49 protein-coding genes, 4 tRNA genes and 3 pseudogenes (2 of these 56 cut by a window edge) are annotated in these 56,760 nt (G+C 58.1%); 35 read left to right on the plus strand and 21 right to left on the minus strand.

Annotation, left to right across the window (positions count from 1 at the left end; all coding sequences use genetic code 11):
• The 7 genes from ftsA to mutT form a co-directional block, all read left to right on the plus strand.
• Positions 1–573, plus strand: the 3' portion of a protein-coding gene (gene ftsA, locus ONZ54_RS02025; protein ID WP_005314183.1) for a cell division protein FtsA. 687 nt of this gene lie to the left of the window's left edge; 573 of the gene's 1,260 nt are visible here — the last part of the coding sequence; its start codon lies off the left edge, out of view; it ends in the stop codon at positions 571–573.
• A gap of 40 nt (positions 574–613) precedes the next feature.
• Entirely contained in the window at positions 614–1,765 is a 1,152-nt protein-coding gene (gene ftsZ, locus ONZ54_RS02030; RefSeq protein WP_005305686.1) for a cell division protein FtsZ, read from the plus strand.
• A gap of 101 nt (positions 1,766–1,866) precedes the next feature.
• Positions 1,867–2,790, plus strand: coding sequence for a UDP-3-O-acyl-N-acetylglucosamine deacetylase (gene lpxC, locus ONZ54_RS02035; protein ID WP_017412296.1), 924 nt, complete (start codon positions 1,867–1,869; stop codon positions 2,788–2,790).
• Between the two features lie 143 nt (positions 2,791–2,933).
• The gene (locus tag ONZ54_RS02040; protein WP_021140334.1) at positions 2,934–3,839 is read left to right on the plus strand and encodes a M23 family metallopeptidase; all 906 of its coding nucleotides are present in this window, start codon (positions 2,934–2,936) and stop codon (positions 3,837–3,839) included.
• Positions 3,840–3,900: 61 nt separating this feature from the next.
• The gene (secA, locus tag ONZ54_RS02045) at positions 3,901–6,621 is read left to right on the plus strand and encodes a preprotein translocase subunit SecA (protein WP_271787344.1); all 2,721 of its coding nucleotides are present in this window, start codon (positions 3,901–3,903) and stop codon (positions 6,619–6,621) included.
• A 74-nt stretch (positions 6,622–6,695) separates the two neighbouring features.
• Entirely contained in the window at positions 6,696–7,880 is a 1,185-nt protein-coding gene (locus ONZ54_RS02050) for a tetratricopeptide repeat protein (RefSeq protein WP_271787345.1), read from the plus strand.
• Positions 7,881–7,888: 8 nt separating this feature from the next.
• Positions 7,889–8,296 carry an 8-oxo-dGTP diphosphatase MutT gene (mutT, locus tag ONZ54_RS02055; RefSeq protein WP_099994491.1) on the plus strand — a complete coding sequence of 136 codons (408 nt, stop codon included), beginning with the start codon at positions 7,889–7,891 and terminating at the stop codon, positions 8,294–8,296.
• Between the two features lie 77 nt (positions 8,297–8,373).
• On the opposite strand, the gene yacG is transcribed toward mutT, so the two are convergent.
• From yacG to ONZ54_RS02100, 9 genes and pseudogenes are all read right to left on the minus strand, one after another.
• Positions 8,374–8,568, minus strand: a complete 195-nt coding sequence (yacG, locus tag ONZ54_RS02060; RefSeq protein WP_005314167.1) for a DNA gyrase inhibitor YacG — start codon at positions 8,566–8,568, stop codon at positions 8,374–8,376.
• 9 nt (positions 8,569–8,577) lie between these two features.
• Positions 8,578–9,300: a cell division protein ZapD gene (gene zapD / locus ONZ54_RS02065; protein ID WP_005314166.1), complete on the minus strand. Its 723-nt coding sequence runs from the start codon at positions 9,298–9,300 to the stop codon at positions 8,578–8,580.
• A 37-nt stretch (positions 9,301–9,337) separates the two neighbouring features.
• On the minus strand, positions 9,338–9,952 hold the full coding sequence (gene coaE / locus ONZ54_RS02070) for a dephospho-CoA kinase (protein WP_271787346.1): 615 nt from the start codon (positions 9,950–9,952) through the stop codon (positions 9,338–9,340).
• Between the two features lie 18 nt (positions 9,953–9,970).
• On the minus strand, positions 9,971–10,846 hold the full coding sequence (locus ONZ54_RS02075; protein ID WP_125729778.1) for a prepilin peptidase: 876 nt from the start codon (positions 10,844–10,846) through the stop codon (positions 9,971–9,973).
• 63 nt (positions 10,847–10,909) lie between these two features.
• Positions 10,910–12,151, minus strand: a complete 1,242-nt coding sequence (locus tag ONZ54_RS02080) for a type II secretion system F family protein (RefSeq protein ID WP_059113460.1) — start codon at positions 12,149–12,151, stop codon at positions 10,910–10,912.
• 128 nt (positions 12,152–12,279) lie between these two features.
• Positions 12,280–13,986 carry a PilB family type IVa pilus assembly ATPase TapB gene (gene tapB, locus ONZ54_RS02085; RefSeq protein WP_058394588.1) on the minus strand — a complete coding sequence of 569 codons (1,707 nt, stop codon included), beginning with the start codon at positions 13,984–13,986 and terminating at the stop codon, positions 12,280–12,282.
• Positions 13,987–13,988: 2 nt separating this feature from the next.
• Positions 13,989–14,426 (minus strand): pilin, encoded by a 438-nt coding sequence (locus ONZ54_RS02090; protein WP_271787347.1) that lies wholly within the window; start codon positions 14,424–14,426, stop codon positions 13,989–13,991.
• A 333-nt stretch (positions 14,427–14,759) separates the two neighbouring features.
• Positions 14,760–15,617 carry a carboxylating nicotinate-nucleotide diphosphorylase gene (gene nadC, locus ONZ54_RS02095; protein ID WP_219614709.1) on the minus strand — a complete coding sequence of 286 codons (858 nt, stop codon included), beginning with the start codon at positions 15,615–15,617 and terminating at the stop codon, positions 14,760–14,762.
• 4 nt (positions 15,618–15,621) lie between these two features.
• Positions 15,622–16,091, minus strand: a pseudogene (locus ONZ54_RS02100) (retropepsin-like aspartic protease family protein).
• A gap of 149 nt (positions 16,092–16,240) precedes the next feature.
• Here ONZ54_RS02100 and ampD point away from each other — a divergent pair.
• From ampD to ONZ54_RS02130, 6 genes are all read left to right on the plus strand, one after another.
• Entirely contained in the window at positions 16,241–16,813 is a 573-nt protein-coding gene (gene ampD / locus ONZ54_RS02105) for a 1,6-anhydro-N-acetylmuramyl-L-alanine amidase AmpD (protein WP_271788237.1), read from the plus strand.
• A 276-nt stretch (positions 16,814–17,089) separates the two neighbouring features.
• A complete protein-coding gene (gene pdhR, locus ONZ54_RS02110) occupies positions 17,090–17,854 on the plus strand; it encodes a pyruvate dehydrogenase complex transcriptional repressor PdhR (RefSeq protein WP_005314150.1) in 765 nt (254 codons plus the stop codon).
• A 79-nt stretch (positions 17,855–17,933) separates the two neighbouring features.
• The gene (gene aceE / locus ONZ54_RS02115; RefSeq protein ID WP_271787348.1) at positions 17,934–20,594 is read left to right on the plus strand and encodes a pyruvate dehydrogenase (acetyl-transferring), homodimeric type; all 2,661 of its coding nucleotides are present in this window, start codon (positions 17,934–17,936) and stop codon (positions 20,592–20,594) included.
• Positions 20,595–20,679: 85 nt separating this feature from the next.
• Positions 20,680–22,572, plus strand: a complete 1,893-nt coding sequence (gene aceF, locus ONZ54_RS02120) for a pyruvate dehydrogenase complex dihydrolipoyllysine-residue acetyltransferase (RefSeq protein ID WP_125608512.1) — start codon at positions 20,680–20,682, stop codon at positions 22,570–22,572.
• Positions 22,573–22,732: 160 nt separating this feature from the next.
• Entirely contained in the window at positions 22,733–24,160 is a 1,428-nt protein-coding gene (lpdA, locus tag ONZ54_RS02125) for a dihydrolipoyl dehydrogenase (protein WP_271788238.1), read from the plus strand.
• 129 nt (positions 24,161–24,289) lie between these two features.
• Positions 24,290–25,246, plus strand: coding sequence for a GGDEF domain-containing protein (locus ONZ54_RS02130; protein ID WP_271787349.1), 957 nt, complete (start codon positions 24,290–24,292; stop codon positions 25,244–25,246).
• Here ONZ54_RS02130 and ONZ54_RS02135 read toward each other — a convergent pair.
• From ONZ54_RS02135 to ONZ54_RS02145, 3 genes are all read right to left on the minus strand, one after another.
• Complete coding sequence (locus ONZ54_RS02135; RefSeq protein ID WP_043137314.1) at positions 25,243–25,425, minus strand: hypothetical protein; 183 nt, start codon at positions 25,423–25,425, stop codon at positions 25,243–25,245. The genes ONZ54_RS02130 and ONZ54_RS02135 overlap by 4 nt on opposite strands.
• Positions 25,426–25,560: 135 nt before the next feature.
• Positions 25,561–27,207: a methyl-accepting chemotaxis protein gene (locus tag ONZ54_RS02140; protein ID WP_131731549.1), complete on the minus strand. Its 1,647-nt coding sequence runs from the start codon at positions 27,205–27,207 to the stop codon at positions 25,561–25,563.
• 163 nt (positions 27,208–27,370) lie between these two features.
• On the minus strand, positions 27,371–29,281 hold the full coding sequence (locus ONZ54_RS02145; protein ID WP_017411941.1) for a methyl-accepting chemotaxis protein: 1,911 nt from the start codon (positions 29,279–29,281) through the stop codon (positions 27,371–27,373).
• A gap of 258 nt (positions 29,282–29,539) precedes the next feature.
• Between ONZ54_RS02145 and ONZ54_RS02150 the strand changes: the two genes are divergently transcribed.
• The 3 genes from ONZ54_RS02150 (at position 29,540) to ONZ54_RS02160 (ending at position 36,540) form a co-directional block, all read left to right on the plus strand.
• Positions 29,540–31,798 carry a patatin-like phospholipase family protein gene (locus ONZ54_RS02150; protein WP_096119744.1) on the plus strand — a complete coding sequence of 753 codons (2,259 nt, stop codon included), beginning with the start codon at positions 29,540–29,542 and terminating at the stop codon, positions 31,796–31,798.
• 228 nt (positions 31,799–32,026) lie between these two features.
• The gene (gene acnB / locus ONZ54_RS02155; RefSeq protein WP_058394578.1) at positions 32,027–34,624 is read left to right on the plus strand and encodes a bifunctional aconitate hydratase 2/2-methylisocitrate dehydratase; all 2,598 of its coding nucleotides are present in this window, start codon (positions 32,027–32,029) and stop codon (positions 34,622–34,624) included.
• Between the two features lie 332 nt (positions 34,625–34,956).
• Complete coding sequence (locus tag ONZ54_RS02160) at positions 34,957–36,540, plus strand: EAL domain-containing protein (protein ID WP_271787350.1); 1,584 nt, start codon at positions 34,957–34,959, stop codon at positions 36,538–36,540.
• 255 nt (positions 36,541–36,795) lie between these two features.
• Here the strand turns inward: ONZ54_RS02160 and ONZ54_RS02165 are convergent, their stop codons facing one another.
• Positions 36,796–37,545: a 3-oxoacyl-ACP reductase family protein gene (locus tag ONZ54_RS02165; protein WP_021139022.1), complete on the minus strand. Its 750-nt coding sequence runs from the start codon at positions 37,543–37,545 to the stop codon at positions 36,796–36,798.
• A gap of 176 nt (positions 37,546–37,721) precedes the next feature.
• On the opposite strand from ONZ54_RS02165, the gene ONZ54_RS02170 reads away from it, so the two are divergent.
• Positions 37,722–38,645 (plus strand): LysR family transcriptional regulator, encoded by a 924-nt coding sequence (locus ONZ54_RS02170; RefSeq protein WP_271787351.1) that lies wholly within the window; start codon positions 37,722–37,724, stop codon positions 38,643–38,645.
• A 71-nt stretch (positions 38,646–38,716) separates the two neighbouring features.
• On the opposite strand, the gene ONZ54_RS02175 is transcribed toward ONZ54_RS02170, so the two are convergent.
• The gene (locus ONZ54_RS02175) at positions 38,717–39,628 is read right to left on the minus strand and encodes a LysR substrate-binding domain-containing protein (protein ID WP_271787352.1); all 912 of its coding nucleotides are present in this window, start codon (positions 39,626–39,628) and stop codon (positions 38,717–38,719) included.
• A gap of 77 nt (positions 39,629–39,705) precedes the next feature.
• On the opposite strand from ONZ54_RS02175, the gene ONZ54_RS02180 reads away from it, so the two are divergent.
• The 4 genes from ONZ54_RS02180 (at position 39,706) to mdtD (ending at position 44,484) form a co-directional block, all read left to right on the plus strand.
• Positions 39,706–40,323 (plus strand): LysE family translocator, encoded by a 618-nt coding sequence (locus ONZ54_RS02180; RefSeq protein WP_271787353.1) that lies wholly within the window; start codon positions 39,706–39,708, stop codon positions 40,321–40,323.
• 117 nt (positions 40,324–40,440) lie between these two features.
• Positions 40,441–41,835, plus strand: coding sequence for a D-arabinono-1,4-lactone oxidase (locus tag ONZ54_RS02185; protein WP_271787354.1), 1,395 nt, complete (start codon positions 40,441–40,443; stop codon positions 41,833–41,835).
• Positions 41,836–41,906: 71 nt separating this feature from the next.
• Complete coding sequence (locus ONZ54_RS02190) at positions 41,907–43,034, plus strand: CobW family GTP-binding protein (protein WP_271787355.1); 1,128 nt, start codon at positions 41,907–41,909, stop codon at positions 43,032–43,034.
• 61 nt (positions 43,035–43,095) lie between these two features.
• Positions 43,096–44,484 (plus strand): multidrug transporter subunit MdtD, encoded by a 1,389-nt coding sequence (mdtD, locus tag ONZ54_RS02195; RefSeq protein WP_021139016.1) that lies wholly within the window; start codon positions 43,096–43,098, stop codon positions 44,482–44,484.
• A gap of 21 nt (positions 44,485–44,505) precedes the next feature.
• Here the strand turns inward: mdtD and ONZ54_RS02200 are convergent, their stop codons facing one another.
• The 3 genes from ONZ54_RS02200 to folB form a co-directional block, all read right to left on the minus strand.
• Positions 44,506–44,994: a YbaK/EbsC family protein gene (locus ONZ54_RS02200; protein ID WP_059113474.1), complete on the minus strand. Its 489-nt coding sequence runs from the start codon at positions 44,992–44,994 to the stop codon at positions 44,506–44,508.
• Between the two features lie 124 nt (positions 44,995–45,118).
• Positions 45,119–45,628, minus strand: coding sequence for a 2-amino-4-hydroxy-6-hydroxymethyldihydropteridine diphosphokinase (folK, locus tag ONZ54_RS02205; protein WP_271787356.1), 510 nt, complete (start codon positions 45,626–45,628; stop codon positions 45,119–45,121).
• A gap of 52 nt (positions 45,629–45,680) precedes the next feature.
• A complete protein-coding gene (folB, locus tag ONZ54_RS02210; protein ID WP_059113476.1) occupies positions 45,681–46,052 on the minus strand; it encodes a dihydroneopterin aldolase in 372 nt (123 codons plus the stop codon).
• Positions 46,053–46,221: 169 nt separating this feature from the next.
• Between folB and plsY the strand changes: the two genes are divergently transcribed.
• The 6 genes and pseudogenes from plsY to ONZ54_RS02240 all read left to right on the plus strand — a co-directional run.
• The gene (plsY, locus tag ONZ54_RS02215) at positions 46,222–46,884 is read left to right on the plus strand and encodes a glycerol-3-phosphate 1-O-acyltransferase PlsY (protein ID WP_265466634.1); all 663 of its coding nucleotides are present in this window, start codon (positions 46,222–46,224) and stop codon (positions 46,882–46,884) included.
• A 47-nt stretch (positions 46,885–46,931) separates the two neighbouring features.
• Positions 46,932–47,007, plus strand: a tRNA-Phe gene (locus tag ONZ54_RS02220).
• Between the two features lie 51 nt (positions 47,008–47,058).
• Positions 47,059–47,134 (plus strand) — tRNA-Thr (locus ONZ54_RS02225).
• Positions 47,135–47,144: 10 nt separating this feature from the next.
• Positions 47,145–47,220, plus strand: a tRNA-Phe gene (locus ONZ54_RS02230).
• Positions 47,221–47,228: 8 nt separating this feature from the next.
• Positions 47,229–47,304 (plus strand) — tRNA-Asn (locus ONZ54_RS02235).
• Positions 47,305–47,594: 290 nt separating this feature from the next.
• A pseudogene (locus tag ONZ54_RS02240) lies at positions 47,595–47,735 on the plus strand (potassium channel family protein); the annotation flags it as partial.
• A 333-nt stretch (positions 47,736–48,068) separates the two neighbouring features.
• Here the strand turns inward: ONZ54_RS02240 and ONZ54_RS02245 are convergent.
• Entirely contained in the window at positions 48,069–48,464 is a 396-nt protein-coding gene (locus tag ONZ54_RS02245) for a hypothetical protein (RefSeq protein ID WP_271787357.1), read from the minus strand.
• Positions 48,465–48,612: 148 nt separating this feature from the next.
• Here ONZ54_RS02245 and ONZ54_RS02250 point away from each other — a divergent pair, with 148 nt between their 5' ends.
• From ONZ54_RS02250 to ONZ54_RS02270, 5 genes are all read left to right on the plus strand, one after another.
• Positions 48,613–48,831 carry a hypothetical protein gene (locus tag ONZ54_RS02250; protein WP_271787358.1) on the plus strand — a complete coding sequence of 73 codons (219 nt, stop codon included), beginning with the start codon at positions 48,613–48,615 and terminating at the stop codon, positions 48,829–48,831.
• Between the two features lie 12 nt (positions 48,832–48,843).
• Positions 48,844–49,368 carry a hypothetical protein gene (locus tag ONZ54_RS02255; protein ID WP_271787359.1) on the plus strand — a complete coding sequence of 175 codons (525 nt, stop codon included), beginning with the start codon at positions 48,844–48,846 and terminating at the stop codon, positions 49,366–49,368.
• A gap of 19 nt (positions 49,369–49,387) precedes the next feature.
• Positions 49,388–49,882, plus strand: a complete 495-nt coding sequence (locus ONZ54_RS02260) for a hypothetical protein (protein WP_271787360.1) — start codon at positions 49,388–49,390, stop codon at positions 49,880–49,882.
• Positions 49,883–49,948: 66 nt separating this feature from the next.
• Positions 49,949–50,395 (plus strand): DUF2787 domain-containing protein, encoded by a 447-nt coding sequence (locus ONZ54_RS02265; RefSeq protein WP_271787361.1) that lies wholly within the window; start codon positions 49,949–49,951, stop codon positions 50,393–50,395.
• A gap of 183 nt (positions 50,396–50,578) precedes the next feature.
• Positions 50,579–51,805 carry a tyrosine-type recombinase/integrase gene (locus tag ONZ54_RS02270; protein ID WP_271787362.1) on the plus strand — a complete coding sequence of 409 codons (1,227 nt, stop codon included), beginning with the start codon at positions 50,579–50,581 and terminating at the stop codon, positions 51,803–51,805.
• Between the two features lie 377 nt (positions 51,806–52,182).
• Here ONZ54_RS02270 and ONZ54_RS02275 read toward each other — a convergent pair whose 3' ends face one another.
• The 3 genes and pseudogenes from ONZ54_RS02275 to ONZ54_RS23200 all read right to left on the minus strand — a co-directional run.
• Positions 52,183–52,677, minus strand: coding sequence for a DUF6392 family protein (locus ONZ54_RS02275; RefSeq protein WP_271787363.1), 495 nt, complete (start codon positions 52,675–52,677; stop codon positions 52,183–52,185).
• Positions 52,677–53,663 carry an S-type pyocin domain-containing protein gene (locus ONZ54_RS02280; protein WP_271787364.1) on the minus strand — a complete coding sequence of 329 codons (987 nt, stop codon included), beginning with the start codon at positions 53,661–53,663 and terminating at the stop codon, positions 52,677–52,679. Before ONZ54_RS02280 ends, ONZ54_RS02275 begins: the two co-directional genes overlap by 1 nt.
• 206 nt (positions 53,664–53,869) lie before the next feature.
• Positions 53,870–54,142 (minus strand): annotated as a pseudogene (locus ONZ54_RS23200) (type VI secretion system PAAR protein); the annotation flags it as partial.
• Positions 54,143–54,929: 787 nt separating this feature from the next.
• Here ONZ54_RS23200 and ONZ54_RS02290 point away from each other — a divergent pair.
• The 3 genes from ONZ54_RS02290 to ONZ54_RS02300 all read left to right on the plus strand — a co-directional run.
• Entirely contained in the window at positions 54,930–55,811 is an 882-nt protein-coding gene (locus ONZ54_RS02290) for a helix-turn-helix transcriptional regulator (RefSeq protein WP_271787365.1), read from the plus strand.
• 92 nt (positions 55,812–55,903) lie between these two features.
• Positions 55,904–56,548 (plus strand): TM2 domain-containing protein, encoded by a 645-nt coding sequence (locus ONZ54_RS02295; protein ID WP_271787366.1) that lies wholly within the window; start codon positions 55,904–55,906, stop codon positions 56,546–56,548.
• A protein-coding gene (locus ONZ54_RS02300) for a hypothetical protein (RefSeq protein ID WP_271787367.1) crosses the window boundary here: on the plus strand, positions 56,548–56,760 show its 5' portion. Its footprint extends 105 nt past the window's final position; 213 of the gene's 318 nt are visible here — the first part of the coding sequence; its start codon is at positions 56,548–56,550; its stop codon lies beyond the right edge, outside the window. Before ONZ54_RS02295 ends, ONZ54_RS02300 begins: the two co-directional genes overlap by 1 nt.

A 56,760-nucleotide genomic window follows, 5' to 3' on the forward strand; every position in this document is an offset into this window, starting at 1 on the left:
AAGGTGATCCCGTACGCCGGCAGCACAGTGACCAGCGATATCGCCTACGCCTTCGGCACACCGCCGCTTGACGCAGAAGCGATCAAGGTGCGCTATGGCTGTGCCCTCGGCCGTCTGGTCAGCAAGGAAGACAATATTGAAGTACCCAGTGTCGGCGGTCGTCCGGCGCGTAGCCTGCAACGGCAGACACTGGCTGAAGTGATTGAACCCCGTTACACCGAGTTGCTCTCCATGGTGAATGATGAGCTGGTGCGGGTACAAAGCGAGTTGAAAGCGCAGGGGGTCAAGCATCAGCTGGCAGCCGGTGTGGTCTTGACCGGCGGCGCTGCCCAGATCGAAGGCATTGTGGAGTGTGCAGAGCAGATCTTCCAAAGCCAGGTCCGGGTGGGAGAGCCCATGAATATACGGGGATTGAGTGATTATGTGCAGGCACCTGTGTACTCGACCGCGGTCGGGTTGCTGCAGTACGGCCGCACCCATCAATCTTCAGGCAGTAGCAAGGAATATGCCGCCAAGGCAAGCGTAGGTGGGCTGGTCAAACGGGTCAGCAACTGGTTGCGTGGCGAGTTCTAAAAGATTTTGCTGAGTCAGGCAAATAAAGCGGAGAGACAACATGTTTGAATTTATGGATAGCCACACTGACGAAGCCGTCATTAAAGTGATTGGTGTGGGTGGCGGCGGCGGTAACGCAGTCGAGCACATGGTTCGTCAAAACATCGAAGGTGTCGAATTCATTACCGTCAACACCGACGCCCAGGCTCTGCGTAACTCCAGCGCCAACACAACTCTGCAGATCGGTGGTGGCATCACCAAGGGTCTGGGTGCCGGAGCCAATCCGGAAGTGGGTCGTGATGCGGCCATGGAAGACAGGGAAGCGCTGCGTGAGCTGCTGACCGGTTCCGACATGGTGTTCATCGCCGCCGGCATGGGTGGTGGTACCGGTACCGGTGCTGCACCGATCGTGGCCGAAGTGGCCCGCGAGATGGGTATACTGACAGTTGCTGTCGTAACCAAGCCGTTCTCCTTCGAAGGGAAGAAGCGGATGGGCTTCGCCGCCCACGGCATCGAAGAGCTATCCAAGAACGTCGACTCCCTGATCACCATCCCCAACGACAAGTTGCTGAAGGTGCTGGGTCGTGGCATCTCCCTGCTGGACGCCTTCAAGGCAGCCAACGATGTGCTGCTGGGTGCGGTACAGGGGATCGCCGAGCTGATCACCCGTCCTGGCCTGATCAACGTCGACTTCGCGGACGTGCGTACCGTGATGCGTGAAATGGGTACCGCCATGATGGGTACCGGTTCCGCCTCCGGTGATGATCGTGCCGAAGAAGCGGCCGAGAAAGCCATCTCCAGCCCGCTGCTGGAAGACGTGGATCTGGCCGGTGCCCGTGGCATCCTGGTCAACATCACCGCCGGCATGGACATGACCATTGAAGAGTTCGAAACCGTGGGTAACGCGGTCAAGGCCTTCGCTTCCGAGAACGCCACTGTGGTGGTGGGTACCGTAATCGACCCGGAAATGCACGACGAACTGCGTGTGACCGTGGTGGCTACCGGTATCGGTGCCGAGCGCAAGCCCGACATCACGCTCGTAAAAAATAATATGGTACAAGAGCGTCCGGCCCGTCAGCCCCTGATCAGCGAAGCCCTGCAGTCTCGCGTGATGGAAGAGGCCCCGGCCAAGGTGGTCAACGCCGAGCCGCAAGCTCGTCGTGAACCGGATTATCTCGATATTCCTGCATTCCTGCGCAAGCAAGCTGACTAAGCCTCTAATGGCACTAGTTTGTTTGTTGCTTAAGGAATGTGCTAAGATGGCCTGCCAACGACCATCTGGTCCGGAATATGAGCTGTTAAGCGGATACGCCCATGATTAGACAAAGAACCTTGAAAACGAGTGTCCAGGCCACTGGTGTTGGCCTGCATTCGGGCCGGAAAGTCACAATGACGTTCCGTCCGGCGCCTGTTAACACAGGGATCGTTTACTTGCGTACCGATCTTGATCCTGTGGTAGCGCTGCCAGCCAATGCCGATCAGGTGCGCGATACCGTGCTTTGTACCGCTTTGGTCAACGAAGCCGGTGTCCGTGTCTCTACCATTGAGCACCTCTCTGCCGCGCTGGCCGGGATGGGGATCGACAACCTCTATGTGGAGGTTGACGCCCCCGAGATCCCGGTGATGGACGGCAGTGCGCACCCCTTTATCTACCTGCTGCAAGAAGTCGGTATCCGTGAGCAAAATGCTGCCAAGCAGTTTGTGAGGATCAAGCAGAGCATCCGGGTTGAAGACGGCGACAAGTGGGCGGAATTCCACCCCTATCGCAACGGCTTCAAAATGGATCTCGAGATCGATTTCCAGCATCCGGTATTTGAAGGACGCAATCAGCGTTGCGTGCTGGACTTCTCCGGTGCTTCTTTCGTGAAAGAGATCAGTCGTGCCCGTACTTTTGGCTTCATGCGTGACATCGAGTACCTGCGTTCCCAGAACCTGGCATTGGGCGGAAGCCTGGAAAATGCCGTTGTGCTGGATGACTACCGGGTACTGAACGAAGATGGCTTGCGTTATGAAGATGAATTCGTCAAACACAAAATGTTGGATGCTATCGGTGACCTTTATATGTGCAACCGCAGCATCATCGGCGAATTCCGTGCCTACAAGACCGGCCATGCTCTGAACAACAAGCTGCTGCGTGCCTTGCTGGCCAAGCAGGAGGCCTGGGAACTGGTGACCTTCGAGGGTGAGGGGGCCAAAGCGCCTATCGCTTACTACGATAACGGTCTGGTTCTGGCCTGATAGCTGTGCAACAGGACGTCGGTCATCTCTCCGCACCGACGTCCTGTCATTCATTTTTCCATCCTGATACCGATACCGATTATCTCCCGGTTTTATTTCCCGTGCAGGCTCCTGGCCTCACCTGACCGAGCAGACAGATTTCTATGAGCATTACCCTGATCCTCAACGGCAAGCAGCGACGCAAGTTGCATTTGCCCAAACAACGTCTGGCCTGGGTCGGCGGAATCCTCTTCTCTGTATTGGCCCTGGGTGGCGGCTGGCTCTGGCAGAGCTGGCACCAGAAAATGGATGCGCTCGAAGTGGCGCTGGCCATGGCCGAACAACAGACATCCACTCAAGGGGCAGATGAAGCCCGCGAACAGCTTGCCATGCTGGCCGCCCAAGTGGGCACCATGCAGGGGCAGTTGGGTCGTATCAATGCGCTCGGTGAACGCTTGACCGAGCAGGCAGACCTCGATCCCGAGGAGTTCAATTTCAAGGAACTGCCCCCTATGGGCGGTCCTTCCTATGATGTGGATCTGGAAGTCAACCTGAATGAATTGCAGGATTCCATGAAGCATCTCAGCCAGCAGCTCAGCAGTCGTGAAGAGCAGCTGTCGGTACTTGAATCTTTCATCATGAATCACCATATAGCCGATGCCGGTTTTATTTCAGGCTCGCCTGTCAAACAGGAGCGGGTCTGGATCTCGTCAGGCTTTGGTGGTCGGGTCGACCCGTTCAACGGTCGCGCCAAGATGCATAAAGGGGTCGATTTCCGTGGCAAGCCCGGTACCCCTATTTTGGCGACGGGCCCGGGCATCATCAGCTGGGCAGGCCGCCATCCGGAATTTGGCAACATGGTGGAAGTGAACCATGGCAATGGTTTGGTGACCCGCTATGCCCACAACTCCAAGTTGCTGGTTGAAGTGGGCACGCTAGTCGATCAGGGTCAGAAGATTGCCTTGATGGGACGCACCGGTCGCGCGACCGGGGTCCATTTGCATTACGAAGTATTGAAAGACGGTCGTCAGGTCAACCCCGCACGCTTTCTCAACGCCAGACGGGGTTAGGTTTTTTTCTCCAGGTTCCAGTGACGGAACACTTAACTATAACCAGAAATAGTTGGTACCCATGATTAGCACACTGCTTACCAAGATTATCGGCAGCCGGAACGACAGAACGCTCAAGGCTTTGCGCAAAATTGTAAAACAGATCAATGCGATGGAGCCTCAGTTCGAGGCTTTGTCCGATAGCGAGTTGCAGGCCAAGACAGCTGAATATCGTCAGCGTCTGGAGCAGGGTGAGACGCTGGATCAGTTGCTGCCGGAAGCGTTCGCGACCGTGCGTGAGGCCTCCAAGCGGGTGTTTGGCATGCGTCACTTCGACGTCCAGCTGATCGGCGGCATGGTGCTTGACTCCAACCGCATCGCTGAAATGAAAACCGGTGAGGGCAAGACGCTGACTGCTACCTTGCCGGCCTATCTGAATGCCCTGAGCGGTCGTGGTGTACACGTGGTGACGGTGAACGACTATCTGGCCAAGCGTGATGCCGAGGCTAACCGCCCCCTGTTCACCTTCCTCGGCATGACGGTCGATTGCAACGTGCCTGGCATGGATGCGTCCCAGAAGCGTGACGCTTATGCTGCAGATATTACCTACGGTACCAACAACGAATTCGGTTTTGATTACCTGCGTGACAACATGGCGTTCTCGCCAGAGCAGCGTGTCCAGCGTCCGCTCAACTACGCGCTGGTGGATGAAGTCGACTCCGTGCTCATCGATGAAGCCCGTACCCCGCTGATTATCTCAGGCCCGGCCGAAGACAGCTCCGCCCTCTACATCCAGGTCAACAAGCTGATCCCACAACTGATCAAGCAGGACAAGGAAGATACCGAAGAGTACACAGGCGAAGGTCACTACACGGTAGACGAGAAGAACCGTCAGGCCCTGCTGACCGAAAATGGTCAGATTTTCGTGGAAGAGCTGCTCAAGCGAGAAGGGCTGCTGGCCGAAGAGGACTCTCTGTTCTCCGCGACCAACATCAGCCTGCTGCACCACGTCAACGCCGGTCTGCGTGCCCACACTCTGTTTGAGCGCAACGTCGACTACATAGTGCAAAAAGACGAGATCGTCATCGTTGACGAACACACCGGCCGTACCATGCCGGGTCGCCGCTGGTCTGATGGCCTGCACCAGGCCGTCGAGGCGAAGGAAGGGGTCAAGATCCAGAACGAGAACCAGACTCTGGCCTCTATCACCTTCCAGAACTACTTCCGTCTCTATGACAAGCTGGCGGGCATGACGGGCACGGCGGATACCGAAGCCTTTGAATTCCAGCAGATTTACGGCCTGGATACAGTGGTTATCCCGACCAACAAGCCGATGGTGCGTAAAGACATGGGCGATCTGGTCTATCTGACCGCCCAGGAGAAATACGCCGCCATCGTCGAAGACATTCGCGGTTGCGTCTCCCGTGGTCAGCCGGTGCTGGTGGGTACTGTCTCCATCGAAAACTCAGAGCTGCTCTCCGGCATCCTGACCAAGGAGAATATTCCGCACAAGGTACTGAACGCCAAGTTCCACGCCATGGAAGCGGAAATCGTGGCTCAGGCAGGTCAGCTTGGCGCCGTTACTATCGCCACCAACATGGCCGGTCGTGGTACCGACATAGTGCTGGGTGGCAACTGGCAGGCCGAGATTGCCCAGCTGGATAACCCGACCGACGAGCAAATCGCCGAGCTGAAAGCGGCCTGGCAGGTGCGTCACGATGAAGTGCTGGCCGCAGGTGGTCTGCACATTATCGGTACCGAGCGCCACGAATCCCGTCGTATCGACAACCAGCTGCGCGGCCGTTCCGGTCGTCAGGGTGACCCGGGCTCCTCCCGTTTCTATCTCTCCATGGAAGATACCCTGATGCGGATCTTCGCCTCCGATCGCGTGACTGGCATGATGAAGAAGCTGGGCATGGAAGAGGGCGAGGCCATCGAGCACCCTTGGGTAACCAAGGCCATCGAAAATGCCCAGCGCAAGGTGGAAGGTCGCAACTTCGATATCCGCAAGAGCTTGCTCGAATTCGATGACGTGGCAAACGACCAGCGCAAGGTGGTCTATGAGCAGCGCAACGAGCTGCTGGATACCAACGACATCTCCGAGACCATCCACGTCATCCGTGACGACGTCTATGGCGCCGTGATCGACGAATACATTCCGCCCCAGTCTCTGGAAGAGATGTGGGATGTGCCGGGTCTGGAAGCGCGTCTGAAAGCCGATTTCGGGCTGGATCTGCCGTTGCAGCAGTGGCTGGCGGAAGATGACAAGCTGTATGAAGAGAAGCTGCGCGAGCGCATTCTGGACGAAGCCACCAAACTCTATGCCCACAAGCAGGAACTGGTCGGTGTCGAGGTGCTGCGCAACTTCGAGAAGGCGGTGATGCTGCAAACTCTGGATGGCCTGTGGAAGGAGCATCTGGCGGCCATGGATCACCTGCGTCAGGGCATCCATCTGCGCGGCTACGCCCAGAAGAACCCCAAGCAGGAGTACAAGCGCGAGTCTTTCGATCTGTTCACCCAGATGCTGGAAACTCTCAAGCGCGACGTGGTCAGCATACTGAGCCGTGTTCAGGTGCAGGAGCGTGACGTGGAAGCCCTGGAAGAGCAGCAGCGCCAGCAGTCCGAAGCCGCTCCCCGCACTTACACCCATGCCACCGCAGAGAGCCAGTTGGCCGATGAAGAGGGCGCAGGCGAAGAGGGTCACACCACCTTCGTGCGGGATGAGCAGAAGATCGGTCGCAACGATCCCTGCCCCTGTGGCTCCGGCAAAAAATACAAGCATTGCCACGGTCAGTTGACCTGATCGCACAGTGACGCTTCATGCACCGCCTCTGGGCGGTGCATTTGTTTCAGGGCGGCAAAAGGGGAGGGAAGACCATGAGCAAAATGCCGACAGGATGGGATGCCAGTGCCCATGAGCACTGGCTTGGAGGACAGAGACAGACTGCAATCCAGCAACTGCTGACAAAGCTGAATAGTACTGCGGCAAAGCCAGTGGCATTGCAGCTGCAATTTGCCTATTACCTCTTCTTGTGTGATGACCCTGCCTCTGCCGCGCAGGTGCTGGAGATGGCGCATCAGGCGGCTCCTGATAACGACGAGGTGCTGCGCAATCTCTGCGTCTGTCTGTCACGTTCGGGTCAGCATGAACATGCGGTGGAGAGGCTGCAAACCCTGCTGGTACGCACACCTGAGGATTTCCATGCCCTGGATGGGTTGTGCACCTCGCAAGCCAAACGTGGACGCTATGTCGAGGCGGCTGCCGCCGGAACCAGGGCGCTGATCCTGAAGGATAGGGCGGTCCGCCAGCAGCCACAGGGCTGGTCATTACCCGATGGAGAGCCTGATACCTGGCTGGCAGGACGCGCCGGCAAGCAGAATGTCATCGCCTTCTCTCTGTGGGGCAGCGCGCCCCGCTATTTGCGCGGAGCTGTCGACAATGTGCTGGCTGCGTCCTACCTCTATCCGGGGTGGAGCACTCGTTTCTACGTGGATGAGAGCGTGCCGTCGACGCTGCTTGCCACTCTTGGGGAATTGGGTGCCGAGGTGTGCATACAAGCGTCCGGTCAATCCCTGCGCCAGCGCCTGTGCTGGCGCTTTCAGGTGGCCAACGACCCGCAAGTAGGCCGCTTTCTGGTGCGGGATGTGGATTCAGTGCCGGGCGTGCGAGAGAGGGTTGCCGTTGATGGCTGGCTTGCATCGGGCCGCTGGTTTCATATCATGCGGGACTGGTGGAGCCATACCGACCTGATCTTGGCGGGTATGTGGGGTGGGGTGGCCGGCGTGTTGCCGCCGCTGGCGCCCTTGCTGGATACCTATCAACCGGAGGCGATGGAAACGCCGAACATAGACCAATGGTTTCTGCGTGACACTCTCTGGAGCTATCTGGCCCAGAGCTGTCTGGTTCATGACCGTTGCTTCACCCCGCCAGGGGCCATCCCCTGGCCCCTTCCCGCACCTGACGGGACTGAACATGTGGGGCAGGATATCTTTACGGCGCAAGGGGCGCTGCAAGCTCGTCGGCTGGCCCCCTGGATAGCCACATTGCCGTGTTTACGTTGAGGACAATGATGGAACAGAAAAAACGGATCTGGGTGGCGGTTGGCGTCATCGAGAATGAGCAGGGCGATATCTTCATCGCCAAGCGCTCTTCAGACCGCCATCAGGGCGATCGCTGGGAGTTCCCGGGTGGCAAGGTAGAGGCGGGGGAAGACCTGCTCACCGCGCTGGACAGGGAGTTGTGGGAAGAGATCGGTATCCGGGTGCTGGATTGCGCTCCCTTCATGGAGCTGCATCATGACTACCCCGAGAAGCAGGTGTTGCTGGATATCTGGAAGGTGACCCGTTTTAGCGGTGAGCCGTTTGGCAAGGAGGGGCAGGAGTGCCTGTGGGTGCCGCTGGCATCACTGCATGAATACCAGTTCCCGGATGCCAACGGTCCTATCGTGGGGCGGCTGCAAGCCTCTCTGGCGATCTGATTGACCCTGGCTAAGTCATCGCTACGGATTTGACTGCAATTAAAAAAGGGCCTTGTCGGCCCTTTTTTGTGTGCGGCTCACTGCCACTGCTCACCTTCATCCGGGTAAGGCAGCAGGTCCGGGTTGATGGGGCCCGGGATTCGTTTTTCTTCATCCGCCCATTCGCCAAGATCGATCAGCTGGCAGCGCTTGCTGCAGAAGGGGCGGAACGGGCTCTGCGGCCCCCATTCCAATTCGGTTTTACACGTCGGGCACTTTACTTTGGTGACCATGGTTACTCCTTAGCAGCAGGCGAGCTGGAAGGGAACGTCGCCAATCTGTTGCTCTGTAGTGGGCAGGAAGCGCAGCGCGAAACGGTTCTTGTGGCCGCTCAGCGTCGGATAGCACTGCTGGGCATCGGGCAGGCGGATGCGGATCAGTTCCGCATTCTCGGCAGTATCCTGGAAGAAACCATTGGTAGCGATCTCGTCGCTGAAGTTGCCGGATTCACGCCATAGCCGCAGCAATAGGGTAATGGCATTCATCAGCAGATTGATGTCGCTGAGCCAAAGTTGCATCTGCTGGTTGCGAACCATCGTCGGCGTACCCAACCAGTGGTGCAGTTGCGGTACATCGAAGGCGCACAGACCGCCGGGAATGGAGAAGCGCTGACGGATGGAGCCGAGCAGTCTATCCTCTTTCAGCCGAGCGCCGGGGCGTGAGGCACTGAGCAGGTTGCGAGAGAGCTGGGTGCTCTCCTGCTGCATCTGTTTGATCTGTTCCAGATCGACATCCGGCAGACTGGCCCAGTGGCTCAGACGCTGGCCGAGACGCTCCAGATCCTTGATGAGATCGGCTCGCAGGTCTCCGCGCTCCAGCAATTCTTGCAGATCGAACAACCCCTTGAAGAAGGCGATGTGTGCCCAGGACTGGTCACTGTCCAGATTGTCGCGGATCTGGGAAAAGAGAGACTCCAGACGAAGATAGGTCCGGCTTTTTTCATTGAGGGGAAAATCGTAAATCATGCCTAATCCTGGCCAGCCATAAACCGGCCTAGTGTACTCACACTTGACTGGCTTGTTGAGAGGCAAATGCCATATATGTCTCGTGCAGCGCTAAAATCCGGCGCTTTATGGTCTCGGCTGCGTCATTTTGGTTGTCCAGCACGTCATCGGCTACCGCGAGCCGCTCGGCACGGCTTGCCTGTGCAGCGAGAATGGCCTCTGCTTGCGCCCGGCTAACGCCATCCCGGCGGCAGGTCCGCTCAATCTGGGTTGCCTCATCCACGTCGATCACCAGCACCCGGTTGGCCAGCTGGGTAAGTCTGTTCTCGATCAGCAGCGGCACCACCAGCAGGCAATAGGGCAAGCGTGCGTTGGCGCACTGGCGCAGCATCTCCTGGCGGATCAGCGGATGGAGCAGGCCGTTGAGCCATGCCTTGGCGTCAGGATCGCTGAATACCCGCTCCCGCAGGCGGCGCCGATCGAGCTGCCCCTGCGGATCCAGCATCTCGGGGCCAAACTGGGCTGCGATGGCGGCCAGGGCCGGTGTGCCGGGCTCCACGACTTCGCGAGCGATGACGTCCGCATCCACTATGTCTATGCCAAGCTCGGCAAACTGGTTGGCAATGGTGGTTTTGCCGCTGCCAATACCGCCTGTGATTGCAACGATATACATGGGTCAGTACACCCTTTTTCAGAGGATAGTGGAGAGATACCAGCGGGTGATGCTATCGCCCCAGAGCAGTGCGATCCAGCCTGCGATGGCGAGATAGGGGCCAAAGGGGATGGGTTTGCTCTGGTGATGGTTGCGCAGCAAAATGAGGCCAATGCCGAAGATGGCGCCGACCAGAGAAGAGAGCAGCAGTACTATGGGCAGCGCCTGCCAGCCAAGCCAGGCTCCCAGCGCTGCCAGCAGTTTGAAGTCCCCATAGCCCATGCCCTCCTTGCCGGTAAGCAGCTTGAAGGCCCAGTAGAGGCTCCACAGCACCAGATAGCCTGCCATGGCGCCGATGACAGCATCGCCGAGAGGCACGTATCCGCCAAGCAGGTTGAACAGCAGCCCGCCCCACAGTAGCGGCAAGGTGAGCTGGTCCGGCAGCAGCATCTTGTCCAGATCGATAAAGGTGAGCGCCACCAGCACCCAGGTCAGCAGGAGGGCAGCCAGCGTGCCCCAGCCAGGGGTGAGCGTCATGGCAACCACCACAGAGAGCAGAGCGGTCAGCAGCTCCACCAGCGGATAGCGAGCCGAAATGGCGGCCTGGCAGCCCCGGCAGCGACCTTTGAGCCAGAGCCAGCTCAGCAGGGGAATGTTTTCCAGGGCCGTTATGGGGTGATTGCAGTGAGGGCAGCAGGAGCGCGGCACCATCAGATTGTAGCGCTCGTCAGCTTCTGGCTGCGGCGTGTCTGAACTGAAATAGCTGCGATATTCGGCCTGCCACTCCCGTTCCAGCATGATGGGCAGGCGGTGGATCACCACGTTGAGAAAGCTGCCGATCATCAGGGAGAAGAGAAATACCAGCGAGAAGTAGAGCCATGGCAAGCCGTGTGCCAGCTCGAGAAGAAGTGTCATAACCAACCGTCTGTCATGAAATTGGGAAAAGGGCATGCCGTTGTGAGTGCACACCCTCGCGGATCAGCCTACCACGTCACCCAGCTTGAAGATGGGCAGGTACATGGCAACGACCATACCGCCGACCAGTACCCCCAGCACCACCATGATGAGAGGCTCCAGCAGGCTGGTGAGGCCGTCGACCAAGTCATCGACCTCTTGCTCGAAGATGGTCGCGACCTTGGAGAGCATATCATCGATGGCGCCTGACTCCTCACCGATCATCACCATCTGGATCACCATATCGGGGAAGAGATCCACGGTGCGCATGGCCACGTTAATCTGCATGCCGGCTACCACCTCGTTGCGAATGGCCATGACGGCGGTGCGATAGACATAGTTGCCTGAGGCGCCGGCGGCCGAGATCAGTGCATCCACCAGGGGTATGCCCGCCGAGAAGGTGGTGGAGAGGGTGCGGGCGAAGCGGGCCATGGCCGCCTTGTGCAGTATCATGCCCACCACGGGAATGGTGAGGATGAACTTGTCTGTGTTGTCTTTGACTTTCTGGGATGCGCGCCATGCTCGTACATAAAGGAAAATGCCAAGCCCTATCCCGCCAAAAATCACATACCACCAATTCTGCATGAAGCGGGAGATGCCGATGACAAACTGGGTGAAGATGGGCAGCTCGGCACCAAAGCTCTTGAAGATGTCCTCGAACTGCGGGATGACGAACAGCAGCAGTATGGAGGTGACGACGATGGCGACCAGGATGACCATGGCGGGATAGAACATCGCCTTCTTGATCTTGGACTTGAGCGCTTCCGATTTTTCTCTATAGGTGGCGATGCGATCGTAGATGGTTTCCAGGGCGCCGGATTGCTCGCCCGCTTCCACCAGATCGCAATAGAGCGCATCAAAGTGGCGAGGGTGGCGGCGCAGGGCATCTGACATCGGGGTGCCTGTCTCCACATCGGCAGCGATCTGGCCCATCAGCTCGCGCATGGCGGCTTTTTCATGGCTGCGGGCTATGATCTGCAGGCTCTGTACCAGAGGTACCCCGGCGGAGAGCATTGTGGTGATCTGACGGGAAACGATGGCGATATCCATCGGTTTGATCCTGGCGCCACCCTTGGAAAAAAGCCCCTGGCTCTTTTTGCTCACTCTGGTGACATTGACCCCCTGCTTGCGCAGTTCGGCCTTGACCGTATTGATGCTGTCGGCCTGCAGCTCGCCGGATACCTTCTGACCCTTGCGATTTACCCCGCTCCAGCGGAAGGCAAAGACTTTCTTGGGGGCATTCTGTTTTTGCGTTAGCGTTGCCATCACTGCATCCTGCAATTGGGCGCTGGCATCCGACTCTCTTGTTGCCTGGATGCTCTGGCCTGATGGGAATCGTCAAGGACGCCGGTTCGGCATCACCTGGATCAGTCAGTCTGATTGAAAATGGTCTGTCAGTTGGTGGTCACCCGGTTGATCTCTGCCAGGCTGGTCACCCCCAGGCGGGCCTTCTCCAGGCCCGAGACACGCAGGGTTCGCATCCCCTCTTTCTGGGCAATCGCTGCAATTTGCAGGGAGTTGGCTCCTTGCATGATCAATTTTGCAATGTTTTCAGACATTAGCATGATTTCGTAGATACCGACCCGACCCTTGTAGCCCCCCGAGCACTCTTTGCAGCCTACCGGTTTGAACAGGCGCAAGCCGGCGGCCAACTGCTGCTGGGTGAAGCCCAGCTCCAGCAGTTCAGCCTCGGGCACCACTTCCGGCGCCTTGCAGTGATCGCAGAGCTTGCGAGCGAGGCGCTGGGCCATGATGAGGGTTACCGAAGAGGCGATGTTGAAGGCCGGAACCCCCATGTTCATCATCCGGGTCAGGGTTTCGGCAGCCGAGTTGGTGTGCAGGGTGGAGAGCACCAGGTGGCCGGTCTGGGCGGCTTTGATGGCAATCTCGGCGGTTTCCAGATCCCGGATTTCCCCCACCATTACCACATCGGGATCCTGGCGAAGAAAGGAGCGCAGGGCGCTGGCGAAGGTCAGCCCCGCCTTGGGATTGACTTGTACCTGGTTGACGCCGGGCAGGTTGATCTCCACTGGGTCTTCGGCGGTAGAGATGTTGACCTCTGTGGTGTTGAGAATATTGAGGCCGGTATAGAGAGAGACAGTCTTGCCAGAGCCGGTCGGGCCTGTCACCAATATCATGCCCTGGGGCTTGGAGAGGGCACGCAGATACTGTGCCTTCTGCCGGTCGTCGAAGCCGAGCTGTTCGATATTGAGTCGCGCTGCGGAAGAGTCCAGCAGACGGATAACGATCTTCTCGCCCCACATGGTGGGCAGTGTGTTGACCCGCATATCCATGGATTTGTTGCGCGACAGCTTTAACTTGATGCGACCATCCTGGGGCAGCCGTCGCTCTGCGATATCGAGTCGCGCCATCACCTTGAGGCGGGCCGAAAAGCGGTTGGCCAGATTGACTGGCGGCGTCGCTATTTCGTGCAGTATGCCGTCTATACGAAAGCGGATACGGTACTTGGTCTCATAGGGTTCGAAGTGCAGATCCGAGGCGCCGCGCTTGATGGCATCCATCATGATTTTATTGATGTATTTGACGATGGGGGCATCGTCGTCGGCGGTATTGACGCTCTCATCGAGGCGGGAGTTTTCGTCCGAGACTTCCAGCTCGGAGATCTCCGACTCGTCGATCTCCTCCATGCCGAGGGCATCCTGCTCGCTTTCCAGCAGCTTGCCGATGGCGGCGGTGAGCTTGTTCTCTTCCACCAGCAGGGCTTCGGTATGGAGTCCGAAGCTGAAGCCAAAATCCTCCAGTGCCGACACATTGGTCGGGTCCGACATGGCGATATAGAGGGTGTGGCCCTGGGTGTAGATGGGCAGCACATGGTGTTTCTCAATCAGCTTCTGATTGAGGTACTTCTGCGGGATCTCGGCCAGGTCGAAGGCGGCAAGATCCAGCAGAGGTACCCCATATTCCAGCTCGCAAAAATCCGCCAGCGCCTTGCTGTCGAGGATCTCGTTTTCAATCAGAAATGTCACGAAGGGTTTGCGCTGGGCCTTGGCTTGGCTCAGGTAACGCTGTGAGTCGGACTCACTGAGCAGGGATGAGGCGGCCAGGCTTAACGCCAGGCCGCTATTGGGGCTAGAGGTCATTATTATGGGCAGTAATCTGTTTGTGCTGTGCCATTGTCAGAGCAAGATTTTGCCCAGACCAGAGGAACACTGGCAGATGCGGTCAGAGTAAAAACATCAGTCGTTTTTAATGGAGCGAGAACTGTGTCGTTTATAGGGGCTGCTGCAATAGTAATTGCTGCACCATCAGTCGTTGTACCTGTATATGTTACGGATGAGTTACCAGAGGTTATTGCTCCGCTAGGCATCCCATTAACACTGTTATCGCATTGGGTTGTACCATAGGATTGCATACAGACTTCAACCTGAGTTTTTACTGCCCCAGTTGATGCAACTAGTTCTGTCATCTTGGCTTTTTTGGTGTAGTTCTGATACGCCGGCAGCGCGATGGCGGCCAGGATGGCGACGATCGCGACCACGATCATCAGTTCGATAAGGGTAAAGCCTGATTGCTTCTTCATGTCAAATATCCTTTTGTCCTTGGTTCCTGAGACGTGCTGGTGGAAAACTATCCACACGTCAGTATCTTATCCGAGCTGTTCGACTTGGCAACAGAGCGTATCGCCTTTGTTAACTAGTTTCCTGTCATTTGCGAATAACTTGATATAAATCATGGATGAAGAGCCTCTACTGGCTCTTTTTTACTGGCGGGATGGGGTCCATCATCACACTCCTTTGCTGAGGGATCCTGCATAAAGAAAAGGCGCCCGTGGCGCCTTTTGCAAGTCCTTCATCTTCTTATATGTCAGCCGAGCCATGATGAGATCGCGAGTCTTTCTCAGCTAGCCTTTCAGCTAAACAAAGCGCATGGAGAGATCCAGTGCCCGCACATGCTTGGTCAGTGCCCCTACCGAGATAAAGTCGACGCCGGTGGCGGCATATTCTGCCAGCGTGTCCAGCGTCACATTGCCGGAGACCTCCAGCTTGGCACGGCCCTGATTGAGGGTCACGGCTTCGCGCATCATGGGTACATCGAAGTTGTCCAGCATCACTATATCGGCGCCGGCAAGCAGTGCCTGTGCCAGCTCGGCCAGGGATTCGACCTCTACCTCAACCGGTTTGCCCGGATTGAGGCGGCGGGCTTCTGTGATGGCTTCGCTTATGCCGCCACAGGCAAGGATATGATTCTCCTTGATGAGGTAGGCGTCGAACAGGCCGATTCTGTGATTCTTGCCACCGCCACAAGTGACTGCGTATTTCTGGGCGGTGCGCAGCCCCGGCAGGGTTTTGCGGGTATCGAGCAGACGGCAGTCGGTGCCCGCCAGTTCGGCCACGTAGCGGGCGGTGAGTGTGGCAACACCCGAAAGGGTCTGCACGAAGTTCAGTGCGTTGCGCTCGCCGGTCAGCAAGACGCGGGCCGGGCCGTGCAGGCGAAACAGCTCCTGATTGGGAGAGAGCTGTTCGCCATCTTGCACTTTCCACTCCACCTTGACCTCACCGCCGAGCTGGGCAAACACTTCATCCACCCAGGGTTGGCCACAGAAGACGCCCGCCTCCCGGGTGATGACCCGGGCACTGGCAATGCGATCCGCCGGGATCAGCTGGGCCGTGATATCGGCGCTGGCATCCGGTTGATCGAGCGTGGTGAGGGCCTGACCTAGGTCTTCGAGTAGCGCGGCGCGCACGGCGCGGCTGATATCCTGTTGAAACATGCCTTTATTCCTGCAAGGGTCTGAGAAGCAACTGCCTGTCTTTTTGGCGCAATTCCAGCCGGCCGAGGGCATTCATGCCCACCAGGATCTCGTCCCCGCCGGCCGCTGGATTGATAAAGATGGGCAAATCGTACAAGGTCAGCGGACCCATCGCCAGGGTTTCGATCTGACCGGTCTGAACCTGGATGGTGCCGGCTGCCGTGTTGACACGGCTATGGCCGCTGGGGGTCAGCCCGATGCGCTTGGCCACATGCAGCGGCATGTGACCCGGGTTGCGCCCGTGTCCAGCAGCAGTTGCACCAGTTGGCCGTTGATGGCACCCTCCAGACGATAATGGCCGCTGGCATCGGCTTTGAGCAGCAGCTCGCCGCTGGCTGTCACGGTCGGTTGCGAGCTGTGGTGGAAATAGAGGGTCAGCAGCCCCATCAGAGAGAGCCAGGCCAGCAACCAGAAGCGGCGTGCCATAGGGTGCATATCCTTTCCTGCGTTGGGCAACAGAGGGCTCAGCCTATCACAGTTGCCTGACTGGATTCAGGCGATTGCGGCGACCGTGAGAGGCGGATCATCTTGCTGCCCAGTCGTCCCTTGTCAAGTGCGCCATTCCATTGCAGAACGAGTAGATGATGACCCAGCCTAAAGCAGTTTTTTCCATTGATTCAGACGGTTGGTGTGAGCAGGCGCGCAAGGTGCCGTCACCGCACCACAACGAGCGGGCCAGTGTGGACGATGTCTCCCTGCTGGTGGTACACGGTATCAGCCTGCCGCCAGGGGAGTTCGGCGGTCCCTGGATTGACGATCTCTTTCTGGGCCGGCTCGATCCGACCGTGCATCCCTATTTCGCCGGCATTCATCAGCTGCGGGTCTCGGCCCACTGCCTGATCCGGCGGGACGGTGAGTTGGTGCAATACGTACCGTTTGGCGCACGCGCCTGGCATGCCGGGATATCGAACTGGGAGGGGAGAGAGGCCTGCAACGATTTTTCCATCGGCATCGAGCTGGAGGGGACCGACGAGCAGCCCTACAGCGATGCGCAATATGAGGTGCTGTCGGGGCTCAGCCGAACCATATCTCGCCATTATCCTGCCATTACTGCGCAACGGATTGTCGGCCATTGTGATATCGCCCCCGGGCGCAAGACGGATCCGGGTGACAGTTTCGAATGGCAGCGCTATCGGCAAATGCTCAACTTTAAGTAAATATTCTAAAGATAAGTTAGTGTTTTTAAAATCAATGGCTTGCCTTTGTGGCAGGCCATTTTTTCCTGCTGTTGATCAAATGTTGCCTGTGAGCCAGCTCAAAAATATTGGTCAGACCAATTTCTATGAGCTAAATCATAAATCCCTCTTTTTACCCCTTAAGTGGCAAGGGTGAACCTTGATTCAGATCATCTTTTGGGTGGACTTTTTCCAAGCCCTCTGCTAATTTTCGCCCCATTCATGAAATTGGTAATACCAATTTAACAAAGTAGCCTCATGCCCTATCTCAAGATTACTCAACCCAAGCTGGCCGACGCCATTGTCGCCGAGTTGGAACAGATGATTCTGGAAGGCAGTTTGCAACCGGGCCAGAAGTTGCCGCCCGAGCGGGAACTCGCCATCCAGTTTCAGGTATCGCGCCCCTCCCTGCGCGAAGCCATCCAGCGCCTGGAAGCCAGAGGACTCTTGTATCGCCGTCAGGGCGGTGGCACTTACGTACAAAATGCCTTGAGCAAGGGGATCGCCGATCCCCTGTTCGAGCTGCTCAGCACCCACCCGGAAGCCCAGTATGACCTGCTGGAGTTTCGTCACGCGCTGGAAGGCATCTGTGCCTACTATGCTGCGTTGCGGGGAACCGATGCCGACTTCGAGCGGATACGCAATGCGCAGTCCGCCATCGAGGAAGCCGGCCAGCAAGGTTCGCTGGTCACCGAATCCGCCGCCGTTACCCAGTTTTATCTGGCGGTGGCCGAGGCGTCCCACAACGTGGTGCTGCTGCACCTGTTGCGGGCCATGGGCCCCATGCTTGAGCAGAACATTTTACGCAATAACGAAATTTTGAATCGCCGTCCGGGAGTGGTAGCCAAGATACGTCGCCATCGTGCGCATCTGATCGAGGCTATCCTGTCGGGGGCTCCGGAGCGGGCCAGGGCTGCTTGTCATGAGCACCTGGCCTTTATCGAGGACACCTTGTTGGATATGCAGAGGGAAGACAGCCGGATCCAGCGATCCATGCGTCGGATCCGTCAGCAGGAAAACTAATCCCACAAGGCTTTATTGTCGAATGCTTGCGCCCTTCGCCGTGCAATGCCGTGCAATCACAACAAAATAGGAACCAGCCATGTCTGATATCCTGAAGAACGATGTGGACCCGATAGAAACGCTGGAGTGGCTTGCCTCTCTGGAATCCCTGCTGCGTGAAGAGGGTCCGCAACGCGCTCAGTTCATTCTTGAACAACTGGCCGAGAAAGCCCGCGTGAGCGGTGTGGACGTGGCTGCCAAGGCGAATCGCGACTACATCAACACCATCCCGTCCAGTGACGAACCGGCTTATCCGGGCGATCTGGAGATGGAGCGTCGCATCCGCGCCATCATCCGCTGGAACGCCATGATGATAGTGCTGCGCGCCTCCAAGAAAGACCTGGACCTCGGTGGTCACATGTCTTCCTTCGCTTCCTCTGCGACCATCTACGAAGTTTGCTACAACCACTTCTTCCGCGCTCGCAGCGAGAAGGACGGTGGTGATCTGGTTTACTTCCAGGGTCACATTTCCCCGGGCATCTACGCCCGTGCGTTCGCTGAAGGTCGTCTGACCGAAGATCAGCTGGACAACTTCCGTCAGGAAGTGGACGGCAAGGGTATCCCTTCCTATCCGCACCCGAAACTGATGCCGGACTTCTGGCAGTTCCCGACCGTTTCCATGGGTCTGGGCCCCATCGCCGCCATCTATCAGGCTCGCTTCCTGAAGTACCTGACCGACCGTGGCATCAAGGATTGCTCCGAGCAGACCGTTTACGCCTTCCTGGGTGACGGTGAGATGGACGAGCCGGAAGCCAAGGGTGCCCTGACCGTTGCCGTGCGTGAAAAGCTCGACAACCTGGTCTTCGTGGTCAACTGCAACCTGCAGCGTCTGGACGGTCCGGTCGTAGGTAACGGCAAGGTCATCAACGAGCTGGAAGGCCTGTTCGCAGGTGCCGGCTGGGATGTCACCAAGGTTATCTGGGGTCGCAAGTGGGATGATCTGCTGAAGAAAGACACGTCCGGCAAGCTGATCCAGCTGATGAACGAAACCGTGGACGGCGACTATCAGACCATGAAGTCCCGCGATGGCGGCTACGTGCGTGAGCACTTCTTCAACCGTTACCCGGAAACCGCCGCGCTGGTCAAAGACATGACCGACGAGGAGATCTTTGCCCTGAACCGCGGTGGTCACGATCCCCGTAAACTGTTTGCCGCTTTCTCCAAAGCTGCAGCGACCAAGGGCAAGCCGACTGTCATCCTGGCCAAGACCATCAAGGGTTACGGCATGGGCGAAGCGGCCGAAGGCAAGAACATTGCCCACCAGGTCAAGAAGATGGATCTGGGCTCTGTGCGTCACCTGCGCGATCGTTTCAGCCTGCCGGTCACCGACGAGCAGCTGGAAAACCTGCCGTACCTGAAGATCGAAGAGGGTACCGAAGAGCACAAATACCTGCACGCCCGCCGTGCCGCGCTGAAGGGCTATGTACCGACCCGTCTGCGTGAGACCACCACCAAGCTGGACATTCCGGCGCTGGAGACCTTTGGTCCCCTGCTGGGCGAGCAGGCCCGCGAGATCTCCACCACAATGGCGTTCGTGCGTTCCCTGAATGTGCTGCTGAAAGACAAGTCCATCGGCAAGCGCATAGTCCCGATCCTGGCTGACGAAGCCCGTACCTTCGGTATGGAAGGTCTGTTCCGCCAGATCGGCATCTACAGCCCGCACGGTCAGCAGTACACCCCGCAAGACCGCGACATCGTCTCCTACTACAAGGAAGACAAGCAGGGTCAGGTTCTGCAAGACGGTATCAACGAGCTGGGCGCCATGTCCTCCTGGCTGGCTGCTGCGACCTCTTACAGCACCAACGATTGCCCGATGATCCCGTTCTACATCTACTACTCCATGTTCGGCTTCCAGCGCGTCGGCGACATGGCGTGGGCAGCCGGTGACCAGCAAGCCCGTGGCTTCCTGCTGGGCGCGACCTCGGGTCGTACCACCCTTAACGGTGAAGGTCTGCAGCACGAAGATGGTCACAGCCATATCCTGGCGAACACCATCCCGAACTGCATCTCCTATGACCCGTCCTACGCCTATGAAGTAGCAGTTATCGTCCAGGACGGCCTGCGTCGCATGTACGGTGAGAAGCCGGAGAACGTCTTCTACTACATCACTACCCTGAACGAAAACTATGCCATGCCGGCCATGCCGGAAGGTGCAGAAGAGGGCATTCGCAAGGGTATCTACAAGCTGGAAACCGTTGCCGGCACCAAGGGCAAGGTACAGCTGCTGGGTTGTGGTTCTATCTTGGGTCATGTGCGCACCGCCGCCCAGATCCTGGCCAGCGAATACGGCGTGGGTTCCGACGTGTTCAGCGTCACCTCCTTCAACGAACTGGCCCGTGACGGTCAGGACGTGGATCGCTGGAACATGCTGCACCCGACCGCCGAGGCTCGCGTACCCTACATCGCGACCGTACTGGGTTCCGAAGCCACCATAGCCGCGACCGACTACATGAAGTCCTTCGCTGATCAGGTGCGTGCCTTCGTACCGACCGAGCACTACCGTGTGCTGGGTACCGACGGTTACGGCCGTTCCGACAGCCGTGCCAACCTGCGTCGTCACTTCGAAGTGAACGAATTCTACGTGGTAGTTGCTGCCCTGACTGAACTGGCCAAGCGCGGCGAGATCGACAAGCAGGTTGTGGCTGACGCCATCGCCAAGTACGGCATCGATGCCGACAAGGTCAACCCGCTGTACGCGTAAGAGGATCGAGTGCAGTGCCGGGACACATTGCCCGGCACTGCCTTGCAAAGGTTAACGCGACAGACGCGTAAGAGGATAAAGCACTATGTCCAAACAGATTATGGTTCCGGATATCGGCGCCGATGAAGTTGAAGTCACCGAGATCATGGTGGCCGTGGGTGACAAGGTCGAACTCGACCAGTCCCTGATTGCTGTGGAAGGTGACAAAGCCTCCATGGAAGTACCGGCACCGGCTGCCGGTATCGTCAAAGAGATCCTGATCAAGGTGGGTGACAAGGTTGCCACCGGTTCCCAGATCATGATCTTCGAAGCGGAAGGCGCTGCTGCGCCGGCGCCTGCCCAGGTTGCCGCCCCGGTTGCTGCTGCCGCTCCCGCCGCCCCTGTCGCCGCCGCGCGCAAAGATGTGCACGTACCGGACATAGGTGACGACGAAGTGGACGTGACCGAAATCATGGTTGCCGTGGGCGACATGGTTGAAGCCGACCAGTCCATCATTGCCGTGGAAGGTGACAAGGCCTCCATGGAAGTGCCGGCACCGTTCGCGGGTCGCGTGGTCGAGATCAAGGTTGCCGCTGGCGCCAAGGTGTCTACCGGTTCTCTGGTGATGGTATTTGAAGTGGCGGGCGCTGCTCCTGCCGCCGTTGCTGCGCCGGTTGAGACAGCTGCTCCCGTGGCTGCTGCCCCTGTGGCCGCTGCTGCCAAAGAGGTCAATGTACCTGACATCGGCGGTGACGAAGTCGAAGTGACCGAGATCATGGTCGCCGTGGGTGACAAGGTCGAAGCCGACCAGTCCCTGATCGCCGTGGAAGGTGACAAGGCCTCCATGGAAGTGCCTGCACCGTTCGCCGGCATCGTCAAAGAAATCAAGGTGAAGGCGGGTGACAAGGTCTCCACCGGTTCCCTGATCATGGTATTCGAAGTGGCAGGTGCTGCTCCGGCCGCTGCCGCTCCGATTGCCCAAGCCGCCGCCCCGGTCGCTGCTGCCCCTGTTGCCGCGGCTCCGGTACCGGTTGCCCAGGCTGCTGTTTCTTCCGACTTCGTTGCCAATGACGCTTACGTACACGCCGCCCCGGCCGTACGTCGTCTGGCCCGTGAGTTCGGTATCAACCTGGCCAAGGTGAAGGCCTCCGGTCGCAAGGGTCGCATCGTCAAAGAAGACGTGCAGGCCTATGTGAAGGATGCGGTCAAGCGTGCCGAGTCCGCCCCGGCAGCCGGTACCGGCACTGGCAACGGCATGAGTGTCCTGCCATGGCCCAAGGTTGACTTCAGCAAGTTCGGCCCGGTCGAAGAGCTGGAATTGACCCGGATCCAGAAGATCTCCGGTCCTGCCCTGCATCGCAACTGGGCTATGATCCCGCACGTCACCCAGTTCGACGAAGCCGATACCACCGAGCTGGAAGCGTTCCGCAAAGAGCAGAACGCGATGCTCGAGAAGCAGAAGTCGGACGTGAAGATCACCCCGCTGGTGTTCATCCTGAAAGCCGCCGCCAAAGCCCTGGAAGCACACCCACGCTTCTGCAGCGCCCTGTCCGAAGACGGCAGCAAGCTGATCATGAAGAAGTACATTCATATCGGTGTGGCGGTAGACACTCCGGGGGGCCTGGTGGTTCCTGTGGTGCGTGACGTCAACAAAAAGGGCATCTACGAGCTGTCTCGCGATCTGGCCGAGATCTCCAAGAAGGCCCGTGCCGGCAAGCTGACCGCTGCCGACATGCAGGGCGGTTGCTTCACCATCTCCAGCCTGGGTGGCATCGGCGGTACCAGCTTTACCCCGATCGTCAACGCGCCGGAAGTGGCCATCCTCGGTGTTTCCAAGTCCGAGATGAAGCCGAAGTGGAATGGCAAGGAGTTCGTGCCTCGCCTGATGCTGCCGCTGGCCCTGAGCTATGACCACAGAGTCATAGACGGTGCTGACGGAGCCCGCTTCGTCACCACCTTGAGTGGCGTGTTGTCCGACATTCGTCGATTGGTCCTGTAAGTGAGAGGGCGGGCCCAGAGCCTGCCCTTTTTACTTCTCATTTCATTAACAGGATTGTAAACTTGCCCCGTTTTTTCACGGTTGCAGCCGCCTTGTTTGGCATTGAGTTGGCATAAGACTGCGCCGTCCGGGGATATATAAGAACGACAAAGAGGTCATGATGAGTAAAGAAATCAAAACTCGGGTCGTAGTACTGGGTGCTGGCCCTGCCGGTTATTCCGCTGCTTTCCGTGCCGCCGATCTGGGTCTGGATACCATTATCGTCGAGCGTTACTCCACCCTGGGTGGCGTCTGCCTGAACGTGGGTTGTATCCCGTCCAAGGCACTGCTGCACGTCGCCAAAGTCATTGAAGAAGCCAAGGCACTGTCCGAACACGGCATCATCTTCGGTGCCCCGCAGACCGACATCGACAAGGTTCGCCTGTGGAAAGAGAAGGTCATCAACCAGTTGACCGGCGGTCTGGCTGGCATGGCCAAGATGCGTAAAGTTCAGGTGGTCAACGGTTTCGGCAAGTTTACCGGTCCGAACACCCTCGAAGTAGACGGTGCCGACGGCAAGACGACAGTGACCTTCGATAACGCCATCATAGCGGCCGGTTCCCGTCCGGTGAAACTGCCCTTCATCCCCCATGATGACCCGCGCGTATGGGATTCAACCGATGCGCTGGAACTGACTTCCGTACCAGGCAAGCTGCTGGTGATCGGCGGTGGCATCATAGGTCTGGAGATGGGTACCGTTTACTCCTCCCTGGGTTCCGAGATCGACGTGGTGGAATTTGCCGACCAGCTGGTACCGGCTGCCGACAAAGACATCGTCAAGATCTACACCAAGCGCGTTGCCAAGAAATTCAACATCATGCTGGAGACCAAGGTCACCGCAGTTGAAGCTCGTGCAGACGGCCTGTACGTCTCCTACGAAGGCAAGCACGCTCCCGCCGAGCCGGTACGTTACGACAACGTGCTGGTTGCCGTAGGCCGTGTGCCGAATGGCAAGCTGATGGATGCCGAGAAGGCCGGCGTTGCCGTGACCGAGCGCGGTTTCATCGAAGTGGACAAGCAGCTGCGTACCAACGTCGCTCACATCCACGCCATCGGTGACATCGTCGGTCAACCTATGCTGGCTCACAAGGGTGTTCATGAAGGCCACGTTGCGGCCGAAGTGATCGCCGGCAAGAAGCACTACTTCGACCCGAAAGTGATCCCGTCCATCGCCTATACCGAGCCAGAGATGGCCTGGGTTGGCCTGACCGAGAAGGAAGCCAAGCAACAGGGGCTGAACTTCGAAGTTGCCACCTTCCCGTGGGCGGCGTCCGGCCGTGCCATTGCCTCTGATTGCTCCGACGGCATGACCAAGCTGATCTTCGACAAGGAGAGCGGCCGCGTCATCGGTGGTGCCATTGTCGGTACCAACGGTGGTGAACTGCTGGGTGAAATCGGTCTGGCCATCGAAATGGGTGCTGACGCCGAAGACATAGCGCTGACCATCCACGCTCACCCGACTCTGCACGAGTCAGTGGGTCTGGCTGCAGAAGTGTTCGAAGGATCCATCACCGATCTGCCGAACGCCAAGGCCAAAAAGAAGAAGTAATTTTCTTCTTGCAGCCAACATGAAAAAAGCCGCTCTCAGGAGCGGCTTTTTTGTTTTTGATGAATAAAGAGATTTGTTCGGGGCCGATTGCTATGCTGAGGGCTGTTACTTCACGCGATGGATCCTGCGATGCAAACACCGGCCACTCCTGACAACGAACGCCTGCGCCTCGATGCGCTGCGCCGTATGGCCATTCTGGATACCTCTGCCGAAGAAAGATTCGACCGGATCACCCGTATGGCCCGCAACATGTTCGATGTGCCCATCTCGCTGGTGTCACTGGTGGATGAGGATCGGCAGTGGTTCAAATCCTGCTGTGGTTTGCCTGTGCCGGAGACGCCGCGGGACATCTCCTTCTGTGGTCATGCCATTTTCGGCGATGAGCTCTTCGTGGTGGAGGATGCGACCCGGGATCTGCGCTTCGCCGACAATCCGCTGGTATCCGGGGATCCCCACATACGTTTCTATGCGGGCAGCCCGCTGCAGATTGGGGAGGGGTACAAGCTGGGGACCCTGTGCATCATAGATCGCAAGCCGCGCCTGCTGGATGAGCGGCAGCGGGACTTGCTGACGGATCTGGCCGGCATGGTGGAGCGCGAACTGGTGGCGATCCAGCTGGCTACCATGGATGAGCTGACCGGCATCACCAACCGGCGCGGTTTCATGCTGCTGGCACACAAGTGTCTGCAACTCGCCCATCGTCAGGGGAGAGCGGCAACCCTGCTGTTTCTCGACCTCAACCGGTTCAAGGAGATCAACGACCGGCTGGGGCACGACGTCGGTGACGATGCCCTGCAACAGATGGCGTGTCTGATGTGTGGCGTTTTTCGGGATGCGGACATCTTTGCCCGACTGGGCGGGGACGAGTTTGCGGTATTGCTGCCGGGCACTGGGCCGGCAGAGGTGCCACGGGTGCTGGCACGGCTTGATGAGGCCCTGGCCGGGTTCAATCGGGAGAGCGGCAAACCCTATCGGCTGAGCTGCTCGGTCGGGGTGGGGCACTATGATGCACTCTCGTCACCGGCGCTGGATCTGCTGCTGCAACAGGCGGACAAACAGATGTATGATTGTAAAAAAGGGCGCTAGCAGCGCCCTTTTTTGGCTTGTCCAGGCGGACAGAAGGTGCCATACCCTCCGCGATCGCCATCACTGACCCGGATCCGGGTATCGTCCACGCTGACATCGGCACCGTGCACCCGCACAGGCCCGCTGCTGCAGGCGCAGAGCAGACTTCCCAGCAACATAGTCACAACCAGCTTGCCCATAATGCCTCCTGTTATTTCCCTGATTATGGGGCATTTTCAGGCAGGGGCGGAGGCGAGTTTGCGGGTGTGCGTCATGGCTTGCCGCTGATATGACGAGGAGCGCCGCGACGCTCCTCGTGTGAGGGGAAGAAGGGGTTACAGCCGGAAATTGCCCACCAGCTTGTCGAGCTCGCCGGAGAGTTGTTGCAGGCTGCGGCTGGCGTCGGTCAATTGGTGGGCTATGTCGGCAGTTTCCATGGTGAGCTGGTTGATGTCCTCCACGTTGCGATTGAGCTCGCCGACCACGCTCGACTGCTCTTCGGTGGCGGTGGCGACCTGGATGTTCATGTCGTTGATCTGGGTGATGTAAGCGGTGATCTGACCGAGTGCACCATTGGCCTCGTCGGCCTGGGTCACTACCGCCAGGCTCTGGCTGCGGCCCTGAGTCATGGCGCTGACAGCACGGGCGCTCTGATCCTGAAGCCGGTTGATCATGCCCTGAATTTCGGCGGTGGAGGCGGCAGAGCGGTTGGCGAGGTTGCGTACCTCGTCGGCCACCACGGCGAAGCCACGGCCCTGTTCACCGGCGCGGGCCGCCTCGATGGCGGCGTTGAGGGCCAGCAGGTTGGTTTGCTCCGAGATGCTGCGAATGGTCTCCAGGATGCTGCCGATGGAGTCGGTCTGCGTCGCCAGCGACTCTATCACGCCCGCCACCTGTGCAATCTCGTCGGAAAGACCGACTATGCCGTGGCGGGCCTGGGCCACCACGCCAGCGCCCGCTTCAGCCTGGTCGTTGGCCTGTCTGGCCACCTCGGCGGCTTGCGAGGCGTTGCCCGCTATCTCGCTCACGGTTGCGCCCATCTCGTGGATGGCGGTGGCCACCTGTACTGTGCGGTCACGCTGGGCGGTGCAGTTTTGCTGGGTCAGCTGCGCCTTGTTGGCCACTTCGTCGGCGGTGGCGGCGAGCTGGTGGGAGTTTCTGGCGACCTGCTCGATGGCGCTGTGGATCTTGCTGACGAAGTGGTTGAAGCTCTCCGTGATCTCCGCCAGCTCGTCGTTGCCAGTGAGCTTGGCGCGGGAGTCCAGCGCCAGATGCTCGGCGGCATAGCCGATGTACTGTTGCAGGAAGCCGACCCGACGCTTGAGGTTGATCAGGATGAGCACCGAGACCAGCAGCGAGATGAGGATGGCGCCGCTGATGATGGTGATCATCTGCATTCGTCCACTGGCATAGCTCTGCTCACCGCGCTGATGACGCTGCTGTGCTTGCTGGATCAGGCCATCGAGCAGGGTGTTGGCATCCTTGCGCATGGTGCCATAGGTGACCGTATAGCGATCCCGATAGATGCCTCTCGCCGCTTCCATGTCCCCTTTTTCCAGTGCCTGCAGCATGGGGTTCAGCTCGTTGCGCTCCATTCCTTCAAACTGGCTCAGCAATTTTTGCGCATCTGCTCTGGCCGCCGGATCCGTCTGGGCGGTTACCGCCTGCTGCATGGCCTGACGCATCTCGGGAATGTCCTCGTCACGGGCATCCTTGACCCGGCTGAGTACGCCCCGTTCATCCTTGAGGGAGGTATCTTGCAGCAGCATCATGTCGATCCCCACCCGCATGCGGGGGATGCGTGATACCACTTCCGCCATGGCGCGCATGGGGGTGGCCGTGTTCTGGTAGAGCTCGGTGGATTGCTGCTGGATGGAGCCCATGCTTCTCAGGCTGGCGCCACCCACGAGCAAGAGGGCAAGACAGGGCACTGTGACAGCCAGGATCAGCTGCAATTTGAGCGTCAGTTTACCTTCTAGCAAGGGAGTGCTCCTTCATGGCGGGCCATGATGTGGTCGATGAGGGTTGTTGCCAGTATAGATATGAATTGGCCGCCTCCCGGGCAAAGGCACGGGGAATGGGCCGCAAGCCGCATAAAAAAGGAGCGCCATGGCGCTCCTTTTTAGGTGTGACTCCCGACGCCGCTTACAGGCGGAAGTTGCCGACCAGCTTGTCCAGCTCGCCTGAGAGTTGTTGCAGGCTGCGGCTCGACTCGGTCAGTTGGTGGGCTATGTCGGCCGTCTCCATGGTGAGCTGGTTGATGTCTTCCACGTTGCGATTGATCTCGCCCACCACGCTGGATTGTTCCTCGGTAGCGGTGGCGACCTGGATGTTCATGTCACTGATCTGGGTTATGTGGGCCGTGATATGGCCAAGGGCGGCATTGGCTTCGTCAGCCTGGGCCACCACTTCCAGACTCTGGTTGCGACCCTGGGCCATGGCACTGACCGCGCGGGCGCTTTGCTCCTGCAGCCGGTTGATCATGCCCTGGATCTCGGCGGTGGAGGCGGCGGAGCGGCTCGCCAGATTGCGTACCTCGTCGGCTACCACGGCAAAGCCCCGGCCCTGTTCACCGGCCCGTGCCGCCTCGATGGCGGCGTTCAGTGCCAGCAGATTGGTCTGCTCCGAGATGCTGCGGATGGTGTCGAGTATGCTGCCGATGGAGTCGGTCTGGTTGGCCAGGGATTCAATGACACCGGCGACCTGCTCAATTTCGCTGGAGAGACCGACGATGCCGTGGCGGGCCTGGGCGACGACGACAGCACCCGCATCCGCCTGCTCGTTGGCCTGTCTGGCGACGTCTGCCGCCAGGGAGGCGTTGCCGGCGATCTCGCCTACTGTCGCCCCCATCTCGTGAATGGCTGTCGCCACCTGGACGGTACGGTCGCGCTGGGCGGTACAGTTGTGCTGGGTCAGCTGCGCCTTGCTGGCCACCTCGTTGGCGGTAGCGGCCAGTTGGCGGGAGTTGCTGGCGACCTGCTCGATGGAGCCGTGGATCTTGGCCACGAAGTTGTTGAAGCCGGTGGCAACCTGGGTCAGCTCATCGTGGCCTTCTACTTTAAGGCGCTGGGTGAGATCGCCATCGCCACTGCCCAGTTCACGGAACAGACGGGCCAGCTCGTTGAGCGGGCGGCTGACGGAACCGGCCAGCAGCATGCCGAGCAAGCCCATGCCGGCGGCGATGGCCAGGCTCACCAGCACAATGTGCAGTCGTGCCTTGTCCAGCTCGGCATAGATCTCGGCTTCCGGCACCTGGGCCACCAGATACCAGTCGAGCATGGGGATGTAGCTGGTGGCCAGTATCACGGCCTGGCCATCGACCTCGGCCTGGGTGGCGGCGAACGCTTGCTTGGTCAGAAGGTTGGCTGTGGTGCCGCTGGCCAGTCGGGTCAGGTTGTCCCGATCGATGCGGGCGGCATCCGGGTGCAGCTTCACCTTGCCGCTGCCATCTGTCATGAACACGAAGCCGCTGTCACCGATCCGGAAGTTGGCGAGCATGCTGACCATGCTGTCGAGGGACTTGGCGAGCCCCGCCAGACCGCGGCCGTTGAGCTGCTGGAAGTTGACGAACAGCTTCACCTCGCCATTGGTCTCGCGAAAGATGCTGAGCATCAGGTCTTGCGGGCTCTTGGTATAGCCGTAGAACCAGGCGTCCTGCTCAGGGGTCAGGTTGCGCAGGAAGCCATCCTGGTTGTAGTAGGCCGCGCTCTGCCGATCGGCGAAGGAGGCGGTCACCAAATCATACTGGGCCGTCATGTCCTTGAGCTGATCGATGAGGATGGACTCCTGCTCCTTGGGCATGCCGCGGGCGACCCAGTCCAGCACGAAGCGGTCGTTGGCCAGCTGTCTGGCGGCATTGGCGACCGAAGTCAGATCCTTCTCGATCTCCTTGCCGATACGCTGGGTCAGGTTGGGCAGCTCCTGCTCGAACATGCGGGTTTCGATCAGTTGTTGCGCCGAGCGCTGGCTGAAGTAACCCACCAGCAGGCAGGAGAGCACCACGGCCAGGGTGACGGTGGCCAGAATTTTCTGTTTGAGTGTCAGGCGTGCAAGCATGGGAGTGACTCAGAAGTGTGGAGACGGGATTGAGCACATATTAACGGCAGTGTGGTGATGCCCTTGAGGGGCTAACCGGTTTTATTGATGGATTGCGTTTGCGCTCACAGGGGCGCGCTGGTGCAGCTCCGGTTTATCAACGAACAGCGCCTCCATCGCAGCCCTATATTGCTGTCGTGGCTGTTGCGGTTAGATTTTCGCACTTTATAGTAAGCGTCACTGCTTACTTGGCTCGCACTGGATTCAATGGAAAATCATATGCGCATCTTTCGTCGGGGATGGACCCACCTGTTTCTGATTTTGCTGGCAGGCTTGCCACTCATGGCGGCGGCCCAGTCCGAACGGCCCAGGATTGCCCTGGTGCTGAGCGGTGGCGGTGCCAAGGGGTCGGCTCATATCGGCATCCTCAAGGTGCTGGAGGAGAAGCGCATTCCGGTGGATATCATAGTGGGCACCAGCATGGGCTCCTACGTGGCGGGCATGTACGCCATGGGGCTCAGCGCAGAGGAGGTGGAGCGCACCACCCTGGCCATCGACTGGAACAAGGGATATCAGGACAAGGTCGGTCGGGACGAGCTATCCCTGCGCAAGAAGCAGCAGAGCGAGAAGTATCAGCTGCGCACCGATATCGGTGTCAACGGTGACGCTGTCCAGTTTCCGGATGGATTCTTCCAGGGCCAGTCCATGGCCAGCCTGCTGCGCCACGCCACGTCCAACCTGCCGGCCCAGAAGAGCTTCGACGACCTGCCCATCCCCTATCGCGCCGTGGCAACCGACATGGAGACTGTGACGCCCTTCGTACTGGAGGGGGGCAGCCTTGCCAAGGCGATGCAGGCATCCATGTCCATTCCCGGCGCCCTCAAGCCAGTGGAGTGGGAGGGACATATCCTGGCCGACGGCGGTACTGTCAACAACATGCCGGTGGACGTGGCCAAGGGGATGGGAGCCGACGTTGTGATAGCCGTGGATATCGGTGCCAGGTTGCGCACCCGGGAATCCCTCAAGTCCGGCCTCGCCATGATAGATCAGCTCACCACCTACATGACCCAGGTCGGCACCGACAAGCAGAGGGCGCTGCTGGGGCCGCAAGATATTCTGCTGACCCCTGAATTTGGCAACATGGGCATCGCCGACTTTTCCCTGATGCCGGAGGGGATCAAGCAAGGGGAGGCGGTGGCCAACCGCGCCGCTACCCAGCTCGATGCGCTCTCCCTCTCGCCCAGGGAGTACGCCGTCTATCGCAACCAGAAGTTGAGCCGCCGTGCCGAGCGCAGCGGTCAGCCTGCCTACTACATCGACAAGGTGGAGATCCTCAACAAGTCACGCCTTTCCGACGAGACGGTGCGCGCCATGTTGAAGGTGAAACCCGACAAGATACAGACCAATGAAAGTCTGGAGGCGGGCATTCGCCGCCTCTACGCACTGGAGTCGTTTGACCGCATCACCTATGAGGTGGAAGAGCGCGACGGAGAGAACGTGCTGGTGGTGGATGCCAGCGAGAAAAACTGGGGGCCGGGCTACCTCAACTTCCAGTTTGGCTTCTCCGACGACTTCGAGAGCAGCTCCAACTACAACGTCGGCATGTCCTACACACTCACCAACTTGAATGAGTGGGGCGCCGAGTGGCTGACTGAGGCCTCCCTGGGCACCGCCAAGCACCTCAAGACCGACTTCTATTCGCCGCTGGAGCCTTCCCAGACCTTCTACGGCGAGGCGAGCCTGGCCTATGACAAGACCCAGCGCCGGATTTTCATCCCTGAAGACCCGAACGGTGCTAATGATGTGAGCTATATCGACTCCGAATACAGCTTCACCAGCGCCGATTTGGCGGTGGGCTGGAATCGGCAACCCTGGAGTCGCCTCTCGCTGGGGCTGGAGGGAAAGGTCGGCAGTATAGATATCCGCAACGTGAAAGGCGCAGACACGGATGCCTCCTCCTGGGGCCCTTATGTCCGCTTCGAGCACGATACCCTCGACAGCCGCTACTTCCCCTATCAGGGTGTCTACTGGAACATCAAGGGGGGATACTCCACCGTCCGGCTCGATGACGTCGACGAGATAAATGATCGCTATGAAGGGATCAATTACCACCTGGCGATGATCAAGCCCTGGTCCTGGGACAGGCACAGCCTGAACCTGCTGCTGGAAGGGGGCGGCTCCACCTCGCAGGAAGAGTATCCGCTGTTCGTGCAGGATCTGGGGGGGCTGTTCCGTATGTCCGGTTTCCAGCGCTACCAGCTCAGCGGTCGCTACAGTCTGTTTGGCGGGCTGCGCTACATCTATCGGGTGGTCGACAACGACTTTGGTGCGCTGCGGGCGCCGCTCTATCTGGGGGGCTCCCTCGAGCAAGGAGGGGTGTGGGACAAGGGGGAAGACATCAGTATCGAGAGCTCCTACACCGGAGGATCCGTCTACGTGGGGATAGAGAGCTTCCTCGGCCCCATCTTCCTCGGTTATGGCATTGCGGAGGGAGGCAACAACATGTTCTATCTGCAATTGGGCACCACATTCGAATAACGGCCAAATGATGCCTTTTTGTTAACTTATTTTTTGCCTGGTTTTTATGTGGCGACAAAATGTGAGCAAGTTTAATTGGTTAGCTTGCCTTGTTGAATATCTGTACAGGGTTTGGATTTTAATTACTCGTTAAAACTTATATAGTGAGGGGCACCCTACGGGTGTCCCGCAAGGACGATCGCCGCGAGCCTGGGCGAACCCCAAAAAAAGACCAAAGAGGAATTAGTCGTGCTTGAAACATACCGTAAACACGTCGCAGAACGTGCCGCCGAGGGCGTGGTTGCCAAACCTCTGGATGCAGAGCAGGTCGCCGCCCTGGTTGAACTGATCAAGAACCCGCCCGCTGGCGAAGAAGACTTTCTGAAAGAGCTGTTATCCTCCCGAATTCCACCAGGTGTTGATGAAGCGGCTTATGTCAAAGCCGGTTTCCTCACCGCCATCGCCAAGGGCGAAGCCCATTCTCCCATCCTGACCGCGGCACAAGCCGTTGAGCTGCTGGGCACCATGCAGGGTGGTTACAACATTCAGCCGCTGATCGACCTGCTGGACCATGCCACCCTGGCCCCTCTTGCTGCCAAGGGTCTGTCTCACACCCTGTTGATGTTTGACTCCTTCCACGACGTGGAAGAGAAGGCCAAGGCGGGCAATGCTCACGCCAAGCAGGTGATGCAATCCTGGGCCGATGCCGAGTGGTTCCTCTCTCGTCCCGAGCTGGCCGAGAAGATCACTGTGACCGTGTTCAAGGTGACCGGTGAAACCAACACTGATGATTTGTCCCCTGCGCCGGACGCCTGGTCCCGTCCCGATATTCCGCTCCATGCCCTGGCCATGCTGAAAAATGCCCGCCCCGGCATCACTCCGGACAATGACGGCACCGTCGGCCCCATCAAGACCATAGATGCCCTGAAAGAGAAGGGTTTCCCGCTGGCGTATGTCGGCGACGTGGTCGGTACCGGCTCTTCCCGTAAATCTGCCACCAACTCTGTGCTCTGGTTCATGGGTGACGACATTCCGTTCGTGCCGAACAAGCGCGCCGGCGGTGTCTGCCTCGGCGGCAAGATTGCCCCCATCTTCTTCAACACCATGGAAGATGCGGGCGCCCTGCCCATCGAAGTGGATGTCTCCAAGCTGGAGATGGGCGATGTCATCGACATCTACCCCTTTGGCGGCAAGATCTGCAAGCACGGCACCGATCAGGTGCTGGCCCAGTTTGAACTGAAAACCGACGTGCTGATCGACGAAGTGCGCGCCGGTGGCCGTATTCCGCTGATCATAGGTCGCGGCCTGACCGATAAGGCCCGCGAAGCCATGGGCCTGCCGTTCTCCACCGTATTCCGTCGTCCTGTGCCTGTGGCCGATACCGGCAAGGGTTACACCCTGGCCCAGAAAATGGTGGGCAAGGCGTGTGGCGTGCAGGGCATTCGTCCGGGCACCTACTGCGAGCCCAGAATGACCACGGTCGGCTCCCAGGACACCACGGGCCCCATGACCCGCGATGAGCTCAAGGATCTGGCTTGCCTCGGCTTCTCCGCCGATCTGACCATGCAGTCCTTCTGCCACACAGCCGCCTATCCCAAGCCCATCGACGTGCAGACTCACCACACTCTGCCGGACTTCATCATGAATCGCGGTGGTGTGAGCTTGCGTCCGGGTGATGGCGTCATCCACTCCTGGCTGAACCGCATGTTGCTGCCGGATACCGTCGGTACCGGTGGTGACTCCCACACCCGTTTCCCCATCGGTATCTCCTTCCCGGCGGGCTCCGGTCTGGTGGCCTTTGCCGCCGCGACTGGCGTAATGCCGCTGGACATGCCGGAATCCGTGCTGGTGCGCTTCAAGGGCGAACTGCAACCGGGCATCACCTTGCGTGATCTGGTTCATGCCATCCCTTATGCCGCCATCCAGAAAGGGCTGCTGACCGTCGAGAAAGCGGGCAAGAAGAACATCTTCTCCGGCCGCATCCTCGAAATTGAAGGTCTGCCGACCCTGAAGGTGGAGCAGGCGTTCGAGCTGGCTGACGCCAGTGCCGAGCGTTCCGCGGCCGGTTGCACCATCAAGCTGGATCAGGCGCCGATCACCGAGTACCTCAAGTCCAACATCGTCATGCTGAAATGGATGTTGTCCGAAGGCTACGGCGACCCGCGCACCATCACCCGCCGTATCCGGGGGATGGAGGAGTGGCTGGCCAAGCCTGTCCTGCTGGAAGCGGACAAGGATGCCGAGTATGCCGAAATCATCGAGATCGATCTGGCCACCATCAAGGAGCCCATCCTGTGTGCGCCGAACGATCCGGACGATGCCCGTTTGCTGAGCGACGTGGCTGGCAGCAAGATCGATGAAGTCTTCATCGGTTCCTGCATGACCAACATCGGCCACTTCCGTGCCGCCGGTAAATTGCTCGAGAAGTATCAGGGCGAACTGCCGACCCGCATGTGGATTGCACCGCCCACCAAGATGGACAAGGATCAGCTGACCGAAGAGGGCTACTACGGCATTTTCGGTCGCGTCGGTGCTCGCATCGAGATCCCGGGTTGTTCCCTGTGCATGGGCAACCAGGCGCGCGTGGCGGAAGGGGCTTCTGTGGTCTCTACCTCCACCCGCAACTTCCCGAACCGTCTGGGTAAAGGTGCCAACGTCTACCTGGCCTCTGCCGAGCTGGCTGCCGTTGCCGCCATCCTTGGCAAGATCCCGACCGTTGCCGAGTATCTGCAGTACGCCAAGACCCTGGATGCCACTGCGGCCGATACCTATCGCTACCTCAACTTCAACGAGATCGCCTCCTACACCAAGAAGGCCGATGCAGTGATCCTGCAACAAGCGGTATAAGATTCCGGCATTCGCCGTCATCTGATGCAAAAGAGCCCCGGCAGTGTCGGGGCTCTTTTTATTGGGTAACAGGGCTGCATACGATGCATACAGACACAAATATTTATTCAGGATAAGTGGTTCGGATGGCAAGCTGAGGTAAGCTGCATCCCTCCTTTTGTCCTGCATTGCCAGAGAGAAGAGAGGGAGATCCCCGCGGCAGTCACTGCGGGAAAACAGGGGGAAAGCCCGGTCAGCGCAAACTGGTGGGGCTTGTCGTCATAACCACATTGCCGTTTGCCTGATGCTCACCTGATTCGGGCTGGCGGGCCGTTTCTTTGGATGAATCGGTTATGCATTTTTTTTATATCGATCTCTCCCGCCGCTGGCTTCGGCTCTGCTGCGCTCTCATGGTGTTCATCCTGCCGCTGCTGGTGGGAGGATGGGCAACGCACAAAAGCTATATGGAGGAGCTGGAGTCCGGTTCCGCCGCCGCCGCCCACAAGGCGATGACGCTCATGGAAAACATGCTGGATCACGCCGAGCGAGCCAATCGTCAGGTGCTGCCGCTGGTGGGCGCGCCTTGTGACGAGATCAATTTCCAGCTGCGTGAGCAGGTCGCACTGGTGCCTTTTGTTCGCTCGGTCAACCTGGTCAAGGAGGGGATGCTGTACTGCACCTCCCTGTTTGGCTCTGTGCGTGAGGTCGATGATGCCAGCCCCTATATAGCGCGCAAGTTGCTGCTGATGCGTGGCAATCAGGTGCGGGCCAATCATCCCTTGCTGATAGTGCGCAGTGAGCAGGGAAGAAATGCAGCCTTGAGCGCTATCGATGGGGAATACCTGAGCGTCATGCTGACCCTGAGCCATCACGCCGGCAATCTCTTCATGCAGGTGGGCAGCACCTGGTTTGATGAAGCAGGCCACTATCTGGACAAGGCCCCCGACCTGCATGCTCTGGCCAGAACCGAGCTGACTTCACCACATTACCCCTTCTCCATTCATGCCGGTTACGTGACCCTGGCTTACTGGCATTCGCTGTGGGATCACAAATCTCTGATCCTCTCTCTGCTGTGCGGTCTCTCGTTAGCCTTTGCACTGCTGGTATGGTGGCTGCTGGGCCGCCCGGGTTCCCCGGTCGGTGAGTTGCGCAGAGCGCTGCGGGCCAAGGAGTTCGAACCCTATCTGCAACCTCTGGTTACCACGAGTGACACCAGGTTGATGGGGGTGGAAGTGCTGATGCGCTGGCAGCATCCCAATTCAGGTCTTATCCGTCCCGACCTCTTTATTCCCCAGGCGGAGGAGTCCGGGCTGATAGTGCCCATGACGACCCTGATCATGAAGAAGGTGGCCCAGGTGTTGAGCCGGGAGCAGGCACGCCTGCCCGATGGCTTTCACATCAGTTTCAATATCAGCGCGGCCCACTGTCGCGACCTGGCTCTGCTGCAGGAGTGCCGCACTTTTCTGGCGCAGTTTGCCCCCGGCAAGATAGTGCTGGTGCTGGAGCTGACCGAGCGTGAGCTGCTGGTGGTGGATCCGAATACCCTCTCCCTGTTCAGGCAACTGGATCAGATGGGGGTCAAGCTGGCCATCGATGACTTCGGAACGGGTCACTCCAGCCTCTTCTATCTGCAGCAGTTCCACGTGGATTATCTGAAGATCGACCAATCCTTTATCGGCCGTATCGGTACAGAGTCACTCTCCGAGCACATAGTGGCGAATGTCATCGACCTGGGCGCCAGACTGGGCTTGTTACTGATAGCAGAAGGGGTCGAGAGCGAATTGCAGGCCGCCTATCTAAGATCCAAAGGAGTCAATTACATGCAAGGCTACCTGTTTGGTCGCCCCATGCCGCTCCAGCACTTCTGTGACGATTTGCCACAGGGAGAGGCTTTGGCCGGCAGCTTGCCCGAGCTGGCGGATCCTCATCCGGGCTGAGCGGCTCATGCTGTTGTAATCCCTATTCTTTAGAACAACAGAGTATCGGATTCATGTTGCCCAAGCAGGGAATGGGCGCTTTGAGTGACGATACCAGAAGGGCGGAACAGGTTTTTTCCCCACGAGCAGACTCGCGCAGCGGTATTGCTCAAAAAAAGACCCTCCTTTGAATCAAAGGGGGGTCTTTGGCTCAGCAATCGGCTCCCGGACCAGTGCAGAGACTACTTATGGCTACTGGGAGGCTGATCCACGTGGTCAGGCGGAGAAACCACCGTCTATGGTCAGGCTGGCGCCTGTGATATAGCCCGCTTCGGGCCCCGCCAAGTAGGCGACGAAGCTGGCGATCTCCTCATCTTTGCCGTAACGGGCCAGTGCCATCATCCCCTTGAGCTGCGCCGCCGATTCCCCGTCAGCCGGGTTCATGTCGGTATCGACCGGGCCTGGCTGGACGTTGTTCACCGTGATGCCCTTAGGGCCCAAATCCCGTGCCATGCCTTTGGTCAAACCGACCAGGGCTGACTTGCTCATGGCGTAGACGGAACCCCCCGCCATGGGGATGCGGTCTGCGTTGGTGCTGCCGATGTTGATGATGCGCCCCCCCTTGCCCATGTGGTGTGCTGCTTCCTGGCAGGCCACGAACACGCTGCGGATGTTGACGGCCAGGGTGCGATCGAGATCGTCCAGGGTCAGCTCTTCAATGTTGCCCCATACCAGCACCCCGGCGTTGTTGACCAGGATGTCCAGCCGACCAAAGGTGGTGACTGTCTGGCGGATGGCGTGCTGTACGGCGATGGCATCTGCACTGTCGGCACGGATGGCCAGCGCCTTGCCACCTGCAGCCGTGATGGTCGCGACTATCTCTTCTGCCTTGCTGGCCGAGGAGACATAAGTGAAGGCAACGGCGGCACCGTCGCGGGCGAGGCGTTTTACAATGGCGGCACCAATGCCGCGTGAACCACCCTGTACGAAGGCAACTTGTCCACTGAGGGATTTAACGGTCAACATCTGGTCTCTCCTGTCTGGTCATGAAGTCATGTCTGAGCGAGTTGGGAACTCAAGGGCATCCAATCCATCACCTGCAAGATGCGGCGTTGAATGAGCCTGCAAACAGTGTGATTGATTCCTTGAAATTGATTAAGTGGCTATTATTCCAATCTCTATTTCCTTCAGGGACTGAATCCATGGCAATACAAGACCCCTTCCTGGGTGTCAGGCACTTTGTTGCCGTGGCGCAGTCGGGCAGTTTCACCACGGCGGCATTGGTGCTGGGGCTGACCGGGTCGGCGTTGAGCAAGAGCATAGTGCGGCTGGAAGCGCGACTGGGGGTCAAGCTGCTGCACAGAACAACCCGTCGGGTGAGCCTGACCCTGGAGGGAGAGGCATATCTGGCCAGTTGTCTCCAGGCGATCAGAGTTTTGGAGGAGACAGAGAGCAGTTTTGCATCGGAAAAGCAGAGTCCGTCGGGTCGCGTTCGTCTCGATCTTCCTTCTGCGTTCGGCCGCCGGCATGTGCTGCCGATCCTGCTGGATCTGGCAGGCAGCCATCCGCAGCTGGATCTGTCGGTGACCTTCAATGAGCGCAAGGTTGATCTCATTGAGGCCAACATTGATCTGGTGGTGCGCATCGGGGCGCTGGAGGATCAGGCCGATCTGGTTGCGCGTCGTCTGGGAGAGCAGAAGCTGGTCATCTGCGGGGCCCCTTCCTATCTGGCCCGACGCGGGGTTCCCCTGACCCCGGATGAGTTGTCACGGCACGACTGCATCATCGACTGGCGATCTGGGCATCGCCATAGCTGGCTGCTAAGGAATGGGGCGGGTCGGACGGAGGCTTACGACATCCCGGTACGCTACGAGATGGGGGATGGTGAGGCCGTACTGGCTGCGGCGCTGGCTGGCCTTGGCCTGGTTCAGGTGCCGACCTGGCTGGTCAACGAACAGCTGGACTCGGGAGCGCTGGTCTGTGTGCTTCATGACCAGTCCGGTGGCGAGATGCCGATCAATGTCATCTGGGCCAGGAGCCAGCACATGCAGCCCAAGCTGCGTGTTGTGGTCGATGCCTTGTTGCTGGCGGCGCAAAAGAGTGGCAGTGGTTTCCGGGCCCGCTGAATCTGTGTCGTCACTGTCCGGCGGCCACACGCGGGCCAGGGAAGCAGGTTGGGCCCGCGAGGTGTCGTAACCTATTTGCTCAGGGATTGCAGCCAGTTCGCCAGCTTCTCATGGGGGCTGCCGGGAATCGGTGGCGCGGGGGCGAGCAGGTGATAGCCGGTGTCATCCGGGATGAATCCGAGCGGGGCGGCCAGCAGGCCGGCGGCGACATCGTCGCACACCAGCCGGTAGGGGCCGATGGCGACGCCAAGGCCCGCCACGGCGGCCTGCAGGCTGAAGTAGAAGTGTTCGAAGGTCTGGGTCGGCGCCTCATCGCTTGTACTCTGTCCGGCCTGTTCCTGCCAGCTTTGCCAGGCGGCGGGACGGGTCTTGGTGTGCAGGCGGGGGGCCGAGGGGCGCAGAGCCGGCAGCTCTCCTCCTTGCTCGAAAAACTGCGCCACCTTGCCCGGCTGGCAGACGGGCCCTGTCTGCTCCTCGAACAGCGGCTGGCTGTAAAGGTCATCAGGCCAGTGAAAGTCATTGCGCCGAATGGCGAGATCTATGCCGCTGCCGAAGCTGAGGGCGCCGCCGCCCGCCATCAAATGCACGTCCAGCTCGGGATGCAGGGCCTGGAAGGCGGGCCAGCGCGGGATCAGCCAGCGCATCAGCAGGGTGGGTTCGCAGGAGATGACCAGCGACTGGGGCTTGCTCTGCTGGCGTAGCGCCTGCGCCGTCTCCCGGATCCTGCCCAGCCCTTCCTTTACGGCCTCATGGAGCCTGCTGCCCGCCTCGGTCAGAAAGACCCGGCGCTGGCGGCGCTCGAACAGCCCGATCCCCAGATCCTCCTCCAGCAGGCGCACCGCCCGGCTGATGGCGCCATGGGTGAGATGCAGCTCATCGGCGGCGCGGCTGAAGTTTTCGGTGCGGGCAGCCACTTCGAAACAGCGCAGTGCCGTCAGGGAGGGGAGGGAGAGGTCTTTCTGTGAGTTATTATCACCATTCATGTCAGAAGTTATCGTTCGTTATTAGTGTGGATGCCAAATAAAATAGCCGATATCTCTCAGCATCAGGATTCTTTTTCATGACCGAACTGTTAGCCGTAGTAGCCATTACCTTCTTTGCCGTCATCAGCCCTGGGCCCGATTTTGCCATGGTGTCGCGCAACAGCCTGTTGCTCTCCCGTCGCACCGGCGTGCTGACGGCGCTCGGCATAGCGGCCGGGGTCTGCGTCCATGTGACCTACACCCTGCTGGGGGTCGGCCTGCTGATCCAGCAGTCGCTCTGGTTGTTCAACCTCATCAAGCTGGCGGGGGCCGCCTACCTCATCTTCCTCAGCATCAAGATGTTGCGCGCCAGGCCTGTGACCCATGAGGAGATGGCCAGCCAGCCGACCCTCTCCAGCCTGGGGGCACTGCGCACCGGGTTTCTGACCAATGTGCTCAACCCCAAGACCACCATCTTCATCGTCAGCCTGTTCATGCAGGTGGTACAGCCGCAGACGCCACTTGGCGTCCAGCTTGGCTATGGCGCCTTCATAGTACTGGCCCACGGGGTCTGGTTCAGTGCGGTGGCACTCTTCTTCTCCACCGCGTCGGTACGGGCCCGTCTCTTGGCGGTGCGCCACTGGATTGACCGGGTGTTTGGCGGCTTGCTGGTGGGGTTCGGCATGCTGCTGGCACTGACCCAGCAATCGCGCTGAGGGAGTGGGGGAGTCATCCCCCTTATCCACCCCCGACTGTAGGGGCTTGTTTTTCATGCCTTGTGGTCCGCTTTTCGGTAGAATTGCCGCTCATTTAGAAGTCAGATGAGGCGCGGTATGACGGTCAAGTTCCAGGCATTTCACAGCATCAAGGCGATCAACAATCGGGAGGTGCTGTTCAACTGGTCCAAGACCAACCCCCTCGGCGCCCTGGATCAGGTGTGGCGCCCGAAGAACCGCGACGAGCTGCAGGCGCTGCTGCGTGAATACCCGGAGCGCAAGCTGCGGCTGATCGGATCAGGCCTCTCCTTCGAACCCATTCACAGCGTCTATGCCGAGGGCAGTCAGGCACTGCTGGTGGATTTGCACCTGCTGCGCGGCCAGCTGGCGAAAACCGCCGATACCGTCACCTATCAGGCGGGCACGCCGCTCGATACCGTCTACGCCGAACTCATCGCCATGGAGCGGATACTGCCGGCATCCCCCGGTGTCATCGGCATCCAGACTCTGGGCGGGGCGCTCAGCACCGGCACCCACGGTCAGGGGCTGCACCAGTCCGCTCTGTGCGATGCGGTGGAGGCGATGACTGTGATGCTGGCCAGTGGCGAGATCGTCCGGGTGGATCGCACCGATCCGCGCTTCGGCGCCTTCGTGATGGGGATGGGCATGCTCGGCATTCTGCTCGACGTCACCCTTCGCACCGTGCCAAACCGCATCATGCGCTGCACCAAGTTCACCACCGATTACCCCTTCCTGCTGGCGCACAACGAGCGGCTCAACCGGGAGCACGGCTTCGTGAAGAGCTGGTGGTTCGCCTGGACCGGAGAGAGCCACATCTGGCTGGTGGATCCCGCCTCCGAGGAAGAGGTGGCCCGTTACCGCGCCGCGGGTAGCGAGCCGCTGCTGCTGGAGGGCGACATAGATGCCCGCATGAACGCCACCATAGATGCCACCCTGCAGAAGATGGCGAAAGACACCAAGGATGAGGCGCTGGCGGGGGAGCACTTCGAGACGGTGCGCCGCTTCAAGGATGCCTCCGATCTGGTGGGCAACGTCTACCAGATCCTCTGCAAGGGGATACCCGCACCCCAGATCAACTGCGAGGTGGCGGTGCCGCTGCACCGCATGAACGAGGCGCTGGCGATCCTGCAAGCGTGGCAGCAGGCCAACCCGGGCGTATTGCACTACCCCTTTATCCTGCGTTGTACCGGTCCCTCCGAGGCCTGGCTCAGCGCCGCCTACGATAAATCGGTCTGCTGGGTCGGTTTCCTGGTCTATCTGGCGGCAGATGGCACCTTTGTCAACGGCTCCATGGAGCAGATGCGCGAACTGCAGCAACTGCTGGTGCCCCTAGGTGGCATCCCCCATTTTGGCAAGCATCTGGCGATGGATCTCTACGACTTCCCGGCCCTGCTGCCGCGCTGGAACGACTTCCTGGCCCTCAAGGGCGAGCTCGATCCCCATGGCCGCTTCGAGAACCGCTGGCTTAAGCGTCTGTTCGCCAACCGGTAAGGATTGAACATGACCCATATGCAAGATACCCGCGCGCTCATCACCCTGCCGACCAAGGGGGAGTCATCGATATGACAGATATGCAAGACACCCGGATCCCCGTAACCCTGCTGACCGGTTTTCTCGGCAGCGGCAAGACCACATTGCTCAACCACTGGGTCAAGCAGCCGGAACTCGGCGAGTGCGCCGTGCTGATCAACGAATTCGGCTCTGTGGGGCTGGATCACCATCTGGTGCAGCAGGTGGACGAGCAGGTGGTGCTGCTCGACTCCGGCTGCATCTGCTGCTCGGTGCAGGGCTCCCTGGTGGAAGCGCTGCAGGGACTGTTCATGCGCGCCATCCAGCGCAAGATCAAGCCGTTCAAAAGGCTCATCATAGAAACAACCGGTCTGGCCGATCCGGCGCCCGTGCTGTTTACCCTGCGCGAAGAGGGCTTTATCGCCCAGCGCTACCGCTTCGACGGCACAGTCACAGTGGTGGATGCTGGCCATATCGAACAGCAGCTGGCGGCCCAGTATGAAGCGGTGAAACAGGTGGCATTGGCGGATCTGCTGGTGGTGAGCAAGGGGGATCTGGTGGAGGACGATCAGCTGGCGCGGGTCGAGGCCCAGCTGGCCGCCCTCAACCCGGCGGCCCCCATCGAGCTGGTCACCAACGGCGAGCTGTCGCCTGCGGTGCTGGAGAAGCTCGGCGCCTACAACGAGGCGGCGGGGCGTGACGTGCGCCAGCTGCTGGCCTGGCTGCGCACCGAATCCCCCAAGCAGGGGCTGGCCTCGCCGATGCAGCCGAAGATGAAACCGTTCGCCGCCAAGGTGGGCACGGCCGCGCCGACCCACTTCGAGCACGGCAACATAGAGAGTTTCTCTTTGCGTATCGGCGAGCCGCTCAAGCCCTCTCGCCTGCTGGCGGCCATCGATGCGGTGCAGGCCCAATATGGCGATGCCCTGCTGCGGCTCAAGGGGATTTTGCAGCTGGAGGGAGAGAGCCAGCCTGTGGTGATCCACGGCGTACACGGCCAGCTCTATCCGCTGCAGGCATTGGGAGATTGGCCGGAGGGCAAGGCCCAGTCCCGGCTGGTGTTTATCGTGAAAAGTCAGGATAAGGCGGGGATAGAGCGGTTGTTCCTGGATACGCTCAAGGCCCCCGAGCCCAGTCTGGAAGAGCAGCTCAGAGCCATGCTCGGCCAGCCGGATGCCTGACAGGCTGATATGACCTGCTTTCGTGCGGGTCTTTTTTTATCTGAAGAGGAGGTGGCTGCTCATGCCCGATAGCACACACATGGTTACGCCTGCCCAACGCAAGTGGCTGCCGCCGCTGGCGGCGGTCGGCTTCTTCATGCAAACCCTGGATGGCACCATCCTCAATACGGCCCTGCCCAGCATGGCCGAAACCCTGGGGGAGAGCCCGCTGCAGATGCAGTCGGTGATCATCGCCTACATGCTGACGGTGGCACTGCTCATTCCCGCCTCTGGCTGGTTGGCGGACAGGTTCGGCACTCGCCGTATCTATCTGGCGGCTATCCTGCTGTTTACCCTGGGGTCTTTGGCCTGCGCCGCCGCCAATACGCTGCCCATGCTAGTGGCCGCACGGGTGTTGCAGGGCATAGGTGGCGCCCTGCTGATGCCGGTGGGGCGCCTCGCCGTGCTGAGGGTCTACAGCAAACATGAGTTGCTGCGGGTGATGTCGTTCGTCACCATTCCCGGGTTGGTGGGGCCGCTGATAGGCCCCGCGCTGGGAGGCTGGCTGGTGGAAGTGGCGAGCTGGCACTGGGTGTTTCTCATCAACCTGCCGGTGGGGATACTCGGCTTTATCGCCAGCTGGCACTTCATGCCCGACCTGCGTCAAGGCACGGCAAAGTTCGACTGGCAGGGCTTCGTGCTTTTCAGCGCCGGCATGGTGCTGGTGTCGGTTGGCTTGCAGGGGTTGGGTGAGCACAGCATCTCCACCGGTTGGGCGCTGTTTGCGTTGCTGTCCGGTCTGGCCGCCATGGCGAGCTACTGGCTCTATGCCGCCAATGCCGAGCAACCGCTGTTCAGTCTGGCGCTGTTCAAGACATCCACCTTCGCCATCGGTGTCTGGGGCAACCTGTTTGCCCGCCTCGGCAGTGGCGCCATGCCCTTCCTCACGCCGCTCTTTCTGCAACTGGGGCTGGGGTTCTCGCCGAGCAAGGCGGGGATGACCATGATCCCCACTGTACTCGGCGCCATGCTGACCAAGACGCTGGTAAACAAGTTGATTCCACGCATCGGTTATCGCCGCATTCTGATCGGCAACACACTGGCGCTGGGGGCCATGATCGCCAGTTTTGCCCTCATCGATAACCAGCTTCCCTATGGGGTGCTGCTGGGCTGGCTGATGGTGTTTGGCGCCATCAACTCATTGCAGTTTTCCGCCATGAATACCCTGACCCTGCAGGATTTGAGTCCGGAGCACGCCAGCAGCGGCAATGGACTGCTGTCGGTGGTGATGCAGCTCTCCATGAGCTTGGGGGTCGCCATCGCCGCCAGCCTGCTGGGGCTTTTCTCCGCCGGTTCGTCAGCCTCGGGTGGGCAGTGGCTGGCCGGTTTCCACCTCACCTATCTGTGCATCGGTCTCATGTCCATGCTGGCGGCGCTCATCTTCGCCCAACTGGCAAGCGACAAGGCGTGATCCGGTCGCTGTCGTCAGCAATCAGGCTTGAATCGTGGTGAGATAGCTGACCTGGCAGGGTAACTGGGCCAGCACTCGGGGCAGATGCTCGGTCGCCAGGATAAAGGTCTGCTCCGGGTGGCCCGGCGTCCAGGTGAAGGCATCATGGGCCAGCAGGGCCGAGTCCACCAGCAGGGGAATGTCAGCCCTCGGCAGGAAGGGGCAGACGGCTCCCGGCAGGCAGCCAATCTCTGCCTGCATCTCCTCGGCGGTGCAGATAGACGGCTTGGCACCGAGCGCGGCCTTGACCGCCTTGTTGTCGAGTCGCCCCCCTTGATGGGTCAGCAGCAGGGCGAAGCGGCCATCCTTGAACTTGAGAAACAGCGTCTTGCTGAACACCGCCTGCCAGCCAAAGCGGGCCCTGACTCTTTCGTCGGTGGCGTAGTCGAGGATGGGTTCGTGCTGATAGCGCTGGTGAGGCAATGGGGCCAGTAGCTGGCAGTTGAAGTCGTGAATGGTATCGAGCGGCATGGGGGTCTCCTGTGGCGAGCCCTATCCTGCCAGCCATGGCGGGCCGGGCCCAATCACACTTTCTTATGGCGGATAAGCCGCCTTGCAAGATGCAACAAGGGCACCCTAGGGTGCCCTTGTTGATTCAGTAATGCTGCAGCTCGCGCGCTTCCCAGTGAAAGGGAATGGGGCTGAGTCGCTGGGATGCCTTGTCGTAACCTTGCCACAGTTCGTCCAGCGTGCGGCCATCGACCGGGTGGCGCAGGCTCGGTGCCAGCTCGGCCAGCGGCCAGAGGACGAAGGCATTGGTGAGGATCTCGCCACGGGGTAGCGCGACCGGTACATCACAGACCTGATCGCCATACAGCAGCAGATCCAGATCCAGGGTGCGTGGAGCAAACTTCTTGGCATCCGGCTCGCGGCCGTGGGCAAACTCCATGGCACGCAGCCGTTGGCACAGGGTCGCCAGCGGCAGATCTGTGTCGGCGCCGACTACCAGGTTGTAGAAGGGGCGACCGGCAAAGCCAACCGCCTCGCTCTCGAATACCCGGGAGACGGTGAGCTCGTCAAATTCGGCATGCAGGGCATCGAGACCGGCGCGGATATGGTGCTCCCGCTCGATATTGGAACCCAGGCTGATGTAGATACGGGTCATGCAGTGCTCCCTGTTATCTGGTTGGAGCCCGGGCTGATATAGATGGTGGTCATCAGCAGGCGCTCGCAGCCGGAGTGCGATGGCGCAGTATCTCTACCCCGACGCCAGCCGCATTGGGGACAGCACCCGGTTTGGTCAGGGTGACCTTTACCCATTGCACCCGCTCGTCGGCCAGTACCAGCATGGCGACCTGTTCGGCCATGGTTTCGACCAGCTCCACCACCTTGCTGGAGGCGTGATCACAGATCTTGCGAGAGAGGGTGGCGTAATCCAGTGCCAGATTGATATCGTCGGTTGCAGCGGCGGGACGGTTGTCAAACCCCATTTCGAGGTCGAAACAGAGCTTCTGGCGAATGCCCTTCTCCCACTCATATACACCGATGGTGGTCAAAACCTCGAGTCCGCGAATAAACACCTTGTCCATGACAGTACTTCTTCTTTACTCTTGATGGGCTGTGATGACAGCGCAGGGATGCAGGCTCGGCAAGCAGTTTGCCGCGCGGTCGGTTTGGGCGACACGCCTTTGGGCAACCCCGAGCCAGAGAATGTGGCCCGCATCATACCCCATTCATATCGTGGTAAAAACGACCAAGATGACGGCCCTGACGATTTTGATGATTATTCTGGCCTACCTGGGCGGCTCGTTGTCCAGTGCCGTGCTGGTTTCCCGCATCACGGGTCTGCCGGATCCACGGGATCACGGCTCCCATAATCCGGGGGCGACCAATGTGTTGCGCCTCGGTGGTCGAGTGGCTGCGCTGGTGGTCTTGCTGCTCGATGTGCTCAAGGGCACGGCGCCTGTCTATCTTGCCTGGTATCTGCAAATCAAGCCCGTCTACCTCGGCTTTATCGGGGTTGCTGCCTGCCTGGGTCATATGTACCCCATCTTCTTCCACTTTCGGGGTGGCAAGGGGGTGGCGACGGCACTCGGCACCATGATGCCCATTGGCTTCACCATGGGGGGAGCCGTGATCGGCACCTGGCTGCTGGTATTGCTGGTGAGCGGCTACTCCTCGCTGGCCTCCATCATTACCGTGTTGTTTAGCCCACTCTTTACCTATCTGATCAAGCCGGAATACACACTGCCGGTTTCCCTGCTCTCCTGCCTCATCCTCATCCGCCATCACGAGAACATAGCCCGTCTGTTGAAGGGGGAAGAACCCAGAGTCTGGGGCCGCCAGGCACAGCGCCGACAGGAAGAAGTAGGGGAAATGGATGATGTTGCGCAAAAAAGAGACGAACGAGACAAAAAGTGAAATTTCCCGTTGACCACCTGCCTTAAAATCCGTTTAATAGCGCCCACGCCCAGATAGCTCAGTCGGTAGAGCAGGGGATTGAAAATCCCCGTGTCGGCGGTTCGATTCCGTCTCTGGGCACCAAATTTGGTGCCATGAAGTAAAAAATTAGTTCATGCACAGTGGTTTAAGTGTGCCGGCTTAGCTCAGTAGGCAGAGCAACTGACTTGTAATCAGTAGGTCACCAGTTCGATTCCGGTAGCCGGCACCATTTATATATTGCCCAGATAGCTCAGTCGGTAGAGCAGGGGATTGAAAATCCCCGTGTCGGCGGTTCGATTCCGTCTCTGGGCACCAAGTACAATTCCTCCTTAGTTCAGTCGGTAGAACGGCGGACTGTTAATCCGTATGTCGCTGGTTCAAGTCCAGCAGGAGGAGCCAACACAAAAGCCCAGCAGCAATGCTGGGCTTTTTCTTTGCCTGTTTGCCACGGCCATTGTCACCTACGCGTTGCGCAATAAGTGTTCGCCTGCGGGACAAACTGTCGCATCCATCCCCACTTATTCCTTCCCTGTCAGTGACTTGCCTTCTGTTTCTCGCCTAGTATGGTGACGTGCCGGGCGTTTGTCGCACCGCTTTTCCTGTGCCTGACCCGCCGTATCCGCCAGGGCTTTGTGCACCATGACTCTCAATCTGGCGAGGGCGAGACATCTTTGTGATCGAGGTAATGTATGAATGCAACCGAGCTTTGGCAGCTTTCTCCCGAACAGTTCAACGAGTGGCGCCGGGAGAATGACTATCCCTTGATTTGGGATCTGCTGGTGGCCTCGCTACCCCATTTCAGCGACTGGATGGCGGAGCAGAAAATAGAGGTTCTTTAGAGTCTCTTTGCATTTCTGGCTGACGGTTACCGTTCCATATTAGGTTCCGGTCCATATCTGGTCCGCTTGGCAACGCTATGTTTGTGGTGAATGGTGTCACTCAGATGAGTAGATAACAGCGTTCGCCGTCAGGCCATTTCTCCGGTCGCCAGCTCCGGTCTTTGCCGCTGAGAGTGTTGGCTATGGTAAGACCGGAGAGGCGCAACCAGAGGAAATGACAGGCAAGAGTGTGCGCGGACTGTGACCCTGATGTCAAAAGTTACCCCAGCAGAGTTGACCGGATATGCTCAATGCAGGTCTGGGGGATATCCGGTCGCTTCAATTTTATTTTGGAGGATCAAATTCTACGTCACACTCCCCAAGTTCTACGCCATTAATTCGAGGAGTTCCTTTTAGGCGAATACGGTACCCTTTGTAAATACCATAAAAAATCAATGCGGCTATCAATGTAGCGATGTAAGCAATCAGGCCAGCGCTCTCAACAACGCAGGCACATCTGGCCGTGCATAAAGGGGTGATCGAAGATGCTGGCACTTCATCAATGTTCGAGCAGTTTTTAAGGCGCTTCCACAGCTTCGAGTCCACCTCAAGCTTATGGTCAATGCAGCGAACAATAACTCTGTTCTTGTCTTTAATCAGTTCATCCAATCGGTTGTAGAAAGCATCGGTTTCTTCGTATTCCATATAGCGGCATTTCATCGCAGTCGATGATTCGGTCATATCTTAGGGTCCTGTATGGGATTATGACGTAAAGTATCAGTATCTATTTGTTTTTTAAACATATATTAAAACCATGTTCACCCAGAACATCAGGCCCTGCGCTATCCGCTCAGGGCCTTTTTCATATCCACGATCCAAAGGACAGAGCATGTTTATCCACCAAATTTTGCGCAAACAAGTAGCCGCGATCAGTATCAAGCCAATGAGAGACGGCAGTGTCGACTTCACGGTTAAGGGCAGCACCAGGGGGGCAGTCAAAGGCGCACTCACCGGAGCTGGTGTCGGTGCCAAAGGCGGTATCCCTGGAGCCGTCGCAGGCACCATCATCGGTGGAGCTATTGGCTACATCACCGGCCCAGCGGACTGAGGGAGGTTAGCCATGGATGAGTTTATTCAAGAAGGGAAATACGCATCTCACGAAACGCTCAAGGGTTATGCCTACAGCTGGCAGACGCTGAGCTTGCTGATGCAGGAGGTCATCATGAATGGAATGTATGTTCCTGAGTTCCTGCCAGATGAAAACCAGCCTGTGCTGCTGGTCGTGATCAAAGAGGCGACTGTCCTCAAGGCCAAGTCCCTGCACAGTGAAGCGCCCGAAGTATTGATCTCGATAGCATCCCATATAGGCGAGTTAGTCCGGGATGATGACAACGGTTACTACGCTGACTATTGGCGGTTAGCAGCGGGAACGATCAAGCTGATCGACTGCGCTGAAGATGCCGTGTTTTGGCTGCCTCTCCCAGAAGTGGAAGCATGGGAGCCCTATAGCTTCACTGGTTACGGCACTCCGTTCGATGCCCTGTCAGCTCCACTCCCTGTATTCCAGCATCTGGCCTTCGTTCTAAAACCTGAACAGGTACAGCCCGACTTGGGCACCACCATCTACCTGAAGTCCACTATCTGATTTATCCGAGGATCCCAATATGAATAGCAAGACCAACAAGCAAGCCGCCAGCCAGCAGACCAATACCCAGCCCGAGAACAAGGCCTGCGATAAACCCGCGCTACCTGCCAAGGTTATCTTGACCAGTGGTGTCGCCATGTTGCTCTCGCCAGGCTCAACTACCACTGTGGGCTATGAGATAGGCCATGAACCTGAACAGTCTGAGCTGTTGATCCGTCTGACCGGCAGCAGTGGCGGTGGCCTCTGTTCCAAGGAGTGGTTCGGCTTGGCGCAAGTCGTCGATCTGCTGAATGAGCAACAGCCGGACAAGGCATTTACCTCTGGCCTGTTCAAGGTGATCTGGCACTTCAAGGGCAGTAGCAATAATGCAGGGTTTCTGGCTGCCGTACTGCGCCATCTAGAATTGACCAAGGTAGCGCCGGAAGTGCGGTTCGGTCATCTGATCACGGGCAAGCATACCGAGTGGTTTGATAGCCTCAAGACCAAGCTGCCAAAGGTCAGCACCACCAACTAACCCACGTCGTCAGCCTGCTCTGTTCCGTCACGCGAATCCCCACCTTTCAGTTAAAGAGAATCCAATATGAAACCTACCCTCGTTATCACGGGCTTGCCTGTGAGGATAAGTCACGACCTGCAAACGCTACTAGAGCAGGCCATCAGCTCGGCGCTGGAGGATCGCCCAGACGAGATTCCGAATGGCGCCACACCAGCAGCCCTGACCCTCAACTATCGAGATCCAGACTACAGCGCAACAACTGGAGGCTATCACCCAGTCGAGATCTGTCTTGAACGCTGTGATGACGGCTGGCATCTGCGCTACGTCACCGACTTCGCCTATGTGGGCCAAGGCTGGTCCACCGAGCTTGCCAAGGAGTTGGATTTCGATTTCAGCATGGGCGAGTACACCCATTCGTTGATGGGTGAAATGTCACTGGCAGAGGTGAATGAGTGGTTTGAGCTCTGGCAGCTTAACTTTTGCTGCTACGTGCAGATGGACGTATTCGCCCTGACGGTGACGCCAGACTGACGCCGAAGACCGGATATCGACCGGAAAGCCGTTGGCCGCGAGTGGGTAAACCATCAGCGGCCAACATCACCACCAACAGATAAATCATTACCACCAGACCGGCACAGGGATCCGACCTCCCTGTGCTGTTTTTTCTTGGGGCAATGCCAGCCCCCGCTCACACCAGTTAACAGGAGTTCAACTATGTCAGATCTCCCATCTCGTTTTCGCTTCACCCAAAAGGCGATTGAAGCGCTGCCACCCAATCCCGCAAATGCAAAATCCACGGAGGCCGAATACAGCGACACCCAGATCTCGGGGCTCAAATGCTTGGTGGGGAAAGGGGAGGGCAATAAGAAGTTCCTGATGCGGTACCTGTGGCATGGCCGCAAGCGGGCTATTGCCATAGGCCGCTTTCCAGACGTAGACCTGAACACGGCCAGAGAGATTGCCACAGACTATAAACGACTGCTGTCACAGGGCATCGACCCCAAGCAATTGAAGGAGGATAAACGGCAAGAGCTCACGTTGCATGAGCTGTTCCAACTGTATTACCTGCCTTATGCCAAGCACCATAAACGTTCTTGGCAGAACGACGAGCAGCGATTCCGGGATCACCTGCAACCGGCGCTTGGCTCTCGGCTGTTATCGGAAATCAATCTGGAGCAAGGGCAGGCGTTGCAAACCAGCCTGATGTGCCAGTGCAAGCCCGCGACCAACAACCGGATCACCACCTTGCTCAAGGCCATCCTGACGTGGAGTGTACGGATGGGGTATCTGGAACAACATCCATTGGTCTACCTGAAGACGCTCCCCGAGAACAACCAGCGAACCCGATTCCTCGATAAGGCTGAGATCCGGCGTTTGTTCATGGCAGCGGATGCTGACGAGAATCGCTATGCAGGGCAGTACGTCAAACTGCTGTTGCTGACGGGGCTACGAAAAGATGAGCTGAGGCTGGCCAAGTGGGAGCATATCGACAAGGTGCATCAGACGCTGTTCATCCCGCACACCAAGAATGGCAAGAGCCGGATCCTGCATATGAATCACATGGCTATGCAGGTTTTGCAGGATACACCGGTGATAGCGGGAAACCCCTACCTGTTCCCTGGTCAGAAGCCGGGACAACCGTTGAACAACGTCACCAAGCCATTTAACCGGATGCTGAAACGAGCACAAATCGAAGGGCAAGTATGTATTCATACCTGTCGTCATTCGGTTGCAGCGTTGATTGTCTCCAGCGGTGGCACCTTGTATGACGTACAGGCACAGTTGGGTCATTCAAGCAGCCAATCCAGTCAGCGGTATGCCCACCTACACGCCAGCAGATTGCGCCATACCAGCGCACAAGTGGCGAACTGCGTGGAGCAAGCGTTAATCGCTCCCAGCTCAGTCAAAGCGGAGTCGATCGCCTTGCAACGAGCAGGATAAGCAAGCAAATGCAGGGAGTATCCCGGAGGTATCGTTGCCTAACTCGCCAGCCCTTTACCTCGGGGGCTGGCGAGTTTTTTGGGCGTGATAGATGTGGCTGTCTCGTGGAGGCCTAGAGTCTCTGTGTGGCTGAGGAGAATGGTATGCCGGGGTATACGGGCCGCGCCCGTAGGGCATCAACACATGGTAGAGGCACTGTTTATATATATGTCTGAATAGGGAGTGTGGTGCATTAAGACTCTCATAGCACACTAGCGAGTTTAATAAGAAAGGGAACAGATAAATATGGCATATTTATTAATTTTTGAGCGGGTTTGGTGGATGGCGTAAATATAATAACAGCCAACGGTTCACGTTGGCTGTTATTATTTTGGTTGTTAAATCAACAATGAGGGAGATAGTGGCTTCCAATTTACTAAGGCCGCAGGCTTGAATGTCACAGTCATAGCTTTCAGGTCGGAGTTATACCGCACGAGCATCATTACAGATTTTGCACCTTTAGATAACTCGTAGTAATCGACACCACCAAATATTCTATTTATTATTTTATGCGGAGGATGTGAATGTAAAGGTTCGCCAAAGCGCTCGCGTACAGAAGGTTTAGACATATCAAGCCACAGAGGAGCTGGCATCTCATTTGGAAATGTATATTTATCATTACGCTCATCAATCAATCGTAATGTCATTTCGATTAGCTTTTGATCTGCTTTGTCAAATGTCAGGAGAACTCCTTCCTTCGCCATATCAAGAGTTATGACAGGGCTGCCAGAATCGCCTTTTGGCTTGGTTTTATATGGAATAAAACCACTATCAAACAATTCTTGATATGTTTTTCCAAAACCATTAATTAAAAATTTCACATCGACAGTCATTAATACCACCCCTGAGACTTATTTATTTTATGCATTTTGTCACGAGCCTGCTCAAGCTCAGCGTCGCTAAAACCCTCATCACGAAGGTAAGGCTTTATTGCGTCGAAGTTATTATCCACTGCTTTTCGTAAATCACTGGAATCTTTTATGATCTGAGCTCTATCATTGCGAGTGTTTCGTCTGCCATATGTCTCACTATACTTCTGATGAACTGAAGCTGGAATAATAATAGATGCGACGTCTTTTTTGTATGACTTAATTAAGTCTTGGTCCATGTCTGAATCAAGACTTTTTAAGTACGCCTCTATAGCAGCTTGTGAAGGCATATGATCAGCATGAGTACCATTTCGGGGTCTCCCCTCGAAATTGCGGAAAAGATCCACCTCCAGCAACTTAACAGGCGGCTTACTAAATACCAAATAAAGCGGAGGAATACCCAAGGACGCAGGGAAGGTAATGATGCAATCTTCAAGGTCATCACCAGTAGCCGGAAATGTCTCAAGTTCCGCATCCGGCGCATCCGGGATGGGGCGCACCAGAATATTCGACACCTCCAGACCATCCCGCTCAGGGTAGTAGCTGCTGGCATCGGGCACTTCACCACTGCTATCAGGGTACCAAGTGAGCGTAGGCCCACCGGGGATCGCAGCGACAATGGCACTACCTTCTTGCCGAGCTTGCACGATTGGCACTGAATCCATCCCAGATGAGGCGCTAGTGTGGATCCCATAGACCTGCATTCGACCCTGTTCATCTTCGATAAACCGGAAGCGGACCCGGGTAGCTGCACGGCTCATCGCTTGCAACTGCTCGTCGCTGTAGAGGGTGCCATCACCAAGATCAGAGGGCCAAAATGCCATCAGAAATGCTCCTGATGCAGCTCCACTGGTACGCAAGGCCCAGGCGCCCAACTCGGTGGGCAAGCTACCAGATATCCTTCCAAGTGCGACTTCACTTGCCGTACTTGTGGCAACAGCACTGGTCATTTAGTGCCTCCTTGTTTGGCATTCGAGGGGAGCGGTGCGAGCACTACGGCTTTGCCAAACATGGCTAGCGGTTCAGGCCCTGCAGCGGCCTCAATAGTTGTCAAAGGCACAGAGCTGGACTTGGCGAAAATGAAGGGAGTCGCTTTCTTGATCACCGGTGCAATAACGCTGGACTCAACTTGTTTGAACTCGTCACCGACTATCACTGTGCCCGATCCAATGATCACACCACCACAATCAACAGCGCCGCCAGTAATTGCTAAGGGCTTACCATTAACAAGAACCGTGGATGAGCCAGCGGCAATTTTACGCGGATGGGGCGGATTGTTCGGCTTAGCGTGGGGGGCTAGTGCATCTCCTACCCGAGCGGCTGGAATGCCATCAATAAAGACATCTGGAGAGCCTTCGATAATGGGCGTAGGAGGAAAGCCATCATGGTCAGTGCCAATATCACCAATCTTGGCAGCGTGCTTAGACATATCTGCTCCATTGATTCAAATGAATAGCACTTTATTACAGCTTTGCACGTTTTTGAAGCAATTCAACGGTTGCGCACAGCTCGTTACGCCAAATTGAGACCGACTTGGCATTGAGGTTGAGGTGCCAAAGCATAAGCGTTTCCTAACAAAAACCTAACACTGACTGCCCGGAGGGAGCTCGGCTGTACCAACCCGACAAGGCAGCGGAACGAGGTCTAGCTAGTCAGGCAAGAGGAGATAGCCAAGCCCGTTTCTGAAGCAAAGAAGCAGGAGCCAAAGACAGGGGAATTGTGCTCGTGCCCAAAACGCCATGGCGCAGATCAGAGATGCAAGGAACCACTTCGCACAGGGGAGGGGGCAATAGTTACTCTACCCCAACGTGCATAGGACACCACCCCAGCACTTCATGCGGGGTATGGCCGCAGAACAACCGGAGTCTGCGCGAGTACCCCATTTTTGCGCATTTTGGGTCAGCCTCCGGCCTCGAACGGTGATCTGTCGCTGGTCATTCTCAGACAGGAAGAGAGGCCGGAGAACCTTCGTTATTTGCAGTCTTCACTGAACCTTGCGCACGCAGAGCCACCCGTTTATCAATCTAAAGCAGGATCCGGCTCGCATTATTGGTGTCGATACCCTCATCCAAGCGGGTTGGGGAAAATGCAAAAGCTCGGCCACCAATGCCAACTCTGCTTACCCGTGACCCCCTCTGTCGTGAAAATCCAAGTCGACACGCCCTGTCGGGCACCTCCGTGACACTTGGATACCTTTGACAACGATGCTCCCCTGGATGGCAGAACACGACACCTTAGCCCAGCGCCTCGGCGTGATCCTGACCAAGCTCAATCACGGACAGCGGTTGGTGATCTCCGAACTGGCTCATGAGTTCAACGTCTCACCACGCACCATACAACGGGATCTGAACGTCAGACTGGCTTACTTGCCATTGGAGCGTGAGGGGCAGACCTATTGGCTTGACCCATCCTATTTCGGTAGAGCATCGACTCCCGCGATCCTTCGGCTGTGTGAGCAAGTTGGGGCCAAGGCGCTGTTCCCGGACGATCACGACGCTCTGCTCAAGCAATGGCTCAACCCCCATGGGTCCCCCGTGTTCGTTCTGTCAGGCTTTCAACTCGATGAAGATGACAGCCACCACCAATGGTTAAAGCCGCTTGCCAAAGCGATCAGCCAACAGCTCAAAGCCAGGCTGACTTGGGTTGGTGAGCAAACAGAACAAGAGGTTGAGCCATATCGCTTGGTCAATAAGCGAGGCCGCTGGTACTTGGCAGGTGTATCCACGGAAGCACCGTTTATTGAGCCCCTATCCCGAATATCGCTCATCCGGCTGACGGAGGCTGCAGCCACTATCGCAGAACCTCAGCAACAGATACTCCAACGGTTGATCGAGCAAGAGGCCATCCCATCCCATGAGGTCGTTATCAAGGCGGCCTCACCCATCGCCCACGAATTCAAGCTCAGGAACATCCTGCCCGAGCAGGCACTGATCCGAGAACTGGAAGACGGCAGCATCTTGTTGGCAAGCAGGGTATTCGATGGTGCTCAGCTGCTACCCGTGATCAAAACCTACCTGCCGCACCTTGAAGTGATCAGCCCTGCGGGGATCCAGGCTCTGGTCAAGCGTGACCTCAAGACCCTGCTCAGCCGGATGTAAGCCAAATTTCACGCCACTTATTTCAACCCCCCGACACCACCTGTCGGGGCCAATCACCACTATCTGTAGTTCAACAAACAAGGAGCAAAACCATGGGATCTCCCACGATAACTACGCTATCTGACCTCGTTCTACGCAGTCATGACGATTATGAGACAGTCTTCGAGCACGTAGCCGCTCACCTGCAAGCAGAGGGTGGCACCATCAAGAAAGCTGATAGGGCCAAAGGAGAGTTGGAAGCATCCTGGAAGTACGGGGTTAACCCGTTTGGCCAACGGGTCACAGTGCATTTCAGCTCGCCGGAAGAAGGAATTGTTGAGCTATCGCTGACCGGCTCTTTCGTTGATGCGATCGATACCTTCGGTACGGCCAAGAAGAAAGCCAAAGCGATAGCAGCGGTGATACCCAATCCAATTGATGTGACGGCATGGCCTATTCGCGAACCTTCACCGACACAAGCACCAGTCCAATCAGCACCAGTGGGAAGCACAGTTCACCATCGGGGGAAGCGGAAGGTCTTGATGGCCATCTTGATGTTCTTTGGTGGCGGTTTGGGCCTACACAAGTTCTACACCGGAAACTGGGGCTGGGGTCTGATCTATTTGGCTGCCTGCACAACTGGGATCCCCGTTTTACTGTCGGTCATTGAGTTCATCCGTGTGCTCTGCCTGACCCAAGAAGAGTTCGATAAACGCTACAACTATCAAGCAGTGAGGGCATTCCAATGGGTATGGTAATGATAAAGAAGCTCGCTCTGGCGGCCAGTGTTTCACTGCTGATGGTCCCTGCTGCTCAAGCTGGATTGCTCAGCAAATGGGACGAGCTGACCGTGAAAGAGGGGGAACTGGATAGCTGCCCAGGCGTGACCTTGGAGCAGCAGGCCGATAGCTTCTTCAAAGATCCCGATTGGTCGGCAGGTAAAGCCGCCGATGGTCGCAAGTTGGTCAAT

The sequence above is a fragment of the Aeromonas salmonicida genome (genome assembly GCF_028355655.1).
GTDB classification, from domain to species: Bacteria; Pseudomonadota; Gammaproteobacteria; order Enterobacterales; family Aeromonadaceae; genus Aeromonas; species Aeromonas salmonicida.

What these genes read in the sequence shown, in the direction of transcription:
- ftsZ (WP_005305686.1), top strand. Translation starts at nt 614, where the DNA reads ATGTTTGAATTTATGGATAGCCACACTGACGAAGCCGTCATTAAAGTG.
- lpxC (WP_017412296.1), top strand. Translation starts at nt 1,867, where the DNA reads ATGATTAGACAAAGAACCTTGAAAACGAGTGTCCAGGCCACTGGTGTT.
- ONZ54_RS02040 (WP_021140334.1), top strand. Translation starts at nt 2,934, where the DNA reads ATGAGCATTACCCTGATCCTCAACGGCAAGCAGCGACGCAAGTTGCAT.
- secA (WP_271787344.1), top strand. Translation starts at nt 3,901, where the DNA reads ATGATTAGCACACTGCTTACCAAGATTATCGGCAGCCGGAACGACAGA.
- ONZ54_RS02050 (WP_271787345.1), top strand. Translation starts at nt 6,696, where the DNA reads ATGAGCAAAATGCCGACAGGATGGGATGCCAGTGCCCATGAGCACTGG.
- mutT (WP_099994491.1), top strand. Translation starts at nt 7,889, where the DNA reads ATGGAACAGAAAAAACGGATCTGGGTGGCGGTTGGCGTCATCGAGAAT.
- yacG (WP_005314167.1), bottom strand. Translation starts at nt 8,568, where the DNA reads ATGGTCACCAAAGTAAAGTGCCCGACGTGTAAAACCGAATTGGAATGG.
- zapD (WP_005314166.1), bottom strand. Translation starts at nt 9,300, where the DNA reads ATGATTTACGATTTTCCCCTCAATGAAAAAAGCCGGACCTATCTTCGT.
- coaE (WP_271787346.1), bottom strand. Translation starts at nt 9,952, where the DNA reads ATGTATATCGTTGCAATCACAGGCGGTATTGGCAGCGGCAAAACCACC.
- ONZ54_RS02075 (WP_125729778.1), bottom strand. Translation starts at nt 10,846, where the DNA reads ATGACACTTCTTCTCGAGCTGGCACACGGCTTGCCATGGCTCTACTTC.
- ONZ54_RS02080 (WP_059113460.1), bottom strand. Translation starts at nt 12,151, where the DNA reads ATGGCAACGCTAACGCAAAAACAGAATGCCCCCAAGAAAGTCTTTGCC.
- tapB (WP_058394588.1), bottom strand. Translation starts at nt 13,986, where the DNA reads ATGACCTCTAGCCCCAATAGCGGCCTGGCGTTAAGCCTGGCCGCCTCA.
- ONZ54_RS02090 (WP_271787347.1), bottom strand. Translation starts at nt 14,426, where the DNA reads ATGAAGAAGCAATCAGGCTTTACCCTTATCGAACTGATGATCGTGGTC.
- nadC (WP_219614709.1), bottom strand. Translation starts at nt 15,617, where the DNA reads ATGTTTCAACAGGATATCAGCCGCGCCGTGCGCGCCGCGCTACTCGAA.
- ampD (WP_271788237.1), top strand. Translation starts at nt 16,241, where the DNA reads ATGACCCAGCCTAAAGCAGTTTTTTCCATTGATTCAGACGGTTGGTGT.
- pdhR (WP_005314150.1), top strand. Translation starts at nt 17,090, where the DNA reads ATGCCCTATCTCAAGATTACTCAACCCAAGCTGGCCGACGCCATTGTC.
- aceE (WP_271787348.1), top strand. Translation starts at nt 17,934, where the DNA reads ATGTCTGATATCCTGAAGAACGATGTGGACCCGATAGAAACGCTGGAG.
- aceF (WP_125608512.1), top strand. Translation starts at nt 20,680, where the DNA reads ATGTCCAAACAGATTATGGTTCCGGATATCGGCGCCGATGAAGTTGAA.
- lpdA (WP_271788238.1), top strand. Translation starts at nt 22,733, where the DNA reads ATGAGTAAAGAAATCAAAACTCGGGTCGTAGTACTGGGTGCTGGCCCT.
- ONZ54_RS02130 (WP_271787349.1), top strand. Translation starts at nt 24,290, where the DNA reads ATGCAAACACCGGCCACTCCTGACAACGAACGCCTGCGCCTCGATGCG.
- ONZ54_RS02135 (WP_043137314.1), bottom strand. Translation starts at nt 25,425, where the DNA reads ATGGGCAAGCTGGTTGTGACTATGTTGCTGGGAAGTCTGCTCTGCGCC.
- ONZ54_RS02145 (WP_017411941.1), bottom strand. Translation starts at nt 29,281, where the DNA reads ATGCTTGCACGCCTGACACTCAAACAGAAAATTCTGGCCACCGTCACC.
- ONZ54_RS02150 (WP_096119744.1), top strand. Translation starts at nt 29,540, where the DNA reads ATGCGCATCTTTCGTCGGGGATGGACCCACCTGTTTCTGATTTTGCTG.
- ONZ54_RS02160 (WP_271787350.1), top strand. Translation starts at nt 34,957, where the DNA reads ATGCATTTTTTTTATATCGATCTCTCCCGCCGCTGGCTTCGGCTCTGC.
- ONZ54_RS02165 (WP_021139022.1), bottom strand. Translation starts at nt 37,545, where the DNA reads ATGTTGACCGTTAAATCCCTCAGTGGACAAGTTGCCTTCGTACAGGGT.
- ONZ54_RS02170 (WP_271787351.1), top strand. Translation starts at nt 37,722, where the DNA reads ATGGCAATACAAGACCCCTTCCTGGGTGTCAGGCACTTTGTTGCCGTG.
- ONZ54_RS02175 (WP_271787352.1), bottom strand. Translation starts at nt 39,628, where the DNA reads ATGAATGGTGATAATAACTCACAGAAAGACCTCTCCCTCCCCTCCCTG.
- ONZ54_RS02180 (WP_271787353.1), top strand. Translation starts at nt 39,706, where the DNA reads ATGACCGAACTGTTAGCCGTAGTAGCCATTACCTTCTTTGCCGTCATC.
- ONZ54_RS02185 (WP_271787354.1), top strand. Translation starts at nt 40,441, where the DNA reads ATGACGGTCAAGTTCCAGGCATTTCACAGCATCAAGGCGATCAACAAT.
- ONZ54_RS02190 (WP_271787355.1), top strand. Translation starts at nt 41,907, where the DNA reads ATGACAGATATGCAAGACACCCGGATCCCCGTAACCCTGCTGACCGGT.
- mdtD (WP_021139016.1), top strand. Translation starts at nt 43,096, where the DNA reads ATGCCCGATAGCACACACATGGTTACGCCTGCCCAACGCAAGTGGCTG.
- ONZ54_RS02200 (WP_059113474.1), bottom strand. Translation starts at nt 44,994, where the DNA reads ATGCCGCTCGATACCATTCACGACTTCAACTGCCAGCTACTGGCCCCA.
- folK (WP_271787356.1), bottom strand. Translation starts at nt 45,628, where the DNA reads ATGACCCGTATCTACATCAGCCTGGGTTCCAATATCGAGCGGGAGCAC.
- folB (WP_059113476.1), bottom strand. Translation starts at nt 46,052, where the DNA reads ATGGACAAGGTGTTTATTCGCGGACTCGAGGTTTTGACCACCATCGGT.
- plsY (WP_265466634.1), top strand. Translation starts at nt 46,222, where the DNA reads ATGACGGCCCTGACGATTTTGATGATTATTCTGGCCTACCTGGGCGGC.
- ONZ54_RS02245 (WP_271787357.1), bottom strand. Translation starts at nt 48,464, where the DNA reads ATGACCGAATCATCGACTGCGATGAAATGCCGCTATATGGAATACGAA.
- ONZ54_RS02250 (WP_271787358.1), top strand. Translation starts at nt 48,613, where the DNA reads ATGTTTATCCACCAAATTTTGCGCAAACAAGTAGCCGCGATCAGTATC.
- ONZ54_RS02255 (WP_271787359.1), top strand. Translation starts at nt 48,844, where the DNA reads ATGGATGAGTTTATTCAAGAAGGGAAATACGCATCTCACGAAACGCTC.
- ONZ54_RS02260 (WP_271787360.1), top strand. Translation starts at nt 49,388, where the DNA reads ATGAATAGCAAGACCAACAAGCAAGCCGCCAGCCAGCAGACCAATACC.
- ONZ54_RS02265 (WP_271787361.1), top strand. Translation starts at nt 49,949, where the DNA reads ATGAAACCTACCCTCGTTATCACGGGCTTGCCTGTGAGGATAAGTCAC.
- ONZ54_RS02270 (WP_271787362.1), top strand. Translation starts at nt 50,579, where the DNA reads ATGTCAGATCTCCCATCTCGTTTTCGCTTCACCCAAAAGGCGATTGAA.
- ONZ54_RS02275 (WP_271787363.1), bottom strand. Translation starts at nt 52,677, where the DNA reads ATGACTGTCGATGTGAAATTTTTAATTAATGGTTTTGGAAAAACATAT.
- ONZ54_RS02280 (WP_271787364.1), bottom strand. Translation starts at nt 53,663, where the DNA reads ATGACCAGTGCTGTTGCCACAAGTACGGCAAGTGAAGTCGCACTTGGA.
- ONZ54_RS02290 (WP_271787365.1), top strand. Translation starts at nt 54,930, where the DNA reads ATGGCAGAACACGACACCTTAGCCCAGCGCCTCGGCGTGATCCTGACC.
- ONZ54_RS02295 (WP_271787366.1), top strand. Translation starts at nt 55,904, where the DNA reads ATGGGATCTCCCACGATAACTACGCTATCTGACCTCGTTCTACGCAGT.